General features: G+C 47.1%; 50 protein-coding genes and 1 riboswitch (2 of these 51 only partly in view). Of the genes, 37 read left to right on the forward strand and 13 right to left on the reverse strand.

Translation table 11 applies throughout. The annotated features are described in order from the left end of the window. Positions 1–749: the 5' portion of a hypothetical protein gene (locus AXX12_RS01200; RefSeq protein WP_066236961.1), read on the reverse strand. The gene continues 139 nt to the left of window position 1, outside the view; only the first 749 of its 888 coding nucleotides appear in the window; it begins with the start codon at positions 747–749; its stop codon lies beyond the left edge, outside the window. Between the two features lie 237 nt (positions 750–986). On the opposite strand from AXX12_RS01200, the gene AXX12_RS01205 reads away from it, so the two are divergent. The 5 genes from AXX12_RS01205 to AXX12_RS01225 all read left to right on the forward strand — a co-directional run bounded on the left by AXX12_RS01205 (position 987) and on the right by AXX12_RS01225 (position 7,415). Continuing rightward, entirely contained in the window at positions 987–2,765 is a 1,779-nt protein-coding gene (locus AXX12_RS01205; protein WP_066236964.1) for a tetratricopeptide repeat protein, read from the forward strand. A gap of 143 nt (positions 2,766–2,908) precedes the next feature. After that, positions 2,909–3,496 carry a D-sedoheptulose-7-phosphate isomerase gene (locus AXX12_RS01210; protein WP_066236967.1) on the forward strand — a complete coding sequence of 196 codons (588 nt, stop codon included), beginning with the start codon at positions 2,909–2,911 and terminating at the stop codon, positions 3,494–3,496. After that, the gene (gene rfaE1 / locus AXX12_RS01215) at positions 3,472–4,500 is read left to right on the forward strand and encodes a D-glycero-beta-D-manno-heptose-7-phosphate kinase (RefSeq protein WP_066236970.1); all 1,029 of its coding nucleotides are present in this window, start codon (positions 3,472–3,474) and stop codon (positions 4,498–4,500) included. The genes AXX12_RS01210 and rfaE1 overlap by 25 nt, the downstream gene beginning before the upstream one ends. Next, on the forward strand, positions 4,497–5,474 hold the full coding sequence (gene rfaD, locus AXX12_RS01220; RefSeq protein ID WP_066236973.1) for an ADP-glyceromanno-heptose 6-epimerase: 978 nt from the start codon (positions 4,497–4,499) through the stop codon (positions 5,472–5,474). The genes rfaE1 and rfaD overlap by 4 nt, the downstream gene beginning before the upstream one ends. A 24-nt stretch (positions 5,475–5,498) precedes the next feature. After that, complete coding sequence (locus AXX12_RS01225; protein WP_066236975.1) at positions 5,499–7,415, forward strand: DUF4214 domain-containing protein; 1,917 nt, start codon at positions 5,499–5,501, stop codon at positions 7,413–7,415. Between the two features lie 285 nt (positions 7,416–7,700). Here the strand turns inward: AXX12_RS01225 and AXX12_RS01230 are convergent, their stop codons facing one another. The 3 genes from AXX12_RS01230 to AXX12_RS01240 all read right to left on the reverse strand — a co-directional run bounded on the left by AXX12_RS01230 (position 7,701) and on the right by AXX12_RS01240 (position 8,980). Next, positions 7,701–7,982, reverse strand: coding sequence for a hypothetical protein (locus tag AXX12_RS01230; RefSeq protein WP_066236977.1), 282 nt, complete (start codon positions 7,980–7,982; stop codon positions 7,701–7,703). 231 nt (positions 7,983–8,213) lie between these two features. Further along, complete coding sequence (locus tag AXX12_RS01235) at positions 8,214–8,621, reverse strand: sulfite exporter TauE/SafE family protein (RefSeq protein WP_066236979.1); 408 nt, start codon at positions 8,619–8,621, stop codon at positions 8,214–8,216. A gap of 5 nt (positions 8,622–8,626) precedes the next feature. Further along, positions 8,627–8,980, reverse strand: a complete 354-nt coding sequence (locus tag AXX12_RS01240; RefSeq protein WP_331711618.1) for a sulfite exporter TauE/SafE family protein — start codon at positions 8,978–8,980, stop codon at positions 8,627–8,629. Between the two features lie 101 nt (positions 8,981–9,081). Between AXX12_RS01240 and AXX12_RS01245 the strand changes: the two genes are divergently transcribed. Then, the gene (locus AXX12_RS01245) at positions 9,082–9,918 is read left to right on the forward strand and encodes a tetratricopeptide repeat protein (protein ID WP_066236985.1); all 837 of its coding nucleotides are present in this window, start codon (positions 9,082–9,084) and stop codon (positions 9,916–9,918) included. A 210-nt stretch (positions 9,919–10,128) separates the two neighbouring features. Here AXX12_RS01245 and kapD read toward each other — a convergent pair whose 3' ends face one another. Further along, positions 10,129–10,740, reverse strand: a complete 612-nt coding sequence (kapD, locus tag AXX12_RS01250; protein ID WP_066236988.1) for a 3'-5' exonuclease KapD — start codon at positions 10,738–10,740, stop codon at positions 10,129–10,131. Positions 10,741–11,067: 327 nt separating this feature from the next. On the opposite strand from kapD, the gene AXX12_RS01255 reads away from it, so the two are divergent. Together AXX12_RS01255 and lysA are read left to right on the forward strand one after the other, a co-directional pair. Then, positions 11,068–12,099 (forward strand): aldo/keto reductase, encoded by a 1,032-nt coding sequence (locus tag AXX12_RS01255; protein ID WP_066236991.1) that lies wholly within the window; start codon positions 11,068–11,070, stop codon positions 12,097–12,099. Positions 12,100–12,250: 151 nt separating this feature from the next. Further along, positions 12,251–12,423: riboswitch (Lysine riboswitch) on the forward strand. Between the two features lie 110 nt (positions 12,424–12,533). Further along, the gene (gene lysA, locus AXX12_RS01260; protein ID WP_066236993.1) at positions 12,534–13,784 is read left to right on the forward strand and encodes a diaminopimelate decarboxylase; all 1,251 of its coding nucleotides are present in this window, start codon (positions 12,534–12,536) and stop codon (positions 13,782–13,784) included. Between the two features lie 294 nt (positions 13,785–14,078). On the opposite strand, the gene AXX12_RS01265 is transcribed toward lysA, so the two are convergent. Further along, positions 14,079–14,861, reverse strand: coding sequence for a serine hydrolase (locus tag AXX12_RS01265; protein WP_066236995.1), 783 nt, complete (start codon positions 14,859–14,861; stop codon positions 14,079–14,081). 520 nt (positions 14,862–15,381) lie between these two features. On the opposite strand from AXX12_RS01265, the gene AXX12_RS01270 reads away from it, so the two are divergent. The 7 genes from AXX12_RS01270 (at position 15,382) to AXX12_RS01300 (ending at position 23,258) form a co-directional block, all read left to right on the forward strand. Beyond that, positions 15,382–16,974 (forward strand): peptide ABC transporter substrate-binding protein, encoded by a 1,593-nt coding sequence (locus AXX12_RS01270; protein ID WP_066236999.1) that lies wholly within the window; start codon positions 15,382–15,384, stop codon positions 16,972–16,974. 12 nt (positions 16,975–16,986) lie between these two features. Next, positions 16,987–17,928: a dipeptidase gene (locus AXX12_RS01275; protein WP_066237002.1), complete on the forward strand. Its 942-nt coding sequence runs from the start codon at positions 16,987–16,989 to the stop codon at positions 17,926–17,928. Between the two features lie 161 nt (positions 17,929–18,089). After that, complete coding sequence (locus AXX12_RS01280) at positions 18,090–19,412, forward strand: ABC transporter substrate-binding protein (protein WP_197470608.1); 1,323 nt, start codon at positions 18,090–18,092, stop codon at positions 19,410–19,412. A gap of 182 nt (positions 19,413–19,594) precedes the next feature. Then, positions 19,595–20,467 (forward strand): carbohydrate ABC transporter permease, encoded by an 873-nt coding sequence (locus AXX12_RS01285; protein WP_066237005.1) that lies wholly within the window; start codon positions 19,595–19,597, stop codon positions 20,465–20,467. A gap of 19 nt (positions 20,468–20,486) precedes the next feature. Further along, the gene (locus AXX12_RS01290) at positions 20,487–21,305 is read left to right on the forward strand and encodes a carbohydrate ABC transporter permease (RefSeq protein WP_066237008.1); all 819 of its coding nucleotides are present in this window, start codon (positions 20,487–20,489) and stop codon (positions 21,303–21,305) included. Between the two features lie 28 nt (positions 21,306–21,333). Beyond that, a complete protein-coding gene (locus tag AXX12_RS01295) occupies positions 21,334–22,416 on the forward strand; it encodes an ABC transporter ATP-binding protein (RefSeq protein WP_066237011.1) in 1,083 nt (360 codons plus the stop codon). Positions 22,417–22,655: 239 nt separating this feature from the next. After that, entirely contained in the window at positions 22,656–23,258 is a 603-nt protein-coding gene (locus AXX12_RS01300; RefSeq protein ID WP_066237013.1) for a peptidylprolyl isomerase, read from the forward strand. A 260-nt stretch (positions 23,259–23,518) separates the two neighbouring features. Here the strand turns inward: AXX12_RS01300 and xth are convergent, their stop codons facing one another. Then, positions 23,519–24,304: an exodeoxyribonuclease III gene (gene xth, locus AXX12_RS01305; RefSeq protein WP_066237017.1), complete on the reverse strand. Its 786-nt coding sequence runs from the start codon at positions 24,302–24,304 to the stop codon at positions 23,519–23,521. A 174-nt stretch (positions 24,305–24,478) separates the two neighbouring features. On the opposite strand from xth, the gene AXX12_RS01310 reads away from it, so the two are divergent. The 4 genes from AXX12_RS01310 to ftsZ all read left to right on the forward strand — a co-directional run bounded on the left by AXX12_RS01310 (position 24,479) and on the right by ftsZ (position 29,246). Further along, positions 24,479–25,381, forward strand: coding sequence for a DUF2156 domain-containing protein (locus AXX12_RS01310; protein WP_082816628.1), 903 nt, complete (start codon positions 24,479–24,481; stop codon positions 25,379–25,381). Positions 25,382–25,401: 20 nt separating this feature from the next. Beyond that, complete coding sequence (locus AXX12_RS01315; RefSeq protein WP_066237020.1) at positions 25,402–26,565, forward strand: GNAT family N-acetyltransferase; 1,164 nt, start codon at positions 25,402–25,404, stop codon at positions 26,563–26,565. Positions 26,566–26,596: 31 nt separating this feature from the next. Further along, positions 26,597–27,961 (forward strand): sodium-dependent transporter, encoded by a 1,365-nt coding sequence (locus tag AXX12_RS01320; RefSeq protein ID WP_066237022.1) that lies wholly within the window; start codon positions 26,597–26,599, stop codon positions 27,959–27,961. Between the two features lie 199 nt (positions 27,962–28,160). Next, the gene (gene ftsZ / locus AXX12_RS01325; RefSeq protein WP_066237025.1) at positions 28,161–29,246 is read left to right on the forward strand and encodes a cell division protein FtsZ; all 1,086 of its coding nucleotides are present in this window, start codon (positions 28,161–28,163) and stop codon (positions 29,244–29,246) included. Between the two features lie 51 nt (positions 29,247–29,297). On the opposite strand, the gene gmhB is transcribed toward ftsZ, so the two are convergent. Next, positions 29,298–29,855, reverse strand: a complete 558-nt coding sequence (gene gmhB, locus AXX12_RS01330; RefSeq protein WP_156478563.1) for a D-glycero-beta-D-manno-heptose 1,7-bisphosphate 7-phosphatase — start codon at positions 29,853–29,855, stop codon at positions 29,298–29,300. A 141-nt stretch (positions 29,856–29,996) separates the two neighbouring features. On the opposite strand from gmhB, the gene gluQRS reads away from it, so the two are divergent. The 16 genes from gluQRS (at position 29,997) to pgl (ending at position 50,741) form a co-directional block, all read left to right on the forward strand. Then, positions 29,997–30,953, forward strand: coding sequence for a tRNA glutamyl-Q(34) synthetase GluQRS (gluQRS, locus tag AXX12_RS01335; RefSeq protein ID WP_066237034.1), 957 nt, complete (start codon positions 29,997–29,999; stop codon positions 30,951–30,953). Positions 30,954–30,967: 14 nt separating this feature from the next. Beyond that, entirely contained in the window at positions 30,968–31,594 is a 627-nt protein-coding gene (locus tag AXX12_RS01340) for a PHP domain-containing protein (RefSeq protein ID WP_066237038.1), read from the forward strand. A 27-nt stretch (positions 31,595–31,621) separates the two neighbouring features. Further along, on the forward strand, positions 31,622–35,407 hold the full coding sequence (locus AXX12_RS01345) for a phosphoribosylformylglycinamidine synthase (RefSeq protein WP_066237040.1): 3,786 nt from the start codon (positions 31,622–31,624) through the stop codon (positions 35,405–35,407). 81 nt (positions 35,408–35,488) lie between these two features. Next, positions 35,489–36,535 carry an ABC transporter substrate-binding protein gene (locus AXX12_RS01350; protein ID WP_066237041.1) on the forward strand — a complete coding sequence of 349 codons (1,047 nt, stop codon included), beginning with the start codon at positions 35,489–35,491 and terminating at the stop codon, positions 36,533–36,535. 5 nt (positions 36,536–36,540) lie between these two features. Further along, the gene (locus tag AXX12_RS01355; protein ID WP_066237044.1) at positions 36,541–37,323 is read left to right on the forward strand and encodes an ABC transporter ATP-binding protein; all 783 of its coding nucleotides are present in this window, start codon (positions 36,541–36,543) and stop codon (positions 37,321–37,323) included. After that, positions 37,323–38,129 (forward strand): ABC transporter permease, encoded by an 807-nt coding sequence (locus tag AXX12_RS01360; protein ID WP_066237046.1) that lies wholly within the window; start codon positions 37,323–37,325, stop codon positions 38,127–38,129. Before AXX12_RS01355 ends, AXX12_RS01360 begins: the two co-directional genes overlap by 1 nt. Before the next feature lie 286 nt (positions 38,130–38,415). Then, positions 38,416–39,570: a DUF3798 domain-containing protein gene (locus AXX12_RS01365; RefSeq protein ID WP_066237048.1), complete on the forward strand. Its 1,155-nt coding sequence runs from the start codon at positions 38,416–38,418 to the stop codon at positions 39,568–39,570. 83 nt (positions 39,571–39,653) lie between these two features. Next, on the forward strand, positions 39,654–41,264 hold the full coding sequence (locus AXX12_RS01370) for a sugar ABC transporter ATP-binding protein (protein WP_066237051.1): 1,611 nt from the start codon (positions 39,654–39,656) through the stop codon (positions 41,262–41,264). A 2-nt stretch (positions 41,265–41,266) separates the two neighbouring features. Then, the gene (locus tag AXX12_RS01375) at positions 41,267–42,310 is read left to right on the forward strand and encodes an ABC transporter permease subunit (protein WP_066237055.1); all 1,044 of its coding nucleotides are present in this window, start codon (positions 41,267–41,269) and stop codon (positions 42,308–42,310) included. Next, a complete protein-coding gene (locus AXX12_RS01380) occupies positions 42,310–43,422 on the forward strand; it encodes an ABC transporter permease subunit (protein ID WP_066237058.1) in 1,113 nt (370 codons plus the stop codon). Before AXX12_RS01375 ends, AXX12_RS01380 begins: the two co-directional genes overlap by 1 nt. Positions 43,423–43,751: 329 nt before the next feature. Continuing rightward, positions 43,752–43,994, forward strand: a complete 243-nt coding sequence (locus AXX12_RS01385) for a FeoA family protein (RefSeq protein ID WP_066237062.1) — start codon at positions 43,752–43,754, stop codon at positions 43,992–43,994. 16 nt (positions 43,995–44,010) lie between these two features. Then, entirely contained in the window at positions 44,011–45,891 is a 1,881-nt protein-coding gene (gene feoB, locus AXX12_RS01390; RefSeq protein ID WP_066237064.1) for a ferrous iron transport protein B, read from the forward strand. A 218-nt stretch (positions 45,892–46,109) separates the two neighbouring features. Next, a complete protein-coding gene (locus AXX12_RS01395; protein WP_066237067.1) occupies positions 46,110–46,691 on the forward strand; it encodes a hypothetical protein in 582 nt (193 codons plus the stop codon). A gap of 361 nt (positions 46,692–47,052) precedes the next feature. Then, positions 47,053–48,453 carry an MFS transporter gene (locus AXX12_RS01400; RefSeq protein ID WP_066237070.1) on the forward strand — a complete coding sequence of 467 codons (1,401 nt, stop codon included), beginning with the start codon at positions 47,053–47,055 and terminating at the stop codon, positions 48,451–48,453. Positions 48,454–48,468: 15 nt separating this feature from the next. After that, positions 48,469–50,010: a glucose-6-phosphate dehydrogenase gene (gene zwf / locus AXX12_RS01405; RefSeq protein WP_082816632.1), complete on the forward strand. Its 1,542-nt coding sequence runs from the start codon at positions 48,469–48,471 to the stop codon at positions 50,008–50,010. Positions 50,011–50,012: 2 nt separating this feature from the next. Continuing rightward, positions 50,013–50,741 carry a 6-phosphogluconolactonase gene (gene pgl / locus AXX12_RS01410; RefSeq protein ID WP_066237288.1) on the forward strand — a complete coding sequence of 243 codons (729 nt, stop codon included), beginning with the start codon at positions 50,013–50,015 and terminating at the stop codon, positions 50,739–50,741. A gap of 45 nt (positions 50,742–50,786) precedes the next feature. Here pgl and AXX12_RS01415 read toward each other — a convergent pair whose 3' ends face one another. Continuing rightward, complete coding sequence (locus tag AXX12_RS01415) at positions 50,787–51,965, reverse strand: metallophosphoesterase (RefSeq protein ID WP_231881739.1); 1,179 nt, start codon at positions 51,963–51,965, stop codon at positions 50,787–50,789. A gap of 324 nt (positions 51,966–52,289) precedes the next feature. Here AXX12_RS01415 and speD point away from each other — a divergent pair, with 324 nt between their 5' ends. After that, positions 52,290–53,114, forward strand: a complete 825-nt coding sequence (speD, locus tag AXX12_RS01420) for an adenosylmethionine decarboxylase (protein ID WP_066237077.1) — start codon at positions 52,290–52,292, stop codon at positions 53,112–53,114. A gap of 236 nt (positions 53,115–53,350) precedes the next feature. Here speD and AXX12_RS01425 read toward each other — a convergent pair whose 3' ends face one another. The 3 genes from AXX12_RS01425 to AXX12_RS01435 form a co-directional block, all read right to left on the reverse strand. Further along, positions 53,351–54,091, reverse strand: a complete 741-nt coding sequence (locus AXX12_RS01425) for a gamma-glutamyl-gamma-aminobutyrate hydrolase family protein (protein WP_066237080.1) — start codon at positions 54,089–54,091, stop codon at positions 53,351–53,353. Positions 54,092–54,335: 244 nt separating this feature from the next. Further along, on the reverse strand, positions 54,336–55,523 hold the full coding sequence (gene lplT, locus AXX12_RS01430) for a lysophospholipid transporter LplT (RefSeq protein ID WP_066237082.1): 1,188 nt from the start codon (positions 55,521–55,523) through the stop codon (positions 54,336–54,338). 176 nt (positions 55,524–55,699) lie between these two features. After that, a complete protein-coding gene (locus AXX12_RS01435) occupies positions 55,700–56,107 on the reverse strand; it encodes an EVE domain-containing protein (protein ID WP_066237084.1) in 408 nt (135 codons plus the stop codon). A 264-nt stretch (positions 56,108–56,371) separates the two neighbouring features. On the opposite strand from AXX12_RS01435, the gene AXX12_RS18635 reads away from it, so the two are divergent. Then, positions 56,372–57,115 carry a cytochrome b/b6 domain-containing protein gene (locus tag AXX12_RS18635; RefSeq protein ID WP_074431315.1) on the forward strand — a complete coding sequence of 248 codons (744 nt, stop codon included), beginning with the start codon at positions 56,372–56,374 and terminating at the stop codon, positions 57,113–57,115. Here AXX12_RS18635 and AXX12_RS01440 read toward each other — a convergent pair. Then, positions 57,010–57,671, reverse strand: the 3' portion of a protein-coding gene (locus tag AXX12_RS01440) for a Mur ligase family protein (RefSeq protein ID WP_066237087.1). Its footprint extends 838 nt past the window's final position; only the last 662 of its 1,500 coding nucleotides appear in the window; its start codon lies beyond the right edge, outside the window; it ends in the stop codon at positions 57,010–57,012. The genes AXX12_RS18635 and AXX12_RS01440 overlap by 106 nt on opposite strands.

Here is a 57,671-nt window from a genome sequence, read left to right on the forward strand (position 1 = left end):
TTGTTGATTGCGGTGACAATGCGATTGATGTCAATAATTTCATTCTTGATTTCAAAGATACCTTTGGTACCATTGTTGACCGTGTTGTTAATGTCAACAACAACTTCGTTGATATTTGTCAGAAATTCACAGAAATTGCACGTGTTTTTGATAGAGTTAACTACTTCGTTGATAATAATTACTTCGTTCAGAATGGCAGTGCTAGTGATGTTGATTTCGATAATCTCATTTTTAATTTCCGGCAAGCCGAAGATAGTGTTGTTGATAAAACTTTCGATGAACTTGATCTCATTTTTGATTTCTGGCAAGCCAAAGGTAGTATTGTTGATAAAACTTTCGATGAATCGGATCTCATTTTTGATTTCTGGTAAACCAAAGGTAGTGTTGTTGATAAATCTTTCGATAAATCGGATCTCATTTTTGATTTCCGGCAACCCGAAGGTGCTGTTGTTGATAAAATCTTCGATAAACCGAATCTCATTTAACAGGATGCAGACCGCGACGCGCTCTGCCTTACAGACACTAGGCTTTTCATCCAGGCAGTCTAATACGCACTTTGTAACATCTTTAAGCTGCTTGAAACAGTTGACAAGTTCTATAATGTTCGGATCGCAGCAATCGCATGGAAATTCGCAGCAGCTAAAGCAGTTGCCATGGCTCATTGTGCAGCTGCTTCTATCGGTTTTGCCGGTCTTACTGCTTTTGTCGGTCTTATCAGGTTTGCCGTATCGAATGTTGCTTTCGTCCAATATTTCTCCCTCCCTTTCATGTATTCCATTACCATTATATGTAGAGTTGCTTATCGGGGTGAAGGAACGGGATATGGCAAATCGGATAAAAATAGGCACTTTGGTGTTTTCTTATGACGACTTACAGAAGAAAGCAGAACGGGTACATGCGTAACCGTTTGATACTGCCAACATATAATAATCTGCGAAGAACCAGTTGCAAGAACTGAGTTGTCATCGGGGAGGAGTTAAAGCCTTATGGATTCAGATAGCACAAACCTCCTTGTATTGGGGAATACGTTATTCGGAAGCGGTAAATTTGAAGAAGCGGCAAAATGCTACATGAAATACCTGCAGCAAAATCCCGGAGATCTGACCGCACTTTTTCACCTCGGGCAGGCTCTTTTTCAAGCGGATAATCTGGATGAGGCGGAGAAATGTTTCCGCCATTTGGTTGCGGTTATTCCTGGGAATAGCGCCTCTTTATGGCTACTGGCCAGAACGTTGATGAAGAAAGGCTCTCTAGAAGAAGGGGCTCGTTTCTACGAAAAGGTTGCGGAACTTGTACCCCAAAATGCCGCAGTTGCCTTTGAATTTGGAGTGCTTTATACCAACCAAGGACGGTATGAGAAAGCGATAAGTAAATTTAAGCAGGCGTTGCAGTGGCAACCTGATTTTGCTCAAGCGGAGCAATATCTGCGCCACACGGAAAGTATCAGAAAAAGCCTGTGTCAACATGCGGCAAATGCGTTCCTGCTTTTGCAAGGTGGGCAATATGAACAGGCCGAACAGGTATATAGAAGTATACTGGGGGATCATCCCATAAGCGCACTAGCTAGTTACTTTCTGGGACACGATGATGATGCGACTGATGCGCTGCAATTCGCCCATGCTCTGCGCTATTACTGGACAGATCAACTGCCGCAGGCAGATTCTCTCTGTCGCCAAGCATTGAAAAAAAATACGGAGAATGGTTGGGCTTACGTTATTCTAAGTTTGATCGCGCAACGAGTGGGAAGAACAGATCTAACAATTGAATACTTCGCGAAGGCCATGGCCAATTCTCAACCATCTAGGCCGAGCAAAAGCGGCCAGCCCAAGTTTCTTCTGATTAAAGCTTGGGGAAGCGGTTTTTGGTCCGACTTTGAGCACGTATTAGGGCAAATCCTCTGGGCCGAAGTATTGGAACGAGAACCGATAGTGTATTGGGGGCCTGAAAGCCTATATAGTAATGGCGATGAAGAAGAAATATTTACTAAGTTTTTTCAGCCTATCTCTAAGTACTCAATCAGCGATGTGCTAAAAGAGGGGCTTGATTATTACCCCGATATCTGGAAGCGAGACAACTTGTTGCATTATGATCGCCAGGCGAAGCTTAGCCGCTACCGTTCGGAGTCATGGGGAGTTGATTTTCTCGGGCGGTCTGAGGACGTCATTGTTAGTGATATCCACATTTTTGTTGATGTTTTACTGCCTTGGATTCCCCGGCAACATTGTCAGCATGACTGCGCTTCTATAGATATCTATCGGTATATCATAAATAAATATATAAAGCTCCAGCCTTATCTTGCTACGCGCATACAGGAGTTTTATGAACAACATATGCGAGGACATAATCTTATCGCAGTTCATGTAAGAGGTGGAGATCGAACCGAATCAGTGATTAAGTTGCGTGAGAATAACGAAGAGTACTTTCGTGCCATTGACCAGATTTGTTCGGTGTACCCCGCGATGCAGCTGTTTTTGTTAACAGATAGTGAATTTATTCTGAATGAGTTTAAACAAGTATACGGTGACAGAGTTTTATACACTGAATGTACTAGAGCCGTTGGGTCTTACGGTGTACACTACTTGGCGAGAAATGAGAATGATAAACAGGCAATGGCAATGGAAACAGTTGTGGATGTATATCTGGCTGCCAAGTGTGATTACTTTATTGGCTGCAATTCGAATGTATCCACAATGATAGCACGCTTAAAATGCTGGGAGAAAAACACTATATTTATTTTTGGTCATTTGCCCTCTACACGATTATAGGAGAACAGGCAAAAATAGCCTTAGCCCTTATTAGTAGACGGCTGAGGCCTTACTGTTTATTTGACTATATATTACCCGTTTTGTATTGCTCGAATATAATGCAACATGTAGTAACAACCGAAACCGTAAGAGTGGTGAAAAAAGTGGATATTTATCAACTGGTCCAGTCCCATCTTTCAGTGATTGAACAGCTACAAGCACATAATTTGAAGGGTATTCAAGAATTTGCCCAAGTCTGCCAAAAAGCACTGCAAAGCGGCAATACGTTGTTTTTCATGGGAAATGGAGGTAGTGCTGCCGATAGTCAGCATTTGGCGTCTGAGTTCGTCGGCAGGTTTGTTAAAGAACGCCGAGGTCTGCCGGCGGTCGCTTTGAATACTGATACATCAATATTGACTGCTATCGGCAACGACTATGGCTTTGAGAACATCTTTTCCCGTCAGGTAGAGGCGTTGGTCAATTCCGGTGATGTGGTTGTGGGGTTATCTACATCAGGGAAAAGTCCGAATGTGGTGAAGGCTATCGAAACAGCCAAAGCAAAAGGTGCCGTAACAGTCGGTCTAACTGGAGACAATGGCGGAAGACTGCAGGGGTTGTGCGATATCTGTATTGTTGTTCCCACAGGTATAACCGCCCGGATACAAGAAGCCCATATTTTAATCGGACATATCGTTTGTGAATATATTGATCAAGAGGATTTACCAGAATGTTTAAAAACTGTGATACCGTAATAACGTTTTTAGAGCACAAGGCGAGAAGTATTCGTGTCTTGGTAGTGGGAGATGTCATGCTGGATCGGTACTATTCCGGCGATGTCCGGCGAATTTCTCCCGAAGCCCCGATTCCGGTGGTGTCGGTTAAGGGAGAGCGGGATATTTTGGGCGGAGCAGCCAATGTGGCGCTAAACCTCTTGCAGTTAGGATGCGGAGTGAAACTTGTTGGCGTAGTTGGGGGAGATGACAACCGGAAAAGGCTGTTGTCCATCATGAAAGATACAGGAATGGATGAAGCAGGGTTGATAATTGATGATCGACCTACCACCACGAAACTTCGAGTTATCAGCGGTCAGCAGCAAATGCTCCGGTTGGATTTTGAGACAACGAGAGCCATCAGTCGAAAAACGGAACAACGGATAAATACTTATATCGAAACAGAGCTAGAGCGGGGATTGGATGGCATAATCATATCTGACTATGCGAAAGGGGTATGCACTACTGCTGTCTGTAAATTTGCTATCGCGCAAGCGGCGGCAAGGCATATTCCGGTTCTTGTTGATCCGAAGGGGGCGAACTGGAAAAAGTATGCCGGGGCGCCATATATTAAACCAAACATAAAAGAATTGGAAGACGTGCTGTGTAAAAGGGTAGTAAATGAGAACAACGCAGTAGAGAGAGCGGGAGTTAGAGTAAAAAACCGATTCAATATTGATAGCCTAATATTGACTCGGTCTGAAAAAGGGTTGAGTCTTGTGACTGGTGACAAAACAATCCATGTTCCTGCCCTCTGCCAGGACGTCTTTGATGTCTCCGGAGCAGGAGATACTGTTATTGCCACCATGGGTGCTGCACTATTTGGCGGAATTGAAAAGATCGATGCAATTCTACTGGCTAACCTTGCCGCATCAATCGTTATCGGAAAGGTAGGAACATACGCTATTCATGCCCGAGAATTGTTAGAGGCAGTGTGTGCTAAACGGGGAACAAATTTGAACTGGCAGGAGGTGGCGCATCAATGATTATCGTTACTGGTGGTGCGGGCTTTATCGGCAGCAATTTAGTAAATGGTTTGAATGCAGAAGGACACACAGATATCCTTATCGTAGATGACCTGGGAGCAAACAACAAATTCAAGAACTTGGTTGGGCTGCGCTATTTTGATTATTGCCATAAGGATGAATTTGTTAGATCCCTGGAAGCAGGCGCTTATGACTCGATAAATATTCAAGCATTGTTTCATCAAGGTGCTTGTTCAGATACTATGGAATACGATGGTAACTTTATGATGGCAACAAACTATGAATACAGTAAGAAGTTATTACACTATTGCCTGAAGCGGCGCATCCCGTTTCTCTATGCTTCATCCGCTTCTACTTATGGCAGCGGCCAAAATGGCTTTCGGGAAGAGGAAGCCTGCGAATCTGCACTGAACACTTATGCCTTTTCTAAATTGTCGTTTGACCGGTATGTTCGTCAATTACTACCCCAAGTGAACAGCTTGGTTGTAGGCTTAAGGTATTTCAATGTGTTTGGCCCCCAAGAACAACATAAGGGAAGAATGACTTCGATCTTTTATCAACTATACAACCAGATGAAAGATAATGGATATATAAAACTGTTCAAAGGCGCCGATGGCTGTTGTGACGGTGAACAGAAAAGGGATTTCATTTATGTAAAAGATGTGGTTAAGATAAACCTTTGGTTTTATAACAATGGTGGGCAAAGCGGCATCTATAACTGTGGAACCAGTAAAGCGCACAGTTTTAATGAAGTAGCTCAGGCAGTGATCAATTATTTTTCCAAAGGATACATTCAGTACATAGAATTCCCCTCAATTTTAAAAGACAAATATCAAAATTTCACCGAGGCGGATGTTGCCCGACTATTAGCAGTTGGCTATGATGGTGGATTTCACTCTTTAGAAGACGCGATAACCGAGTACTACACTTGTATGGATAAGACAGGAGGTTACCTCCACCTAGCTATTTCTTAAGCCTTGCTTGTAAGGAGAGGTAGAATGCGAATTTTTCACGCCCTTCAACAGCTATTTACAGCAGATCATCAAACTTTCGCTGTTGGAGTGTATAGGCAGTTTTTAAATCGTCAATTGGATGGTGAAGATTTAACAGTATTAGTGAATGACTTGCTTGCCGGAGGGGCAAGAATTGACGTATTAAAAAATATCGTAATAAGTCCTGCATTTGAGCAACTACTGGCTGGGGTGCCTAGATTGAGTGTAATTGAATCACTGCAGGAAGTAATGTGTAAAAACGATTATGAATTTGTGAAACGGCTTTACACCGTCCTGTTTGGCATGGAACCCAAGCTGACGCAGATTCAACACGGTGTAGATTTGCTGCATGCGGGAGCGTCGAAGGCGGATGTATTACAAGACCTAATGCTAAGTGAGGAGATGATGATAAGGCTTTCCCAAGCACAGCTGGAGCAGGGCAATAAGCTTCGCTGCAGCATTGCAAATACACTAGTATATATTTTGGGGATAGATGAACATGATTTTATAACAGTGCTATATCGGGAACTGCTGGGCTGCAATCCAGAACAGCAGGAGTTCATCGTGTTCTCTAAAGCTTTACGTACTGGCATGTCAAGAACAGATTTATACAAAATGATAATTCAAGGCAACAGGTTTGCCGGACTTGCTCAAAGTGTGACATCTCAAAAATGCATGGGGATCTTGCGGGAGCTCATGGAGATTACGGATGAAGATGTCTTCGTCACTGAAATATATCGCGAATGTTTAGATAGAGATCCTGACCCGGCGGGACTGGCAACCTATGTGTATCGTTTAGAAACCGGCACACCAAGGCCTGAAATCATTCGATCCGTCTTAGTAAGCGATGAGGCGGCAAATTTATACTATTTAGCGAGAGATGAGAAACCCCGGCAGGTTCGGGTTGCAAACTTGTCGCAACTGTGGCCCAACGCACCGCTATCTAATTGCTTTAGAACGAGTGTGAAACAATTGCTCCGGCAGCGTAATTTCCCGGACTCAACCAGCCTCTTGGTCAAAACAGGCGGATTAGGTGACTGCGTGCAAATGACCGCAGTTGCCAAAGCCTTAAAAACTAAGGAGCCGAACCGGCCGATTATTGCTGTTGTTGGCGACAATAGTTCGCTATTTGACCAACATCCCTATATTGATGCGGCCATTGAATTACGGTACAGAAATGGACTTGAATTGATCGGCAGCGTGATAGGGCTTACAGAAAACGTATTTGATTTGTATTATGTTAGTTGTGCTTATGGAACATGGCAGAATTCTGACTTTTTTTGGAATACTATATGGTATTATCAGCATTTTCCCCAGTCCGGAACACGGCTTGATGAATTCAATATGCATGTTTGCGACCTGATGCTGTATTCTCTTGGCCTTGAACAATATGCCAACTGCAACGATGTGTATATTAACCCGGATGAGGTGCCGGAAAAAATCCCAGGCGACTATGTGATCGTTTGTGATAGCGCAGGCAGCGCTCAAGGGGCACTAAAACGATGGTCGGCAGAAGGATGGAGTCAATTGATCAATTGGCTGCATCTGCGGGGGATTATTCCTGTCCAACTTGGCCCGGCAACAGAAGAACTGCTGCATCCAAGGGTTATGGATTTGCGGGGAAAGACGACCCCGAGACAAGCAGCTGGTTATCTCAAATTGTCGAAAGGTTATATTGGCATTGAGGGCGGGCTGTTTCATCTTTCTAAGGCTGCGGGAGCGCCTGCTGTGGTAATATTCGCCTCAACTTCAGCAACTTGCTTTGCTTATCCGGATACGCGAGTGGTTACGAGAAGACAGTGCCGTCCGTGTTGGTGGACTGACACTTGGATTCAGGCGGAATGTTTGCGAGGTTGTAAATCTTGTTTAAACCTTCCCGATTGGGAAAGTGTTGCTGCCGAAGTATCAAAAATGTTGTCCTAGTAGTCCACCAAGTCTAAAGCCATAGGATGAATTGCGCGAGATTTTCGTCCAGCAAGGCGGAGGAGCCGCGCAGATCGGCAATCTGTAAGGTGACGACAACGCAGTTGGGCGGGAAATATCGCGCCAAGAACACTGTGGATTTGGGCTTGGCGGACTACTAGTATCCCCCATGCGTGGAAGGCCGTCGCCCCCCAAAAAAAAGCCACGCCTTCTTATGAAAGGCATGGCTTTTTGGGGGGATTAATTGGGTATAGTGGAGGCGAAATTGCAGGCTAGAATACCGAGTTAATCGCAGTCGCTGTCGCTGTTGCTATCGCTGCAGCAGTCGGTGCTAAAACCGCAGTCAAGCTCGCGCAGGATCTTATCCAGTTTTCTCTCCAGCTTGTCAATCTCACGTAACACTATGCAGATGAGAACCTTTTCTTTTGTTACATGGGTTAAGTGCTTGTGTCCACATTGTTTTTTGACACACTCAAGCTCTTTCTCAAGTTCGCACAGACATTTACAAATGTCGTCCTCATCACAGCAACATTCTTTATGCACTTTCTTACATTCTTTCTCTTTCATCACTTAAACCTCCTGAATTTTGTTTTAATTAATGTGGCTCTAATTCATAATATGTTTCGAAAGTATTTATGGTACTTCAAATTCGTTCAAAAGAGCATGGAATGTTATGTTTTTTTTCGGATGGGTTTCTCAAAATGAAAATAGTCGGAAAGCATTGCTACTGCTTTCCGACTATTAATGAACGTATGTTCAGGCATTGTTTCGTTCTAACTGATTCGCATGCCAGCGTTTCTAGTTGTTAGTATTTGAGTTGGCAGGATCGCCTTTATCTCTGCGTGAGCCCCACAGCATCTGCAGGCTCATCAAACCGAAAAATGCACTGAACAGCTTTTTCAGGATCGGACCGGGTGTTACATTGGCGATGTAGGCGCCAATTGCACCGCCAACTGCAATTCCAACGGCTAGATACATAGCAACCTGGTAATTTACCAGTCTTTTGCGATGCAAATTGATTACGCCGATAATTGCAATGGGAACGGTTGCGGCAATTGCTGCTGCCTGAGCGGAATGCTGGGCTAAACCCATGAAAGAAACGGCGGCTACAACTAGAATGCCGCTGCCGCCAATACCAAGCAGTCCGCTCAGCATGCCAGTTGAAAATCCGGTTGCTAAACCAATCAGAATAGTTTCCGTTGACATGCCTATCACTCCATTCCCATCTTTATAGCCATCAATAATGCGACAACTGCCCAAATTCGTTTCAAGACAATGGGCCGTATATGTGGCATTAGCGACGATCCGACAAACGAGCCTACAACCCCACCGACGGCGAACAGGACTGTGAGGGACGGGTCTAGCTGACCGAACGAGTGATAAATTGTAGTGCTGACAATAGCACCGGGAATAACCACCGCCAATGATGTGGCGCTGGCCATGTGCTGTGTCAAGCCAAGGATGTAAGTCATGCCAGGGACCATGACGATTGCGCCGCCGATACCAATTAAGCCACTGACTATGCCTGCGGCAAAGCCAATGATTAAGGTCTTAACTTTCCACACGATAATTCCCCCAAGACCCTGAATTGAGTTGCGAGCCATACAATAACATTGTAGAATAGATATGCTAGAAATTAGGTGTCGGAAACAGTAAGGAGTATGCCATGTTCGGGTTTGAACTTTTTAAACAAACGACATATCTTCATGTCTGCCGTCTGGTGGAAGAAGGTCGTTATGGAGAGGCTTTGCCGCTCTTACACAAGCTAATTACCGATGGTGAGACAGGCGAGGACATCGTTGTGACTGCTTTATCTTGCGCTCTTCATCTGGAGAACTGGGAGTTAGCAAGTGATTATGTTAAACAGATAGAAAAAAACGAATATGACGGACCAGACGCCTTGTTTTGGTTGGCGGATTATTACTTCGGCAGGGGCGATACCGTTGCCGGACAGAAAGCGTTAAATACGGTGCTGAAAACCTATTCGGAAGACACCTGCCTGCTTTGGGACATTGCGGATATGCTGACAGACTATGGGTTCGATGAAGAATATTGGGAAGTATTGCGAAAAATAACTGTGATCAAAACACGGGATGCCTATCAATTGCTTGATCAAGCAGATGCGTTTCTGACTCTGGAGAACCGGCATGACGCTGCTGCTAAGGCGTATGAAGCGGCGCGCCGTTTACCCAAAGATAATCGCTATGATCTTTTTTATGCTGCATCTGTGCTGGAACAGTGCGGCGAAACACGAAAAGCGCTGGAAACCTATCAAATCGGTAATGATAGTTTCACCGGGGATGCCGATTTTGTACTAGGGATTGTACGCTGCTTGATCTCCCAAGGCGACTTTGCTGCAGCTGAAGCTGAGCTAAGCTCGGCGCGAACCCAGAACCCAGATTTGCCGGGACTGGACGCAGCCGCTAGAGCGGTAGCAAAAGCGAAGCGCAAAATCGTCGATTTCCAGTCATACCGGAAGCGCAAAGATAATCAAGAAGAATAGTACGTTAGGCCGGAGCAGGAGCTCCGGCCTTTTTTCTTTAAGCTATTTATAATTATTCAGGCGTTTTGAAGGCCTGTTATGCAGGGACGAAACACTAGCGCCACGAGATGACACGAGTGCCACTACACGATAATCGAATGAATAATAACGATACTTTTTGCCACTAGTGTACCGATAGTGCCGCTCGTGTTCATCGTGTTTTCGTATCTTTTACAAATTCACCGCGTTTGCGCTACGGCCAGGTATCCAGCCTTCTTCAATCATGCGTAGCATGACCTGGGCTGCGTTGAGAGCATCATCGAGCGCTAAATGGCTGAGCCCCTTTTGAACGATTTGCCGTTCTTCAAGAGCGTGTTTTAACGAGTGACGGCGTTCTAATTCATAGAACGATTTGTATTCTTCCGCCAAGTCGATATAGTCATCCCAACAGAAGGGGCAGGGAAGTTTATAGCGTAAGCAGGCATTTTGAATGACGTCGCGGTCAGCATTGCCCCAAGCTGCAAAAAACGTAACACCAGGCTGATAATATTGGCCGATAGCGGTCAGCATGGCTTCGAACGATATACCGCCATCCACATCTTGCTGTTTGATCAGGGTGATATTTCTGCACTCTTCCGTCAGCTTTGGAAAGTACCGCGGCTTGACAAAGACTTGATATGGCTCGGTGAACTCATATCCTGGCGGATTTAATAGCACGGCACCGGCTTCAATGATTTCAGGGAAGAAGGCCCGGGGACGGCCATAGGCACCATTAAATGTAGTAAACTCGAAATCGGCGACTAAAATGTTACGTTGTCGCCAATCGATTGCTGCGACTGTCATACTGTTCTTCCTTTCTCAACGAGATAAAGTAGACTTAGCTTCAGGTGGGGGTTTAACCCCATCTGAAGGTTAGTTGCCCTTATCCAGGGACTTAGTCGCTCTTACTCCCGCCTGTAGAGGCGGGAGTCTTAGAGCGAGTTAGTCATCGGATAAATCGCTATTATCTTCTCCGCGTATATGGCTATTCCCTTTAAGTGGTAGCTGTTTCCGTGTGGTTGTTTAAAAATGCCTTAAAAATATATACTCTCTTTCTAAGCAGGAAGTATAAAAAAGATATGGAAATAGTTTCTATTATTAGAGGACACTATGAATAAGGAGAGGGTAGATATGCAATATCGTACACTCGGGAATTCGAATCTTGCGATCTCTGAACTTGGTTTCGGCGGCATCCCTATTTTGCGTTTGCCGACAGACGAGGCTATCAGAGTGCTTCGGCATGCATATGAACAAGGCATCACCTTTTATGACACGGCGAATGCGTATCAAGACAGCGAAGAAAAAATCGGCAAAGCATTTGCCGGTATGCGCGATAAAGTAGTTATTGCAACAAAAAGTATGAAACGGGATGCAACAGGTACTACAGAGCATATTAACAACAGTCTTACAATGATGCAAACAGACTATATTGATCTCTTTCAATTCCACCAAGTTGCGCAAGATAGTGCGTGGGAGCAGATAACTGGCCCCGGTGGCGCCCTGGAAGCCGTGCTGAAGGCGCAACAGGCGGGAAAAGTTCGTCACATCGGGGTGACTTCCCACAGTCTGCCAATGGCGATCAAGTTAATTCAGACCAAGTTATTTGTCACAGTGCAGTTTCCGTTTAACTTCATTGAAAACGCACCAAGCAGCGAACTGCATCCGCTGGCTGAACAACTCGGTCTGGGAATTATCGGCATGAAACCATTCGCTGGTGGCGTAATCGACGATGCTGCTCTGGCGTTTGCCTTTTTGCGGCAGTATCCGGCGGTTATTCCCATTCCAGGCTTTGACTCGGTGGAATCGGTCGATCAGATTGTCGGTTTTTATCAGAAACCTAACCATTTGACTGAGTCAGATCTCGCAAAGATGGAACTTTATAGACAGGAACTAGGCCGGCAATTCTGCAGACGCTGCGAGTACTGTCAGCCTTGTCCGCATGGTGTCATGATCACTCCTGCCATGGGTTATAAGGTGCTTGCTGGTAGAATGTCAGCAAAAACGGCGGTAAACTTCAATCGTCAGGCTATGGAAAGCATCGATAAATGCATCCAATGCGGAGTATGTTTGCCACGATGTCCATATAATCTGCCGATACCGGAGATTCTGCATAAATACTATGATCTCTACCAAGAGCACTGTAAAGAATTCGGCCAAGAATAATGTGATTATTTCCGGGAAATTGGCGAAAATAAAGAGTAGACTATAGTATCGGCAGAACGTATCGATATGGCAATAATAGTGCAAGCTGCTATGACCATCTGCTATTGACACTCAGAGGGTATTACTGTATGATATATACAAAATTTAATATTGTCTGGATAGAGGAGCGAAGACCATGAGTAGGTGTCAGGAGTCGCCAGCAAAGATTGGCGCTAAAAGGGGTCATCGCCGAAGCGATTAACCGCAGGCAAAGGTAAATTGCTGGGCTTATGCTAAACAGGTATAAGACTGTCACCTGACTGTAGGTGGAGTGCTATCTTGCAAGCGGGATTTGACAATGTCTGCCTAGCGGCTGCGAGAGTACTTGCTGCCGCTTTATTTTTTAGTTGTAAAGTATTGCATTGTTTCTGAAAAAACTCCGGGAGGAAAGTATAATGGCTGAAAAGAAATTGCCTTTTACAAAAGAACAACTAGAATCAATTATTCAAGAATATCCGACACCTTTGCATATTTATGATGAACAAGCAATTCGGGCAAACGCCAGGAGACTATTGGCTGCGTTTTCCTGGGCTCCGAAATTTAAGGAATATTTTGCTGTCAAGGCAACGCCAAATCCGCATATTCTTTCATTATTGCGCGAAGAGGGAATAGGCGCGGACTGCAGCTCATTGGCTGAACTGGTTTTAGCAGAAAAGAGCGGCATTACCGGCGAGAACATCATGTTCACCTCAAATGATACTCCGTTTGAAGAATACCAGAAGGCACGCGAATTGGGAGCTATCATTAATCTTGATGACATCACTCAAATCGCCTATTTAGAGAAACATGCCGGTTTACCGGATCTCATTTCGTTCCGCTACAATCCGGGACCGTTGCGGGGCGGCAATTCGATTATCGGTAATCCCGAAGAAGCGAAATATGGCTTGACCCGCGAACAAATAGTTGAAGGTTATCGTATCCTTCGGGATAAAGGTGTCAAACGATTCGGCATCCACACAATGGTTATATCGAATGAACTGAATCCAGCCTACTTCATAGAAACTGCCAATATGATGTTTGATCTGATCATTGAGATTCATCAAGAACTAGGAATTCGCATTGAAATGGTCAACTTTGGCGGCGGTATCGGCATTCCTTACCGCCCTGAGCAAGAAGCTGTCGACTTAGAACTGATTGGCAATGGCGTTCAAGCTGCCTATGAAGCAAAGATTGTCGCTAATGGACTGGCTCCGCTGACGTTGGCGCTCGAATGTGGTCGTGTTATCACTGGCCCCTACGGCTATTTGGTGACAAGAGTTCTGCATAAAAAAGAGATTTATAAAAACTATATCGGTGTCGACGCCTCCATGGCCAACCTGATGCGCCCAGGCATGTATGGGGCCTATCATCACATCACTGTCGTCGACAAAGAACATGAACCATTAAGCCACGTGTATGATGTCTCCGGCGGTCTCTGTGAGAATAACGATAAGTTTGCGATTAACCGCAAACTGCCGAAAATAGATATCGATGATCTGCTTGTGATTCATGACGCTGGTGCGCATGGTCATGCAATGGGCTTCAATTATAATGGCAAGCTGCGCTCTGCCGAAGTGTTGCTTAGACCAGACGGCAGCGCAAAATTGATTCGCCGAGCGGAAACACTTGAGGATTTGTTTGGAACCTTAGATTTCAACAGCTTATAGAATAAACTCACAGAAGCCATAGGAACCGGCCAAAACTGGAAAATGGGCACTAGAGGAAGATCGCCGCGCTCTGCTCGTGATGACACAGTTTGTCATTGCGAACGGAGTGAAGCAATCTTCCTCTTTTTTAGGCTTTGAAGCGAGGTTGCGTTTTACCGCAGAGAACACAGAGGGGGCGGTACACAAAGGGAAACGGGACTGTGTTCTAATCTGCCGTAGCCCTCTGCAATTTTCCTCAGCGTACTCTGCGGTTCGCGTTCTCCGTTCGCCCTAAAGAATGTCTCAACGGGTTTATTATTGCAATGCATCATACACTATGCGCGACAACTCTGCAATGGTTTGTCTTCCCTGTTCTTCGACCGGCAAGTTTTCTGTCATGATCGTCAGAATATATGGCGTCTGTCCATAGATGATACCTGAGTCGTGTTCAATGCCGTCAAGTTCACCGGTTTTGTGAGCAATGACTGTGCCAGGTGGCAGCAACAGTGGCAGTTTGCATTTATCTGTTTGACGTAGCAAGATGGCAAGCATGGCCTGGGAGCTGGCCGGATTGATGCAGCCATTGGTATAGAGACGGCCAAGCAGAATATTCATATCAGTAGGAGAGGTAAGGTTATCTCTGCCGGCGGCGCGGGCGGTAAAGTCCATCATGTGCCGGCCGAGGAGGGTGTTGTGACAGCCGATTGTATACGCCAGCTTATTGACTGAATCCATGCCAAGAATTCGAATAAGAATATTAGTGGCCGTATTATCACTTTCAGTAATCATCAACTCAATGAGCTCAAGCAATTTGATACTGGTTCCATACGCCGCATGTTCAAGCGGACCAGCGCCACCGACCCGTACGGCGGGTGTGACCTCGGCTGAATCTGACAGGTCGAGACAGCCAATACTGGCGCGACGGAAGGCTTCGGCCATGATAAATACTTTAATGAGACTGGCTGAAGGGAGCACAATGGGGTTGTAGCGCAACCCCATGCCTAAGTCAGGCAGAACTAATTCAATGGAATATGTACCAGGTGTGCCAGCTAGATGCTGTTCGATTTGCTGACGCAGCGAAATTAGCTTTTGTTGCATGGTTGAACCCTCCCTTGCATTTTTTCGCTGTGAATCGACAGATTACCTCTTTACAGTTTGCTGGGGAGCGGGACAGGAAAAAGAAGGATGAGAGCGAAATAATGTCCGATAGAGCGTGTTTCAAAAAACACGCAACCACAAACAAGGGATGCTGTTAGAAACTGCCCAGATGTTGTTGCATATGCGACTACAAACATCGCTGTTGTACATAAGATCAGTAGCATCACTAGGAACAGCGAGGCTTGCGCTACGTTGTTACCTATGCGACGTAACAGCAATTGTTGCCACCTAGTTTGTTAGCATCACCGCATACAAAAGGTACGCAAGCAAGCAAACGCAGTCGCGATTGCGCAACTCTTGGCGCTTTAGCGTCGTAGAGTTGGCGGCATACCCCTCGCGGGTGCAACGGCACGAACGCTATGCCATCCTTGGCGCGTTCGGCACTAGCGCATCCATGCGCGTCGCAGATGGGTGTTTTGTAACAGCCTCTGATAGGTGAAATCAGAAAGGAGCCTTCTACATGTTGAAAAACAGACTACTGCTTATTCTTTGTTGCACATTGATTGCCGGATTATTGATGACAGGCTGCAGTAAACAACAAAGCACTCATCTGCGCTATGCTGTCGGCGCTGAGCCGGAAAGTATAGATCCCCGCAAATCGACTAGTATCGCTGCTTCTACTATTGAAGCACAATTATTCGAAGGCTTGACTGTTCTCGATGCCGCCAACCGGCCGGCACCAGCCGCGGCTGAACGGTGGGAAGTATCTGCTGACGGTTTGGTGTATGTGTTTCACCTGCGTCAGGCGGCAAAGTGGTCAAATGGCGAATCGGTTACTGCTCATGATTTCGAATATGCCTGGAAGACTTGTCTCAGCCCAGACTTCGCCAGTCCGTACGCCTATCAAATGTTCTACATAAAAAACGGCGAGGCCTACCATAACAAGAAAGCGTCGGCAGACCAGGTTGGCGTTAAAGCTCTTAATGATTATACATTGGAAGTTCGTCTGGAACGCCCCGCTCCCTACTTCTTATCACTGACAGCTTTTCATACCTATTATCCGGTTCACCAAAAGACTGTCGCCGCGAATGGCAAGTGGGCGACAGATGCGAAAAGCGTTGTCGGCAATGGGCCGTTTTTGCTGACTCTTTGGCAGCATAGCAGTAAAATGGAGCTTGCGAAAAATCCCCATTATTGGGATGCTGCCAGCGTGAAACTGGCCAGAATGGAGTTCCTGTTATTAGATAGCGCCAGCACGGTGATGGCGATGTTTGAACGCAACCAAATCGATATTGGTGATAATTTACCTGCCAGCGAAATTCCCCGTTTGCTAGCTGAGAAAAAAGTGCAGATTCAGCCCCAGTTAGGAGTCGGTTATTATTCGTTCAATATGCAGAAGGCGCCGTTTGACAATGCTAAAGTCCGCAAAGCGTTTCAGTTGGCAATTGATCGCGAAGTGCTGGTGAAAAAAGTTCTTCAAGGCGGGCAGCAACCTGCGTTTGCTTTAGTGCCGACCGGGCTTGCGGATGTCAAGCCGGGGGAGGATTTCCGTAAAGTAGGCGGCGATTTGCTGAAAAACAATGATATTGAAACAGCCAAGCGATTATTAGCAGAAGCCGGTTTTCCGGATGGCAAAGGACTGCCGCCAATCACTCTGCTATATAACACCAGTGAAACCCATAAAATGATGGCAGAAGCTATCCAAGAAATGTGGAAGAAGAATCTGGGCGTTCTCGTTCAACTGTCCAATCAAGAATGGAAGGTGTTCCTCGATAGCCTTGACCGGCATGAGTTCCAAATGGCACGCGACAGTTGGGTGGGGGATTACGCAGATCCGATGACCTTCATCGAATTATTTGAAATGACGAACGGCAACAACGTACCTGATTACAAAAATCCTGACTATGACGCGCTAGTTAATCAGGCAAAAAAAACACCAGATCAGCAGACACGCATGCAGGCTATGCACGCGGCAGAAAAGCTGCTGATCGATGACGCGGTCATTATTCCGTTATATTACTATACCAGTCCGTCGCTGGTAAAGGACCGTGTCAAAGGAACGATGCGATCAATTTTTGGCAACATCTATTTTAAAAACGCTTATTTGCAATAAGGGGGTGAAAATTTGCGGATCATTGACTTGCATTGTGATACTATTTTGAAGCTTTGGGAAGAAAACGGGGCTGCCGATTTGCAACGCAATCTGTTCAGTGTTGATGTGGAGAAACTAGTGAACGCTGGATCACTGGCTCAATTTTTTGCTATCTTCGTTGAACGTCAGGACCATACCAAACCGTATTCGGCTTTTGAGGCGATGGCTGCCGTTTTCTTTAATGAGTTGGCGAAGAATTCGGATCGGTTGGCTCTGGCTCGTTCTGCGGATGAACTTGAAATAAATCAGGGCGCAGGAAAAATCTCATGTTTTTTGACCATTGAGGAAGGCGGCGTGCTAGAAGGCAGTATGGACAATTTGCGAGCAGCATATCAGCTTGGTGTTCGGCTAATTACCTTGACTTGGAACTACCCGAATGAGATCGGTTTTCCTAACAGTGAGTGGCGGTATCAACACGATGGCCTGACTCCCTTTGGCCAAGACGTCATTTGTGAGATGAACCGACTGGGGATGCTGATTGATGTATCTCACCTTTCCGATCAGGGATTTTTCGATGTTGCCCGGCTCTCCAAACAGCCTTTTGTCGCCTCGCATTCAAACGCTCGCGCGATTACCGGACACAGCCGCAACTTGACTGATGACATGATTAAGATGATCGCCGATCAAGGCGGAGTTATCGGTCTAAATTTCTGCTCCGAGTTTTTGGGGGCAAGCGAGATCAGCCGAGTGGAGGATATGGTTAGGCATGTCTTACATATCATGAAGGTAGGCGGCAGAGATGTCCTTGCGCTAGGCACGGATTTTGACGGCATTAATCCACAGCTTGAGATTGAGCACATAGGTCAAATTGGTAGCCTGATCCGCGCCCTGGAACAAGCTGGACTTACCGAAACTGAATTAGAAAAATTCTGTTGGCAGAATTCACTACGACTTATTCGTGATGTTATGGGCTAAAATATGTAACAAATAGAGTACGCTATTTGTAAGGAAGCCTGAGCTAATAGGAAGGAAAAATAAAGATGCTGGAATTTATGTTAACTCAAAGAAGGTATTTTGGTGTTAATAGCGTATAAGAATAGTGGAAGATGTCGCAAATACTCTGGAGGAGGAAAAGCATGAATCGAATGAACCGTTTCCTGGTTGTGTTGCTCGTCCTAGGTCTCATGCTGTCTCTGGCCGGCTGTGGCGGAGACAAAAAGGAACCAGCTAAGTCAGGTGATCAAAAATTAGCTGGAAAAACTATTCGGGTTTTAATGGCAAACCACCCGTATCCGGAAGCTCTCAAAAAGTTGATTCCTGAGTTTGAAAAGAAAACCGGTGCCAAAGTTAATTTGGAAAGCTACACTGAAGATCAGTTGACGCAAAAACTCACTGTTGAGTTCACCTCCGGCAAATCAAATGTCGATGTGTTTATGACTCGTCCTCTGCAAGAAGGTCGTTTATTTACAAAAAATAAATGGTATGAGCCGTTAAATGCGCAGATTGAGAAATCAGGCGATTGGGATTGGAAGGATTTCCCCAAATCCACTGCTGATGCTGTAACTTATAGCGGCAGCATCAATTCGGTGCCAATTGTCACCGAGTGGCAGACACTATTCTACCGGAAAGACTTGTTTGAAAAGGCAGGTCTGAAGCCGCCGACTACTCTGGAAGAACTTGAAGCGGCAGCGAAGAAACTGCATAACCCTGACGCAGGCATGTATGGTATCGTGTCCCGCGGTCAGCGCGCTAATGCCGTTACCCAGTTGTCAAGTTATCTATACAATTTTGGTGGCGACTGGATTAAAGACGGTAAAGCCGTTGTAGATACTCCGGAAGCTATTAAAGCCTTTGAATATTATGGCCGTCTGCTGCATGACTACGGCCCTCCTGGTGTAACCAATATGCATTGGCCACAAGCGCAAGCGCTGATGGCTAGTGGCAAGGTCGCCATGTGGACTGACGCCAGCACCCTGCTAGCAGGTTTGATCGATCCGGCTAAATCACAAGTGGCTGACAAAATTGGTATTGCTCAGTTCCCGGCAGGCCCGAAAGGCAACCATCCGTTCTTAGTTGTACCTTGGGCGATGTCTGTTAGTGCTCAATCCCAGCAAAAAGATGCTGCTTGGGAATTCTTGAAATGGGCTTCCAGCAAAGAAGTGATGGTTAAGGCGCAATTGGCAGGCAATACCACTTCACGTACCTCCATCTGGAATGATGCCGAAGTTGTTAAGAAACTGTATCCAGGCCTTGCTGACGACTTCAAAAAAGTTGGTCCTATCGCTACACCGTATGACCGTCCGCTTATGACCGCTGTTGTCGAAGCGCGTGACGCGATTGGCGAAGTCATTGTTAAGTCAATTGAATCCGGCGGCAAAGCAGATCTCGCCGATGCAGCGAAAAAAGCCGCAGCCAAGGTTGACGAATTGTTAAATAAGGCTGGCGAAGGTAAAAAATAAAGATGAGGTTGCGTTTTACCGCAGAGTACACAGAGGGTTCGTAGAGTGCACAGAGGGTTACGGTGAATTTCTAAGTCCTATAACGAAAACCGTAACCCTCTGTCTATCTCCGCGTAATCTGAGCACTCTGCGGTTAGCGTGCCCTGTATCCATTTGGAAACTAACACACAGGGGTTGATCGCTTGAACGAATTCATTGAACGCAATCTTCGCTGGCTTTTTCCGTTACCTGCTGTTATCTTCATCGTAGCGATGATGGCTTTTCCTGTTATCTTTACAATAGGTGTCAGTCTGACCGACTGGGCGATGACCACAGGGGGAGAACCCCAATTTATCGGCCTAAAGAATTACCAGGACTTGCTTAGCGATAGCCGTTTTTACAACGCGGTCTGGTTGACCGTGTATTTCACTGTTTTGGCTGTTGGGGTTGAAACAGTGTTGGGAGTCGGGATGGCTTTAATACTGAATCGAGAATTTGCCGGAAAGGACCTGGCAAAGGGTCTGCTGTTGCTGCCAATGGTTGCCACGCCGGTAGCAATCGGCCTGGCTTGGACTCTGTTTTATGAACCGTCGATCGGGCTTGCTAACTACGCGCTGCAAATGCTGGGTCTACCTGCCTCGAAGTGGTTAGCGTCGCCGAATTCTGTCATTCCCGCGTTGGCGATTGTCGACATCTGGCAGTGGACACCGATGATCGCTCTGATTGTGATGGCCGGCCTAGCCTCGCTGCCGCAAGATCCATTTGAAGCTGCGATGGTAGATGGAGCAACTCCCTTTCAGGTATTTCGTTTTGTAACTCTGCCACTATTGATGCCAACCATTCTGGTGGCAGTAATACTGCGCGGCATTGATGCATTTAAAACGTTTGACATCATTTTAACGATGACAGCAGGGGGACCTGGCTTTGCGTCAGAGACCCTCAATATATATGCCTATAACCTTGGGTTTGGCTATTTCCGTTTTGGTATGGCCTCTACCGCGCTAGTAGCTTTACTTGCAGTAGTCCTTGGTGGCAGCTTGATTGTTCTTTGGATGCGCAAGCGGTTTGATTACTGAGAGGCAGGGAAGTGATGCGATGAATAATAATAAGATTCTTCATAAAGCACTGTGGTATGCGCTGGTTATTGCTATGATAATTCCGTTTATCTTTCCACTCGTCTGGATTGTCAGTTCTTCGTTCAAGACACAGGCGCAAATTGTCGCGTCGCCGCCAATTTGGCTGTTTGTTCCGACTCTCGATAACTACAAGAATGTCTTCATCGACCAGGAATTTGGCAGATTTCTCTGGAACAGCGCGGTTATCGCGGTTGGTTCAACTGTACTGTCGTTGATAATTGGCTTGCCGGCCGCTTATTCGATTTCCCGTTATAAACAACGAATGATTGGCGTTTTTATTCTGCTTGCCCGTGTCATGCCGGGGATATCCTTCTTAATCCCCTGGTTTATCCTCTTTTCCAAACTGGGAATGATTGATACATTTACATCACTGATTGCCAGCCATATGATGGTAGGCCTGCCGCTGATTGTCTGGATTATGATTAACTACTTTGATAATTTTCCCCACGAACTTGAAGAAGCGGCCCAAGTTGACGGCTGCACTTTGCATGGCGCTTTCTTTCGCATCGTGCTGCCGTTGGCTGGCCCCGGAATTCTAACAGCTAGCACCTTATCGTTTCTGTTTTCCTGGAATAACTTTATGTTCTCTTTAGTGTTGAGCGCACAGAATACGAAGACTCTGCCGATTGCTATATTCAACTTTGTGTCTTACGCCGAAGTCGGCTGGGGCAATGTTATGGCGGCGGCGGTTGTGATCATTGCCCCAGCTATTATTCTGACGATGCTGTTCCAACGCTATGTAATTAAAGGGTTGACAGCGGGGGCTGTCAAGGGTTGACGCAAAATGAACGAACGGAGTTGACAGAATGGGAACAGTGGTTTGTGAACATCTGCGCAAAGAGTTTGCCGGTGGCGTCGTCGCCGTAGATGATTTTCATGTAGACTTCGGCGAAAATGAATTTATTGTTATTGTTGGGCCGTCGGGTTGTGGAAAATCGACTACTTTACGGATGATTGCCGGTTTGGAAGAGCGTACTTCGGGTAACATTTACATACAAGGCCGATTGGTTAATGACATGCCGCCGCGAGATCGTAATATTGCGATGGTTTTTCAGAACTATGCTCTGTATCCGCATATGAATGTATATGACAACATGGCGTTTGGCCTGAAGTTAAAGAATGTGCCTAAAGATGAAATTGATAAGCGGGTTAAGGAAGCGGCTGAGATTCTCAGTATTACCAGCTATCTTTCCCGAAAGCCGAAGGAACTGTCTGGCGGCCAGCGTCAGCGGGTCGCGCTAGGCAGAGCGATTGTGCGTAATCCTTCTGTTTTCTTAATGGATGAACCGTTATCCAATTTGGACGCTAAGCTTCGCGTCCAAATGCGGGCTGAGATTATCAAACTGCATCGCCGAATCGGTGTATCGACCATTTATGTTACTCATGACCAGACCGAAGCCATGACTATGGCAGATCGTATTATTGTCATGAAAGACGGCTTTGTTCAACAAATTGCCAGTCCGCAGGAACTCTACGATAAACCGGCAAATCGCTTTGTTGCAGGCTTTATTGGAACACCTCCGATGAACTTCTTAGAAGTATCGCTATCAAATCAAGACGGCGCGTTATTTCTATCTGCCCAAGATGTACATGTTGCGGTTCCGACTGAATGGACCGAGCAAATTAAACAGCATAACTTACAACAGGCAACCTTAGGCATTCGGGCGGAAAACGCCTGCCCTGTTGACGGTGGCTCAATCCGGGCAATGGTAGAAGTTATTGAACCGCTTGGCTCAGAAAATATTTTGACATTAAAGGTCGGAACTCAACCGATGATTATTCGGGTGAGCCCAGAATACCGACCTGCTGTTGGTTCGATGGTCGAGCTTGATCTGGAAATGCAGAAAGCGCACCTATTTGATCAGGAGAACGGCAAAGCGTACTTTTAACACTCCCTCAATAGTTCTTGAGGGGTGACAGAACGAGTTCATTTTACCGCAGAGTACACAGAGGTCGCAGAGTGGACACAGAGGGATCGAAGGACAGAATTTTACTAAGCCAGTTCCCTCTGCGGTTAAACGTTCCCTGTCTTTTTAGATCCCTTTAGTGGTTTTTCTTACCATGTGCAGGAATCTTGAACTTTTGGGTAGTATATACACATAATCAAAGAAACTAGGGGGACATACAAATGAAAAAACCGCTGCTATTACTTTCCATGCTGCTGCTCGCCTTTACAACTGGCTGTGCTGGCAGTCCAACACCTGAGAAACCCAAACCTGTTGAGCCGCCGGCAGAAGGACAGAAACAAGCTGCATCGGCGAAGAAAAACAGTGTGGCTAAATTCGAAACCTCAAAGGGTGTATTTACGGTTGAACTATTTGAGGACAAGGCCCCGATTACGGCTGGCAATTTTATCACTCTGATTAACAAAAAGTTCTATGATGGCCTGATCTTTCATCGGGTCATTGATGGTTTCATGATCCAAGGCGGCGACCCCAAAGGCACTGGCTCTGGCGGCCCTGGTTACAATATTCCGGATGAGTTTCATCCTGATTTGAAACACACCGGCGCTGGAATTCTGTCAATGGCAAACGCAGGCCCAAATACCGGCGGCTCGCAGTTCTTTATTACTCTTGCGCCAACGCCGTGGCTTGACAACCGTCATGCTATCTTTGGCAAGGTCATCGAAGGGCTAGATGTCGTACAAGCAATCGGCAAAGTAAAAACCGGCCCAATGGACCGGCCGGTTGAAGAAGTGGTTATTAAGAAAATTACGATCGAAACGAAATAAACTTCTGTGGGAATCGCCGATCAAAGGCGATTCCTTTTTAAACTCTAGAAAGTAAACAATAGAGGTGCATTAGCACGAAGCCCGCGAAGTGCACAAACGTCACAAAGAGAATATTAATACTATATAAATATCTTTGCGCTCTTCGATTTTTAGCGCGCTTTGCGCTAACGTATAAACCTCTGTGCCCTCTGCGTGTCCTCTGTGTACTCCATGGAATCGTTCCTGTATCAAAGGACCGTGTCAGCAGTTTTTTATGGCTACTATAATGAAAACGTCGCGATGATTGGCGTGTGATCAGACGGACGTGCCAGACGTCTGAGCGAGGTATCAATTTTTGCATCAACCGATCGTTCAGCTAACGCTGCAGTCGCCCAAATATGGTCGATGCGCCAGCCTAGACCACGATCTAACGCATTTTTCACCCGATAATCCCAAAACGTGTAATTCCCCTTCTCTGGTACGTGCCGCCGAAAGATGTCAACAAATCCCCACTCTTTCACTTCCGCTAAGGCTGCATGTTCCTCAGGATGATAACCGACCCGCCCGAGTAGGCGCACGGGGTCATAAATGTCGATCGGTTCGGGTGCTACGTTGAAATCACCTAGCCATACTACTGGCTGGTCAGGCTCATAATGGCGGCTGAAATAGTCCTTCATGTGTTTGATCCACTGTAATTTGTACTGAAAATAATCAGTTCCTGGTTCCCGTCCCTGCGGTACATAGGTGTTGACCACAGCTATACCATTAAAGCGGGCATTGATTAGGCGGGCTTCTCCTGGCAAACCCCATTCATCAAGACCGAAACAGACCTCAACTGGCTTTTCACGGCTAATAATAGCAACCCCGTTTTTACCCTTTTCGCCGCGGAACGCAACATGGTATCCGGCTTCAGAAAGCGGTTCGAGCGGGAAGTCGTCATCCTGAACCTTAGTTTCTTGTAACCCGACGATATCAGGCTTTTCCCTTTCTAACCATTGAATAAAGTCTTCCATCCTGATCCGGATGGAATTAATATTGAAGCTGGCGACTTTCCAGATGTTTTGCATACAGACTCCTTTCGCCAAAGAATGTGTTGGGATACGATTCGCTAATATAATACAAGATTCCTGCTAATTTGCTGCCTGGGCGTGATTTCGCTTTTGACTTGCAGACGACGGCAGGGTACAATAATAGATATCAAAAAGTATAGACGAAAAATAATGATAATTCAGAGGTGGCCAATGATTTCCTTTCGACCAATTACTCTTGGCGATAAGCCTGTGTTTGACGCCTTCTTCCGGGCTAAACGTTATGAGCAGTCTTCCTGCACTTTTACCAATCTATATATGTGGCGGCGCTGTTACAACATCGTTTGGGATGTTGTTGATGATTGCCTTTGTCTAAAGGTCACGTATGGCGGTTCGACCTACAACTTGCCTCCTTTCGGACCTGACCAGGAGCGTTTTGCTGCTGCCCTCGATAAGTTGGAACAGCATTATAACGCATCTGGCATGCCGTTTTATATGAAGTCTGCGACGCCTGATTTGGTGGAATGGTGCGAAGCCGTTAAACCAGGCTATTTCGAGTTTCAGCCTGATCGTGATAATTACGATTATGTATACGTCACGCGCGATCTTATTGATTTGCAGGGCAGGAAGTTTCACATTAAAAAGAATCACTTGAACAACTTTAAGAAAACGTATAGTCAGTATGAGTACCGTGCGATCGACTCGTCTCTGACCGAAGCTTGCATTGATTTTGCCGTGGAATGGTGTAGAAAGCGCGAATGTGACCCGGATCCAGCGCTAGTGTGTGAGCGGGATGCGATCATCGATGTCATGCACAATTGGGATACTCTCGGCGTTACCGGCGGAGCGATTCTGATTAACGGCAAAATCGAAGCTTTTACATTTGGCGAGATGCTCAATGACGAGATGGCAGTTATCCACGTGGAGAAGGGCGATTCTGAGATTCGCGGCGTATACCAAGCAATCAATCAGGAATTCTGCCAGAATGTCTGGAGTCAGGTGCCATTTGTGAATCGGGAAGAGGATATGGGTATACCGGGTATTCGCAAAGCTAAAGAATCCTATTCGCCAATTAAAATGATCGAGAAATATAATATATCGATCAAACCGCGTTAAACAGCAGAATGGGGTGAACTATGGAATTTCGTATCGCAACTGCGGATGATTTCGAGAGCGTGCGCCGGCTGTGGGCTTATGCCTTTAATGGAGATGAACCATTTGCCAGTTGGTATTTTTCCTCTTTCTACAATCCAGATAACGCACTAGGCTGTTGGCGGGATGGTCGATTGTTGGCCGTATTACATATGCATCCATATCAATTGTATTTGCGCGGTCGGGTCGTGGATGTTTCGTATATTGTGGGAGTGGCCACCGATCCTGCGGCAAGGCGGTCAGGCATGACCGGTCCGCTATTGGCTGAGACTCTGGCAGAGATGCGCCGGCGCGGACGGCCGGTGTCCATTCTTATGCCGTTTAAAGCCGGGTTTTATTATCCCTACGATTGGCGGCTGTGCCACCATCAGTTAAAGTATTCCTTGCAACTTGAAGACTTGCGTTCAGTTGCAAAGCCAGCAGGAGAATTCCGGCCTGCCGGGCTGGCCGATATTGCGGCACTAGATGCAATATACCGCAATTTTGTCGCTAGATGGCACGGTTATATCGTTCGTACAACAGCAGATTGGGAACATCTGCTGAGCGAGCATGCAAATGATGAAGGCTATACGTATCTGGTAGAATTTGATGGAAAACCAATGGGCTACATTCTGTATATCCTGCGCAACGGAAAGATCAGTGTGCGTGAAATGGTATATAGTAATGATCAAGTCAAACAGGGTTTGGTGGACTTTCTCTATAATCATCGTTCACATGCGCAGACCGTGGAATGGAACGCTCCGCTGGACACGGCAGATAAAGTTCTGTTTTCCTTATTTGAAGCAAAACAAGATATTCGTGTATTTCCCTTTATGACTGCTCGAATGGCAGATGTTGAGCAAACTCTAAAAACACTGGTTTATCCAGACGGAGCCTGGAGTGTTGACCTTGCCGTAACCGACAGTCTAGCGCCCTGGAATAATCGTACGTTTCAACTGCGAGTCAGGGACGGTCGCGCCACGCTTGAGACGACCGAGGCGTCAGCTAGTGCGGTAATAGCAGTGGGGGCGTTTACTCAACTGGTTTTCGGTCGTCTGACTGCTGACGAATTGGTTCGGCATGGTGAACTGACCGGTTCGGCGGGAGCTATTGAAGCCCTTGCTCAGCTATTTCCCCGTTGCGATAACTTTATTAATGAGTATTTTTGAGTTGTAAATAGAGAATGAGGAGTGGAGATTTTTGCAAGGGAAATCAAGAGAAACCTTTTCATCCGGGCTAGCAGTTTTCTTCGCCACACTAGGTTCAGCTGTCGGCTTAGGGAACATTTGGAAGTTCCCTTATCTGACAGGAGAAAATGGGGGCGGCGCTTTCCTGCTGGTGTACTTTCTTTGTATTTTGCTTGTCGGCATTCCTGTCATGCTCTGTGAGTTCTATGCAGGGCGCAAGACCCGCAAAAATGCTTTCGGCGCCTATCAGCAAATCAAACCCGGTCCTGTCTGGAAGCATATTGGTACAATGGGGGTTGGATCCGCATACTTTATTATGTTCTTCTACAGTTGTGTAGCCGGTTGGGTTTACTATTACTTATTCAAGGCGCTTAAAGGCGATTTTATCGGGGTTACACTGGAAACAGCCAAGGCGCAATTTGGCGCGACTGTAGTTGGACCCTATTCGCCGATCATCTGGCAAGTTATTGTTCTCATCGTTGTCTGCGCTATAGTGGCTGCAGGAGTGCAAAAAGGTATTGAAAAGATGACAAAGACCTTGATGCCTGTCTTGTTCTTGCTCATACTGATTTGCGATTTACGGGCGATTACCTTACCTGGTGCAAGCGAAGGACTGCAATTCTTATTCCATGTTGATTTCAGCAAACTGACTGCGCCGGTTATTCTGACAGCACTAGGCTTGGCCTTTTTTAAGCTATCGTTGGGAATGGGCACCATGACAACCTATGCAAGCTATTTTACCCATGATAACAATTTGTTCCGCACGGCGGCTAAAGTTGCGACCGCAGACACCTTGGTATCTTTATTGGCTGGCATTGCTATATTCCCGACAGTATTCTCATTTGGCATGGAACCCGGCGCTGGCCCTGGTTTGTTGTTTATGACAATTCCTTTAGTTTTCTCGCAAATGCCGCTGGGTAATCTTCTGTTGATTGCGTTCTTCTTTCTTACCTCTATTGCGGCGACAACTGCCATGCTCTCCTTGGTGGAAGTGCCGGTGGCCTACTTTGTTGAGGAAAAAGGGTATACCCGTAGGAGTGCGGCTATCCTTACTGGGATTATCATCCTTGCCTTTGGCGTATTAGCATCGTTGTCAGCAGATAAATCGAGTCTGCTTGGCCACATTACCTTTGGTGGCAAAGGCTTCTTTGATTGGTTCGATTATCTGTCATCAAATATCATGTTGCCGCTGGGTGGTCTCATGATTGCTGTTTTGATTGGTTATTCTGTTAGTAAGGCGGATATCGAAAAAGAGTTTTCCAATGGCGGCACATTGCATCAAGAAGGGATTATTACTCTTTTCTTTTTCGTTATCCGCTATGTTACGCCTGCGCTGTTGATTATTGTATTTTTGAATTCAATTGGAATTATCCGATAACAACCGAAAGTTTGCTATATCTATCATTTAAGAAGCGGTAAACTCGCCGCTTCTTATTCTTTTTTACAAATTTTCTAGTGAAAAAGTCCTATTTTCAATTTTTCCGTATCCTTGAAGATGGTTTATATAGTATTATGAATATGATATAATAGAAAAGATATAATCTGTTTTCTTGTATAAAAGTAAGGAGGAGCGTTCGATGCTGGAATTGGATGTGCAAAACAACGCATTCTGTGTAATAAAAGTAATCGGCGTTGGCGGTGGAGGAAATAATGCAGTAAACCGTATGATTGACGCTGGCGTTAAGAATGTAGAGTTCATTGTCGTCAACACGGACGCGCAGGCGTTGCAGTCTTCTCAAGCTCCCTATCGGATACAAATTGGTGAGAAACTGACAAAGGGGCTTGGTGCGGGCGCGAACCCAGAAGTAGGGGAAAAAGCGGCTGAGGAAAGCCGTGAGGATATACTAAAAGCAGTGCGAGGCGCCGATATGGTCTTCATCACCGCCGGTATGGGCGGTGGGACAGGCACCGGGGCTGCGCCTGTTGTTGCGCAGTGCGCCCGCGATGCAGGAGCATTAACTGTAGGCGTTGTCACTAGACCTTTTACCTTTGAAGGGCGCAAGCGGCAACAGCAAGCTGTTCGCGGCATGGAACGACTGCGCGAGGCAGTTGATACTCTCATTACTATTCCCAATGACAAGCTGCTGCAGATCGCTAGTAAGAAGACCACAATGCTGGAGGCCTTCTCCATCGCTGATGATGTTTTGCGCCAAGGCGTGCAGGGTATATCTGACCTGATCGCTGTTCCTGGACTGATAAACTGCGACTTTGCTGATGTTAGAACCATTATGCAGAATACTGGCTCAGCCATTATGACCATCGGTCGGGGTGCTGGGGAGAACCGTGTCGCTGAAGCGGCGGAGGCAGCCATTCGCAGCCCATTATTAGAAGCGTCTATGGAAGGGGCGCGTGGAGTCCTCATTAATGTAACTGGCGGGCCGGACATGGGGATTATGGAAGTCAATGAGGTGGCTGGCCGAATAACTGATGCGGCTGATCCTGAAGCTAATATCATCTTTGGCGCCGCCATTGATGAAGGCTTAGGAGAAGAACTGCGCGTTACTGTTATCGCCACTGGCTTTGGCGCAGTGTCTGAGCCGGTTAGACAGCCAGTTATGCCTGTAAACCCCTTAAAAGAGAAAAGCCCGATTGAACCGGTGCGACGATTTGGTCTCGATATTCCTGATTTTATGCGCGGTGCTGATCCGCGTCCGAAACGCTAAATAATTAACAAAGCCGCCGCCCTGATTGGGGTTGGCGGCTTTGCGTGTTTGTTAGGCTAGTACTAGAATGTGTTTTGTTACTGCCTCGTACAGGTTTTCAGCTTGACGCGTTGAGGTGGCGATATGGGGCAATTCCTGCTTGCCGTGTCCGGTCAGTACAAACACTGGTGTGACGCCAGCGGCGGTCCCCGCCTCCATATCACTTCGATGATCTCCTACCATCCAACTGGCCGCAAGGTCTATGGAGAAATCGGCTGCAGCCCTCAGCAGCATGCCTGGCGCGGGTTTGCGACAGTCGCACTTCGTCCGGTAACGGCTTTGCCCGTTGGGATGATGGGGGCAATAATAAAAAGCGTCAATACGGGCGCCGTGCAAAGCTAACTGTCCAGACACCCACTGGTGCAGGCAGTCAACAGCCTGTTCAGAGAAATGCCCGTGGGCAATGCCCGCTTGGTTGGACACAACAATGACTATGAAGCCGGCTTGGTTTAGCAAGGAGATAGCCTCGATGGCGCGATATTCAAAGATAAATTCACTTGGCTTGTGAATATAGCCGCGGTCTTGGTTGATGGTACCGTCACGGTCGAGAAAAATTGCTCGGTTCATCATATTCCTCCAAATCTTACATCAAGTTTCTAATCATATTGTAAATACTTTTTTCGAAAGTCACTAGCAAAAAGAGTTAAATACTTGATATGATATAGGTTAAGACTATTTTAGCACAGTTTCACATCACGGAAGGCGATGACTATGCGGCAAGTGCGGGGACGATTCGCTCCCAGTCCAAGCGGAGAGATGCATCTAGGTAATGCCTGGACAGCGCTTCTCGCATGGCTGGCAGCTCGTCATTCTGGCGGCGAGATGATCCTGAGAATAGAAGACTTGGACCCAGACCGGTCACGGCCTGAGCATGCCAGCCAAATCATCACTGATTTACGCTGGCTGGGATTAGATTGGGATGAGGGGCCTGATATAGGTGGCCCCTATGGGCCATATACTCAGGATGAGCGCCGCCATCTCTATGATAAGGCTATCCGAAAGTTAACTGAGCAAGGGCTAATCTATTCTTGCTTTTGCAGTCGGGCTCAACTACACTCGTCGCCTACGCTGGCGCCACATGCAGGTGAAACAGAGTGGCGTTATCCAGGAACCTGTCGCTTGCTCACCGAGCAGGAACGACAAGCCTGGCTGGAACAGGGACGGCGGCCGCTCCGACGGATTGTCGTCCCTAACAGAACCTTTTCTTTTGTAGACCATATCCAGGGCGCATATCAGCAAAATCTGCAAGCTGTTTCTGGTGATTTTGTCGTTCAGCGCTCTGACGGAGTACATGCCTATCAGCTAGCAGTAGTTGTAGACGATGCGCTGATGGGGGTTACGCAAGTAGTGCGTGGCGCGGACTTGCTTGGCTCGACGCCAAGACAATTGTTTCTTTATCAGGTTCTCGAACTGACGCCGCCCAGTTTTGCCCATGTCCCCCTGCTTTGCGGCCAGGATGGACAACGCCTCTCCAAACGGCATCAGGCTCTTTCGCTAACAGCATTGCGCCAACAAGGCATCAGCCCTGAAACGATTGTTGGCTATCTCGCCTGGCGAGCCGGACTGATTAAACGCAATGAGGCAGTTGCCGCGAGGGATTTAATTGCAGGCTTCTCCTTAACTCTGCTAGGTAAAGATCCGATTGCTGTTGGAACCAATGAACTGTGAACAAGGAGGAACCCATGCGAATAGATTGTCATACTCATCCGCTAGCGCATCGTTATTATTATGATAGTCAGCATCCGGATGTATTGACCCAGAAAGATAAAGAAGATATTATAGGCGTACTTAACATGGCTGTTGAACGCGGCCTCGACGCAGTCGCAGTGACTGACCATGACCTAGCGCTGTCCGGCCTTTGGGCTCAGGAGTACGCTAAACGAGAACTGCCGCTTTTGCGGGTAATTGCGGGCTGTGAATGTGAATTATACTTTCAGAATGAGTGGATTCATATTTTGGCACTGAATATTCATCGTCCTTTAGCCTATACCCCTTACACCAGCCCTAATGATCTAGCCGCGCAAGTGCGGATCCAAGGGGGCATTGCGGTACTGGCGCATCCGATGTGTTATAGTGAAGCTATTTATTATAGCTTGAAAAATATTGTGGATGGCGTGGAATACCGCAATGGTGCTCAAGAATGTGCGGGTAGGGATTCTTATAAAGCCATATTAGACGAAGACAACTATCCTGGATTGCGGCTGTATAACAGCGATTACCACTATCCCAGTCAGCCCGCTAAATCACAGTGGAACGCTGCGACTGAATTATCTTGCGAGGATTTTATCCACTGGTTTGGGAAAATATAAGGTATTCACAGAGGAGGCAGACTACTAGTGAAACAACAAGTGAGACGTATATATACCGAAAAAAGGCCGGGTTTTAATATTGAAGCGCAACATTTATTGGCGGATTTGCGCTCCCACCTCGGCTTGACAGGACTATCAGCTGTCAGAGTGGTCAATCGCTATGATGTGGCTGGTTTGGATGAGCAGTCATACCAATTAAGTCTGACTACCGTTTTTGCCGAGCCTTCTGTAGATGTGCTTTATCAGGAAGAACTGCCGTATAAAGCCAGTGATCGGGTTTTTGCCATGGAATACCTTCCTGGACAGTATGACCAGCGAGCAGACTCTGCCGCACAGTGTTTGCAGATACTTACCCAACAGGAGCGGCCGATGCTGCTGTCAGCAAAAGTGGTCGTGTTGAGCGGAGTGATTGCAGACGCAGAATTGGCTACTGTTAAGGCGTATTGCATCAATCCGGTTGAATCGCGTGAGGCGAGTATGGAAAAGCCAGAAACATTGGCAACAGAGGTTGCCGCTCCGCCGGATGTAGCTGTGTTGACCGGCTTTATCGCGCAGTCAGATGAGATGCTGCACGAAACCCACCAAGCGTTGGGGTTAGCGATGAGTGAGGACGATTTGCGCTTTTGTCAAGTCTACTTCCGTGAAACCGAAAAGCGAGATCCGACTATAACGGAAATACGTGTGATTGATACCTATTGGTCAGACCATTGCCGACATACTACTTTCTTCACTGAGATTAATGATGTTTCTCTGGATGAAGGCAAATACACTCAACCGGTCCAGGATGCATACCAAGAATACTTGGCGGCACGGGACTCTGTTTACGGGCAAACTAATCGCCCTGTCAGTTTGATGGATATTGCGGTCATCGCGATGAAAGAACTAAAAAGAGCTGGCAAGTTAGACGATTTGGATGAGTCTGACGAGATTAACGCTTGCAGCATTGTCACTAGTGTGGAAGTTGACTATGGACAAGGACCTCAGACCGAGCCTTGGTTAGTCATGTTTAAGAATGAAACCCACAACCATCCTACAGAGATTGAACCATTTGGCGGCGCAGCCACCTGTTTAGGCGGTGCGATTCGCGATCCTCTATCCGGCAGGTCTTATGTGTATCAGGCGATGCGGGTAAGTGGCAGCGGTGACCCGAGAACACCAATGGATCAAACTCTGCCTGGCAAGCTGCCGCAACGCAAAATTACCCTCGGTGCATGGGCGGGCTATAGCTCTTACGGCAACCAGATCGGATTGGCGACCGGACAAGTCGCTGAGATCTATGACGAAGGGTTTGTTGCCAAACGCATGGAGGTGGGTGCTGTCATTGGAGCGGCTCCACAAGCTCATGTCCGCCGGGACAAGCCAGAGGCAGGTGACGCCGTCCTGCTTATCGGCGGCCGCACTGGCCGGGATGGCTGTGGCGGGGCAACCGGCTCATCAAAAGAGCATACAGAAGAATCCCTGGAAACCTGTGGTGCTGAGGTTCAAAAAGGTAATCCTGTGACTGAACGCAAGATTCAGCGATTGTTTCGCAATCCGGCAGTTAGCACTATGATCAAGAAATCTAACGATTTCGGGGCAGGTGGTGTATCTGTTGCCATTGGCGAGTTGGCTGATGGCCTCGAGATTCAGCTTGACGAAATTCCGAAAAAATATAAAGGCTTGGATGGAACTGAGCTGGCGATTTCTGAGTCGCAAGAACGGATGGCGGTAGTGGTAGCCGCCTCAGATGTAGCAGGCTTTGTGGAGTATGCCAAACAGGAAAATCTGGAAGCAACTCAGGTTGCCAGCGTTACCGGCAGCCGCCGACTGATTATGCGATGGCGCGGCCAGGCGATTGTCGACATTAGTAGAGATTTTCTCGATACCAGCGGTGTGCAACAATCAGCCCAGGTAACAGTGGCGCAACCCAACCCGGCGGCGAGCTACTTTACTGCTTCCGTTGAGAGTGCTGCCGAAAAAAGCTGGCAGGATACTTGGCTTGAGACCCTATCTGATTTAAATGTCTGCAGCCAGCGCGGCATGACCGAACGCTTTGACAGCACGATTGGCTCAGGTACGGTTCTTCTGCCCTTAAGCGGGCGCTGCCAGGATACTCCTGCTGAAGGGATGGCGGCGAAGATTCCCGTTCTAGGCGGAGAAACGACAACCGCAACGTTGATGTCTTACGGATACAATCCTCGCATTGCCAAGTGGAGTCCGTTTCATGGAGCACTGTTCGCGGTTGTTGAGGCAGTGGCAAAGATCGCTGCCATGGGTGGAGATTATCGGCGAATTCGAATGTCACTACAAGAGTACTTTGAAAAACTAGGAACAAACCGAGTTAGTTGGGGAAAACCATTCAGCGCCTTGCTTGGCGCCTATTATGCGCAAAAGCGTCTAGAAATTCCGGCTATTGGCGGCAAAGACAGTATGTCGGGATCGTTTCAGGATATCAATGTGCCGCCAACCTTAATCGCCTTTGCTGTTACTGTGGCCGATGCATCACGTTTGATTTCACCTGATTTTAAAGTAGCAGGCAGTCAAGTTGTCCTGTTATCAGTACCGAGAAATGAAGATGAGATTCCTGACTTCCAGATTCTGATTCGCAATTTGGCGATGACACATGAACTCATCGGACGCGGTTTGGTTCGAGCGGCTCAGACTATCCGAATTGGTGGCATTGCCGCAGCGGTGAGCAAAATGTGCTTTGGTAACCGTATCGGGCTTGCGTTTACGCAGCAGATGGATAATGCCTCGCTCTTCGCGCCGGATTATGGTTCCATTCTGCTGGAATTACCGGAGACTGCCGATTTGCCAGGCCTGTTTGGTGATGTGGAGTATTCTGTTATCGGTAGGACGACTGCTCTGCCTGCAATTAGTATCCACAGTGAAGCCCTTCCCCTGGAAGTTGCTTTTGCCAGTTGGTCAAAACCACTTGCAGACGTTTTCCCGATTCAGACCGAGCCAACGCCGGGGCAAGCCAAGCTGGCAAAACCGGTATCGTCTTCTGGCGTTAGACCAATGCTGAAAGTTGCCAAGCCACGCATCCTGATACCCGTTTTTCCGGGAACTAATTGTGAGGACGATTCAGCGCAGGCATTTACGAAAGCGGGTGGCTTGGTTGAAACGCTGATCATTCGCAACCTGACTCCTCAGGACGTAGAACAGTCAGTCACTCGTATGGTGGAAGCAATTGAACGGTCACAGATCATCATGCTGCCGGGCGGCTTCAGCGCTGGCGACGAACCAGAGGGTTCAGGCAAATTCATCGCTGTTATGTTCCGTAATCCTCGTATAACTGAAGCTGTTCGTGCTTTGCTACAGCAGCGTGATGGTCTGATGCTGGGCATCTGCAATGGTTTCCAGGCGCTGATTAAGCTGGGGCTTGTCCCTTATGGCGATATTGTCGATCCCCGTCCGGATATGCCGACTTTGACGTATAACACGATTGGTCGACATGTTTCCCGCGTAGTCAGCACACGGGTGGTGTCAACACTCTCTCCTTGGCTGTCAAATACCAATCTTGGCGACATTCACTCTATTGCTGTATCGCATGGCGAAGGCCGATTTGTCGCTACAGAGGCTGAGCTGGATTCGTTGATGATTTCTGGGCAGGTTGCGACACAATATGTTGACTTTGACGGCAATCCGTCCCACGATAGCCTGTTTAATCCTAATGGCTCGCTTTGGGCAGTTGAAGCAATAACCAGCCCTGATGGCCGTGTCTTGGGTAAAATGGGTCACTCAGAGCGGGTTGGTCGATTTATTGGTGCAAACGTGCCAGGAGAAAAAGATCAGAAACTTTTTGCAGCAGGTGTAAAATACTATAGCTAAAAAGGAATTGTTAACTTGCTGCAGAATAATGTATACAATAATCATTAATGTAATAATTGTAGAATGGTAGGAGGGTTTTGTATGAAAAAGTGGGTTTGTTTATTAATCGGAATTTTGCTAGTATCGTTGCTTGCTTCTGGCTGCGGCAAACAGGTGCCGCCAGCGGCTCCCAAATCGCCGGAAGCGAAGAAGCTCAGTTTAGCCATGTTGAAACTGACCAGTTCCGCGCCACTGTTTATCGGTATCGAAAAAGGTTTCTTTAAAGAACAAGGGATCGATCTTGATGTGCAATGGTTTGAGGCAGCGCATCCGATTGCAGTTGCGACAGCATCGAACAAGGTTGACATCGGGGCTACCGGCATTACCGCCAGTTTGTTTAATATGGTGTCAGGTGGTCAGAAACTTTCAATTGTTGCTGATAAAGGCCGTGAGCAGAAGGGCTATTCTTCCTCTGCGGTCTTGGTGACCACAGATTTGTATCAAAGCGGAGTTAGAAGTATTGAGCAATTGAAAGGTAAGCGTGTCGGCATCACGCAAACCGGCTCAACCTTTCATTATATGATTGGCCGTCTCTTGGAGGCCAAAGGCTTATCACTAAAAGACATCGAACTGGTTCCACTCGGCAAACTCAGCTCGTTGATGGCTAGTTTGGAAAGCAAACAAGTCGATGCAGTTATCCTCAATGAACCGAACATTACGAAAGTGGAAAAAGCCGGTTATGGCAAAGTGCTTGTTCAAGTTGGTGATGTGATCGATTATCAGACGTCAGGGCTATTTTTCTCCCCTAACTTGACGCAAGATAAAGACGCTGCTGTTCGCTTCTTAAAAGGCTATATCAAATCCAGCCGCTACTACTATGATGCTGCGTTAGTCAAGGAGAATGGTAAACTTGTCCCTGGCAAGAACTTTGACGAAGTGGTTCAAATCATTGCCAAGTACACTGGTGCACCGGTAGAGGATATCAAAATCGGATTGCCATACATGGATCGGGATGGCAAACTTCTTTCACAGGATATTGCGGTTCAGATTGACTGGTATTTAAAGAACAAGATGATTGAGAAAGCTGTCGATGCGAAGCAAGTCGCAGATACCGCTCTGTTTGAGGAAGCGTTGCGGCAGGTGAAATAGACAGAATGAGAATTGTAATTGAAGATGTTACAAAAACTTATCCAGGTACTAACGGCGAGTCGTTAACAGCGCTTGATCAGATCAATCTGACAATCAATCCTGAGGAATTTGTTGTCTTGGTTGGCCCTTCCGGTTGTGGTAAATCCACCCTGCTTAATATGGTAGGCGGATTGCTCAGCCCTAGTTCAGGAAGCATCTATGTCGAAGGTTTGACTGAAGACCGGGATCCTGCAATTGGTGTCGTCTTTCAGGAAATTGGTCTGTTCCCCTGGCGTACCGTTTCACAAAACATTGCATTTGGCTTGGAAGAACTAGGGCTATCAGCTGAAGAACAGGCTAAGCGTCTTTCCCGGTATATGACACTAGTTGGGCTTAACGGTTTCGAACAGAGCTATCCTCACCAGTTATCCGGCGGTATGCGCCAACGGGTAGGTATTGCCCGGGCACTGGCGATAGAACCGGATGTATTGCTGATGGATGAGCCGTTTTCGGCGCTTGATGCCCAGACGCGAACACTGATGCAAGAGGAATTGCTTGATATTTGGCATAAGACCCGGTTGAGCACTCTCTATGTTACACACAATATTCAAGAAGCGGTTTATCTAGCTGACAGGGTAGTCGTGCTATCGCGCCGACCTGGCCGGATCATCCGCATCATCTCGATTGAAATGCCAAAACGGGAACGGGGATCAGCGGCGTACAGCGCCCAGTTTGCTGAATATGCTGATAAAATATGGGGCTTGATCCGCAAAGATGCAGAGGATGCCTTGCGGGAGGGGATTAGCTGATGCAGTCAACAACCTATCGGAGAACAGTAATTGACCGTCTAGCTTTTCTTGCCTCACCACAGCCACTGTGGGTCACTCCTGTCTCAATACTATTGATTCTGGGGATTTGGGAACTGCTTTGCCGCAGTGGCTTGGTGTCGGCGCTATATCTGCCATCTCCGTCGGCGATTGTAGTTACAGGCTTTGAGATGACTGTCAGTGGCGAGATTCTGGTGAATGCTAAGGCGAGCCTGGTCCGAATTGCAGCCGGATTTATCCTTGGCAGCGCTGCCGGTATCCTCATTGGCCTGGCAACAGGCTTTTCCCGGCTGGCTGAGGCGGTGGGCAATCCCATCATTCATGCTCTCTACCCGGTGCCAAAAATTGCGCTGCTTCCGTTAATTATCCTTTGGTTGGGCATCGGCGAACTATCCAAGATCACGATTATCAGCTTAGGCGTTTTCTTCCCAGTTGTCATCAATACCTACTCAGGAGTAAAAAATGTTGATCCGCTACTGGTAAAGGTGGCGGTCAGCTTCCGGACAGGACGTGTCAATTTAATCCGCAAAGTGATATTGCCGGCAGCATTGCCGGTGATTTTCGCAGGGCTGAAGCTCGCAGCCGGGACATCGTTGCTGCTTTTGGTCGCTGCAGAGATGATTGCTGCCAAAGAAGGCTTAGGGGCTATGATTTTGCATTATGGTGATTTAATGCTTACAACTAAATTAATGGTCGGTGTTTTGACGTTGTCTTTTTTAGGCGTACTTTTTAACCATGGATTGAATTGGATCGAGAAGAAACTGATTCCCTGGCGACAAGGCGTATGATAATGGACATCAATTAGAAAGACAAATAGATTAAGTAATATCGAGTTCTGTCGACCAAAAAGTCGGCAGAACTATTTTTTTGCCATTTTTACGACAATATTCAACAAATTGATGGAATCTTAAGAATTGATTAGTATATTGACTACAATTAAGAAACGTTTATAATTAAGAAGGGAGTTAATAATCTTCGCTCATGTATTTGTGTGGTGAACAAGTTGGATTCTTTCTGTGTTTAGAAAGAAAGAATGTATTCTTTCTTCTAAATAATAATTTCGTGGGGGGATTTGTGTTGAAAAAATGGGTAGCCCTGTTAGTGGCCGCGATCTTAATGCTGGGCCTTGTTGGCTGCGGAAAATCGTCAACTCCTACTGAAGCACCGAAGAAAAAAGCGAAGATTGGCATCATTACCGGTACTGTTGCACAAAATGAGGAAGAAATCCGTGCCGCAGAAAAAATGGTTCAAAAGTATGGCAAAGATGTCATTCTCATGAAAACCTATCCTGACAACTTTATGAAAGAGCAAGAAACTACAATTTCCAACCTGCTGGCGTTCGCAGCCGACCCTGATGTAAAAGCAATTGTTATGGTTCAAGCCGTCCCAGGTGCTGCAGCCGGCTTTGAAAAAGTCAGAGAGAAACGGCCTGACATTCTGCTGATTGGTGGCGTACCTGCCGAAGATCCTGACATGATTGGCAGAAAGGCTGACATTGTTCTCCAAGCTGATGAGCTAGCCATGGGTCGCACCATTCCAGCCCAAGCCAAGAAAATGGGCGCAGATACTATCGTTCACTACTCTTTCCCGCGCCATATGTCCTATCCGATGCTGGCAGCAAGACGGGACATCATGAAACAGGAAAGTGAAAAGCTTGGTCTGAAATTCATTGACGCTACTGCTCCCGATCCCCTTGGCGACGCAGGCGTTCCCGGCGCACAACAGTTTATTCTTGAAGACGTTCCCCGCAAAGTAAAAGAATTTGGCAAGAAAGTCAACTTCTTCAGCACTAACTGTGCAATGCAAGAACCGCTCATTAAGGCGACTCTCGAAACTGGCGCAATCTATGCTCAACAGTGCTGCCCCAGCCCGTTCCATGGCTATCCGGGCGCTCTAGGCATTAAGATTCCGAAGGAAAAAGCTGGCGACATGGCCTATATCAACGATCAAATTAAAGCTGCAATCAAAGAAAAAGGCGGCAGCGGAAAATTTGCGACTTGGCCTGTTAAGATTAACATGCTGTTCGTTGAAGCTGGCGCTGAATATGCTAAAGACTGGATCGACGGCAAAATTAAAACAAAAAATGATAAAGACGCCCTCGTGAAGAAACTGAACGATATCGCTGGCACCCCGATTACTGCTACTACATACTCTGGCAAAGATAAAGCCGGTAAAGACGTCAAGTTTGACAACTTCTACATGGTGCTATCTGAATACATCATTTACTAATCGGCAGTAGGACAGAATTAGTAAGGTTGCTTCTTGCAAGCAACCTTACTATATGTCTGCCAAGTTCACACGGGGGGATAACGATGGCTGCGGAAAACATTCTCGAAATGCACAACATAGAGAAAGAATATTTTGGTAACAGAGTACTTAAAGGTGTGAGTCTCACTGTCAAGCAGGGTGAGATTCACGCACTTGTTGGTGAAAACGGCGCTGGAAAATCCACTCTGATGAATATCTTATTTGGTATGCCGGTTATTTACAGTACAGGCGGCATCAAAGGCGAAGTAGTATTTGATGGCTCTCCTACTGAAATTAAATCACCACGGGCAGCGTTGGAACTAGGTATCGGTATGGTACATCAAGAGTTTATGTTGCTGCCTGGCTTCAGTATCACTGAAAACATTAAACTGAACCGAGAAGTGACTAAACACAATACAGTCAGTAAACTGATGGGATCATCTAAACTGCAGACTTTGGATATGGCGGCCATGGGAAAAGACGCAAAAAAAGCGCTAGATTCTTTGGGGATGAATGTTGACGAATGGCTGCCTATTGCCGGTTTGCCAGTTGGCTATATGCAATTTGTCGAGATTGCCCGTGAAATCGATAAAGAGAATATTAAATTGCTGGTCTTTGATGAACCGACTGCTGTGTTGACAGAAAGTGAAGCAGACAAGCTATTGGCTGTCATGAAGAAACTAGCGGCTCATGGCATCGCGATACTATTTATTACTCACCGGTTGGATGAAGTGCTAGCGGTAGCTGACAGCATAACTGTTTTACGGGATGGCGAAAAAGTTGGCTTTATGACTCAGCAAGATGCGACGATTGAAAAAATTGCAGAGATGATGGTCGGGCGGAAAATTGAACACATGAACCAAGCGACTAAAGAAGCTCAGCAAGAGGAAGCAGTCGCTCTTTCTGTCCGAAATATGAGCGTAAACATGCCTGGTGAAGTTGTTAAAAATATATCGCTTGATATAAAGAAAGGCGAAATCATCGGTATTGGCGGTTTGGCTGGTCAAGGGAAAATCGGTATAGCCAATGGTATTATGGGCTTATACCCGGCGCAGGGTGAGTTGCTCAAAGATGGGGTAGTCATGAAAATGAACACCCCGCGTGACGCAATTGAAAATAAACTGGCTTTTGTGTCCGAGGACCGGCGAGGAGTTGGTCTGCTTCTTGATAACTCGATCGAAACAAATATTGTTATGACAGCAATGCAGATACAAGAAAAATTCCTCAAGCCGCTGCTTGGTATTCATGTCATTAAGATGGCTGACAGTGCGCATATTCGTAAACATGCCCTTAAACTTATCCAGGACTTGGACATCCGTTGCACTGGACCTACTCAGTTGACCCGAAGATTGAGCGGCGGCAACCAGCAGAAAGTTTGTATTGCGAGGGCGCTGACCTTAGAACCTGAAATCTTGTTTGTGTCAGAGCCAACGCGCGGTATTGACATTGGCGCCAAAAAGCTGGTGCTCGATTTACTGGTTAAATTGAACCGTGACCTAGGTATGACGATTGTGGTCACCTCCAGTGAGCTTGGCGAGCTGCGTTCGATCTGTGACCGTATTGCGATTGTTTATGAGGGACGGTTAGAAACAATACTTAGTCCAACAGCGCCTGATCTGGATTACGGCTTAGCTATGGCAGGAAAATATCAGCAACACAGTAGGGAGGCCGTATAACAATGACTAATTTGTGGCAGAAGACGACAGACAAATACGGTTTTCCTAAAGTTTGCATAACGCTATTCCTACTGCTATTAGTTGCTTTGGCTGTCATGCTGAAACAGGACATTGCAGCTATGTTTACTGACTCGTTAGTCCGGATTGCGATGAACGGAATTTTGGTACTGGCAATGGTGCCGAGCATTGTCAGCGGAACTGGGATCAACTTTGGCCTTTCACTAGGAATTATCACCGGACTTCTGGCTGGCTGTATCAGTATTGAACTCGATCTTCGCGGGATGACGGCATTCGTCTGGGCGATGCTTATGTCCTTGCCGATGTCGATAGTTGTTGGTTATCTCTATGGTTGGCTGCTCAATAAAGTCAAAGGCGATGAAATGACGGTAGGCACCTATGTAGGCTTTTCGATTGTTTCACTGATGTCGATCGGCTGGATGGCAATTCCGTTCACCAGTCCCGAAATGGTCTGGGCGATTGGCGGTTCAGGACTACGCAGTACGATTGCTCTATCTGGACGATTTGCGAAGGTTCTTGACAGCTGGATGGCTATCCCCTTCTTTGGTTCGAAAATACCGACGGGCGCGTTATTGTTCTTTGCCTTGTTCTGTTTCTTTATCTGGTTGTTCCTACGGTCAAAAACCGGTATGGCAATGATGGCGGCTGGTGATAATGCCAAATTCGCAACAGCATCAGGGATAAACGTCAACCGGCAGCGCATGATTGGCACGATTCTTTCGACTTCACTGGGGGGAATCGGCATACTCGTTTATGCGCAAAGCTTTGGCTTCTTGCAGCTATATCAGGCGCCGTTGATGATGCCCTTTGCGGCGACAGCCGCCATTCTGATCGGCGGCGCGACCGCTAAAAAGGCAACTATTTCGCATGTCATTTCGGGAGCGATTCTGTTCCAGGCATTGCTGACGATTTCGCTGCCGGTTATTAATGATTTATTGCCTGTCGGCAATTTGTCTGAAGTTATTCGGATCATAGTCAGTAACGGCGTTATCTTGTACGCTTTAACGAAGGTAGGGGGCGGTCACTGATGAATACAGGACTAGCTGCAAAACAAGATCAGGTCAAGCCGGCAAATCCCCTGCGGAATCTAGTTACAAAACACCCGGTGCCCTTGGCGTTCGCGGCAATGTGCCTGATGACAGTCATTGCAGCTGATTTGCCGACAGAGTTTGTGATTAATGAGCTGGTGGTCCGTTTATCCCGCAACCTGTTCCTCGTGCTTTCACTGATCATTCCTGTCTTAGCAGGCATGGGCCTAAACTTCGCGCTCGTTATCGGTGCGATGGCTGGACAAATCGGCATCATTGCGGTCAAGATATGGGATATCGGTGGATTCCCTGGCTTTCTGGTCGCGGCGCTATTTTCGATGCCATTTGCGCTTCTGTTTGGCTATTTAACGGGGATCACGCTCAATAAAACCAAGGGCAGGGAAATGATCACAAGCATGATTCTAGGCTTTTTCGCCAACGGTATCTATCAACTGGTCTTCTTGCTATTCATGGGGACGCTGATACCGGTGGTCAATCAGGAGATTATTCTCAAAGGCGGCGTTGGCCTAAAGAATGCTCTTGATCTAAAATTCATGCAATACTCGATCGACCGGTTTCTCTATTTCAACGTGATGGGGATCGAAGTGCCAGTAGTAACCTTTCTTGTTATTGGCGTTTTATGCTGGGCGACTCGGTTTATCGTTACCACTAAGCTAGGGCAAGAGTTCCGGTCGTTAGGCCAAGACTTACATATCGCCCAAATTGCTGGCATCAGCACCGACAAAGTCAGAATTATTGCCATTACTATTTCTACTGTGCTGGCGGCCTGGGGCCAAATTATCTTTTTGCAAAACATCGGCACCTTAAATACCTATGCCAGCCACGAACAGGTAGGCATGTTTGCCATTGCCGCACTGCTGATTGGCGGAGCAACCGTGACTAAGGCGACCATCAGTGACGCGATAATCGGCACAGTGTTATTCCATTTGTTGTTTATCGCCTCACCGCAAGCCGGCAATAATTTGTTTGGTGATGCGCAAATCGGCGAATTCTTCCGTGTGTTCATAGCCTATGGCGTGATTGGTATGTCATTGTTACTGCATGCTTGGCATAAGTACTTAACTGCTAAGAAAAAGTTTTTCGAAGTCTAACTTCACTCATTATGAAATAGAGCATTAGCGCCACGAAGCCCGCAAGTGTCGCAATACGGCAATTTAGTAAATTGCTTTTATTTCTTTGCGCCGCTTGCGCCTTATAGCGCGCATTGCGTTAAATGTTTTCCTGTACCCTGAAAATCGGTATAGCGTTTTTATTATCTAAGCAGTTCTCGAAGTCGAGGACTGCTCTTTTTATCCAAGCAACCTACACTCTTTAGCCGCGTGGTGTGTTAATATATTCTTTATTCTTTTACCTGTTTGGGGTAAAATAGATAGTGAGAAAAAGTGATAATGTTTATCATTATCAACGCGGAGGTGGCGCTTTGAACCGGCAAGTATCTTTAGATCAAGCTGAAACCAACTCGTCGTGGCAAGTAACCTCTGTGGGCGGTGAGGGAATGCTCAGAGCACGTATGTTGCAGATGGGGATTGTACCGGGAGCGAAAGTAAAAGTTATTCGCCGGGCACCCTTTTCCGATCCGGTGGAGATACAAGTGAGAGGCTATCGCATTGCGCTCAGGCAGGAAGAATGTCGCTATATTGTTGTATCTGCTGCGTCAAGCTAGCTGCTAGGTGATGACTATGGATTTATCTGTCGCCCTTTTGGGTAATCCCAATGTTGGGAAAAGCGCTTTGTTCAACACCCTCACCGGTGGTAAACAAGAGGTCGGTAACTGGTGTGGGCAGACGACTCAGATATGCACACTTTCTGTCCCCATGCCAGACGGAACAGTGTCTTTTCATGATTTGCCGGGAGTCTATGGTTTAGGTGGCTATAGCCCTGAAGAAATAATGGTTAACCAGTTTTTCCGCGAGTCGCCACCAGATGTGGTACTGCTGATGGTTAGTGCAACAGAACTTGAACACGGGTTGTATTTGGTACTAGAAGCACTTGAACGATTTCAGCGTTGCATGGTGCTGATTAATAAAATGGAGTCTGCGCTACAAGCAGGCATTGTTATTGACAGTCGGAGCCTGGAAAAACAATTAGGGGTTAGGGTGCTGACAAAAGGCGAGCTGTTGGATAAACCGTTATTACTCTCGGTTGTACAGGAAACCGCAGTAAAACCATACCAGTCAGGATATTCAGTGCAATATCCGCAATCGGTTGAACAAGCTGTACTTCAGAGTCAGCTAGATAGTAACCGTGGCGAAGTTCTAAACCAATTAGCGTTGAGTGATGAAACTTTGCAGATGGAGATAATCAGCGCCCGTCACCAAGCGGCTGAAACCTTAGCAGCAGGGTGCATCCAAAAGCTGAATCGTAAAGCAACCTGGTCAGACAGGATTGACCACTGGGCATTACATCCCTGGTTGGGAGTCCCCATTATGTTGTTGCTATTCGGCTTCATGTTTTACATAACCTTTGATTTAACTCGCCCCTTATCCGCTTTAGTCAGCGGTTGGTTTGACGACTTTGGTGTTTGGTTGCATGTTGTTTTGCCGCAATGGGGTTTTCCGGACTCTCTGGTGAGCTTGTTGGCAGACGGTGTGATTAAAGGTGTGGGTTCTACTCTGGGATTTTTGCCGCAGATGGTCTTTTTCTTTTTTTTATACAACCTGATTCAGGGCAGCGGCTATATCAGCAGGGTTGCATTTCTCACTGACCGGGTGATGACGGCTTTTGGGTTAAACGGGAAAATATTTATCCCGCTGGTTGTTGGTTGCACTTGCAATGTTAACGGTATTCTAGCAGCGAGGATTTTGACTGGAAAATATGATCGGACGGTTGCCATTCTGGCTAGTGCTTATGCACCCTGTTCAGCCAGGCTTGGCGTCATGGTATTTTTGGTATCGGCATTTTTTGATTCCACCAAAGCAACACTGGTGATGTTGGCGTTACTTGCCATTAGCATATTGCTGATGGCGTCTGTAGCCCATCTGGTACGCTGGTTTATTGTTGCGGAAGAACAAGGCACGTTTTTGATGGAGGTCCCTCCTTACCAGTTGCCGCAGTGGCGTAATCTTCTTCTATTAACTGGTCAACGAACTCTGCATTTTTTACGGCGGATTAAGAATGTAGTTGTGATTTCGTCTGTGGTTGTGTGGTATCTGTCAAACTACCCGGCTGGTCCATTTAGCGAAACCTATATCGCCCGCATTGGCTTGGCGCTTGAACCGTTAGGCGCGTTGATGGGCTTGAATTGGCAATTAATTGTGGCGCTCATTCTTGGCTTCTCGGCAAAAGAAACAGCGCTAGGCGCTTTAGGCATACTTTATCATGCCTCTGACAGTTCAGCCGGTTTAGCGGAAGTTCTTAAGTCAGCGATTGATCCGGTGTCAGCGTTTACCTTTTTACTAGTTTATATGATTTACACTCCGTGTTTGACAACGATCTTCATGATGCGTCAAGAAACTAACAGCTGGCGAGTGGCAATCATTTCGATTGTCGGCAATCTGGTCTTCTCACTGATATTAGGCATGGCTGCTTATCACGCCGGGACGTTCTTTGTTGGACAGTGAACAGGGAGGGAGAATTTAGCACGAGCGCCACGATCGCCACGACGTGAGTACAATTACAAAAAAATGTCCGTTGTGGGGCTAGTGCGGCTAGTAAAGTTAGTGCTATCGTCCTACCCCGGTTTGACGTTTTCCTTTTTTGTCTTGCCTTTGGCAGGACTTTAGTCTTTTTTCGCGAATCCTGATTCTATCTATTGTTTAGAGGGAAGGTGTAGTCAGATATGGCTTTTCGCAGAACGGTTTTGATCAAGCTGCTTCTGTTTTTGATAATGTTTGCAGGCTTTGCGATCAGCCATCCTCAGCTCGCCGCTGCTGAGCCGGTCAGAGTCGCCGTAGTGCCATATATTAATTCGTCTGGCGAAAACCGCTCTGTAGTTGATGCGACGATTGCCAGCAAGTTGGAGGGCTATTTTCAATCAGGTAATTATGTGATGGTGCCTCCCGGGGAAGTTGCAGATTTTCTGGCAAAAAGTGGTTATGATGCGACTCCCATGTTGCTGCCGGAAAAAGATGTTTTACTGGCTCTGGCCCGTGCTACCGGCGCAGACGCGGTATTAGCCATGGACTTTGCGAGAATTCAAGCGAACCGGCGCTACTCATGGTTTTATTCCTATACAATCGGCAGTGTTAGTATTTATGCTAAAGCATTATCGGTATCTGATAATAACTTTATTAGTCTGCGTATTGAAAAACAGGAAAAACTGAGAGCCTCACGGTTTGGTCCAGGGGTGAAAGAAAGAGTCGCCATCGGTGCTGGTATCGAAGCAGCGATGGATGATATGTTTGCGAAACTGCCGTTTTGAAATGATACAACGACCTAGAGACTTGCGAGATACAACTCGCAAGTCTTTTTGTAACGTCTAGAAAGTATAGTGCTAGTGCAACGGAGGACGTTTTTCCACAGAGGAACCTGAGGTCACACAGAGGACACAGCGGCGGAGGAATAAATAAGTTCCTCTTTATCACTCTGTGACCTCTGTGAAATGGTAATTCCCTTTGCGCTCTTTGACTCTTGCGATCTTTGTGTTATACTTCTTTTCTCCCAAAGACCGCCGTTAGCAGTTTTTCTTACGTCTAACCAACTTAGTCTGTGAACACACTAGAAAAGGGTTTTCTCCATCCAAAAACGAATAGTTACCATACTTTTCCCTGGAGGTTTCACCGATGGAGCATACTGATATTGCCGCTAGGCGTTGGTTGGTGTTTGCGGTAACCGCTGTCGGCACATTTATGTCTACTCTAGACAGTAGTATTGTGAATGTAGCCATGCCGACTCTAGCTGCTGAACTATCAGCAAGTATAGATTTGGCGCAATGGGTGGTCACTGCGTATCTGTTGGCAATTACCAGTCTGCTACTGCCTTTCGGCAGACTAGGCGATATGATTGGACGGAGGAAGGTATACTCTTTTGGTTTCTTAATCTTCACAGCAGGATCAGCGCTGTGCGCAGTCTCTGCCGGAATAGTCCAGCTGATTGCAGCGCGAGTAACTCAGGCCGTTGGGGCAGCAATGCTGATGGCCAATGCACCGGCGATCATTACATTGGCGTTTCCGCCGGAAGGGCGGGGGCAAGCGCTTGGCATGAGTGGAACCGTGGTCGCACTAGGCTCAATGACTGGACCGGCGCTAGGCGGCATACTTGTTGGCGCATTTGGCTGGGAATCGGTTTTTACGATTAATCTTCCTATCGGCTTGGCAGGGGCGGTGTTTGCCTGGATGCTGCTGCCGGATGAAGCAGGCAAACATAGCGAACCGTTTGACAGTGTTGGCGCTGGGCTATTTGGCTTAGCGATGACCGCGCTGTTGCTTTCAGTCAGTTTGGGTCAAAGCAGGGGCTGGCTCTCACTAACGATTTCCGGCGGGTTGACATTTGCAGTTATTGCATTTTGGTTATTCATTACCCATCAACGTAAAACAGATTATCCGATGCTTGACCTCTCATTATTCAAACGCTGGCCGTTTTCTACCGGCATTCTGTCTGGAATGCTTTCATTTATGGCAGGATTTTCGAATGTCTTTTTGTTACCATTCTTTTTAGATTCCGTACTTTCGCTCAGTCCCTCATTAATCGGCCTACTGCTGACTCCGTTTCCTTTGGTCATGGCGTTAAGCGCTCCGGTCAGCGGGCGATTGTCTGAGAGAGCCAATCCGGCAGTTCTAACCACGGTCGGCTTACTGGTGCTTACCGCTGGTCTTTGGTTACAAGCCGGACTAACAGAACAGTCGTCTATTTGGCAAGTTGCCATTGGACAGGCTCTTCTTGGTCTAGGTAATGGGATTTTTCAATCGCCGAATAACAACAGTGTGATGAGTTCAGTCCCTCGCAATAAGGTCGGCGTGGCGGGCGGGATCAATGCGCTTGTGCGTAATTTAGGCATGGTGTTGGGAATTGCCATCGCTGTGACTATTTTTGAGTCTGTACGGCAAGGAATGCTGCATCAAGGTGACCAGGCATCGATCATTGCCGGTTATCGGGCGGCCCTATTAACCGGATCATTGTTTTCATTATCTGGCGCGGCTTTGTCTGTTAGCCGCAACCGTGGCCAGACTAGACATAGTGAATAAATTGAGGTGTTGAAAATGGATGATTTATCACGGTTTTTTGTCTGCGATGACGCAAGGGAAGAACTCTGCATTGAAGTCAAGCCTGACCCCTGCGGAGTAGTGATTTTTGGCGCGTCCGGCGATTTAACTCATCGAAAATTGGTTCCCGCCTTATTTGAACAATTTCAGCGCCGTTTATTGCCAGAAACCTTCTTTATCCTTGGCTGCGCCCGCAGCGAGCTTGACGATCAGGTGTTTCGAGACAGCTTCCGCCAGTATCTATTGAGCCGAGAGGTAACCGCCGGAGCGGCGGAAGAGTTCCTCAAGCATGTATATTATCTTTCTGGCAGTTATGAAGATAACGCGTTATACAAGCGACTATCTGAGCGGTTGACTGAGCTGTCTGAACAGGAGTGGACAGCAGGTAACTGTCTCTACTATCTGGCTACTCCGCCCAGTTTATATACAACAATTGTGTCAGGTCTGGGGCTGGCCGGTCTTACCAGCCAAGAGTCGGGGCGCTGGGCGCGAGTGGTTGTGGAAAAGCCTTTTGGACATGATCTGGCCAGCAGTCGCAAGCTGGATAGTGCTCTGCATCAATGGCTGAGTGAAGAGCAGATTTATCGGATTGATCACTATCTCGGTAAGGAAACTGTACAAAACATTTTTATTCTTCGCTTTGCTAATGCGATTTTTGAACCCATATGGAATCGGCGCTATATTGACCATGTGCAAATCACCGTGGCTGAAACATTGGGGGTAGAAAACCGGGCCGGTTATTACGAGCAGGCGGGTGCGTTACGGGATATGTTCCAAAATCATATGCTGGAAATGTTGTCCTTAGTGGCCATGGAACCACCGGCTACGTTCGAGGCAGACCGCCATCGCGATGAGAAGGTTAAACTCCTGCGCTCGATTCGGCCATTCTCAGACAATGGGCTGGGCGATTGGCTGGTGCGGGGCCAGTATGCAGCAGGAGCAGCGCAAGAACAGCCACTGCCTGCGTATCGTCAGGAGAAAGGCGTTAATGCTGAGTCACAAACTGAGACCTATGTCGCTATGAAGGTAATGGTTGATAACTGGCGCTGGCAGGGGGTTCCGTTTTATCTGCGTTCAGGCAAACGGTTGGCGAAACAAGTTAGCGAAATTGCGATAACCTTTAAATCTGTGCCGCATTCCATGTTTGGCAAGATCGCTCCCGAGCGCTTACAACCGAATGTTTTGACCCTGAAAATTCAACCAGAAGAAGGCATTGCCCTCACCATGGAAGCCAAACGCCCTGGGCCGCGCATGTGTATGAGCAGTCTGACGCTAAACTTCTCTTACCGGGACGCCTTTGGCGAGCGTTCAAGCAACGCCTACGAACGGCTGTTACTTGATTGCATGGTTGGCGATCAAACGCTGTTTGTTCGCCACGACGGCGCCGAATTGGCCTGGACAGTACTAGAGCCTGTGATTAACAATTGGCAGACTTCGGTTGACAATTGCCCATTAGAGTTCTATGAGGCAGGTGGAGATGGACCGCAAGGAGCTGATCGATTGCTGACAAATGACGGGAGGAGGTGGAGGCCGCTGTGAGCGTGGATTACCACATAGTCGGCGACGGAAACGAATTGGCTGCTTGTGCCGCCGAATTGTTTACTACGGTTACCCAAAAAGCGGTGGCAGATAGGGGCGCTTGCATGTTGGCGCTGTCTGGCGGAAAAACACCAAAGCTGCTGTTTGAAAAGCTAGGTCAGCCACAATTTGAGAGCTTGCCTTGGCAACGCATCTCTCTGTTTTGGGGTGATGAGCGATTTGTACCGGAAGGGCATGCTGATTCGAATTATCGCATGACCCGGGAAGCTTTGCTCGAGCGTTTGTCGGTCAAACCGGCGGCAATTTGCCCAGTGAACACTAGTCTTCCGTCCGCCGAGGCAGCGGCAGAGTCTTATGCGACGACTATCTGTGAGATTTTTCCTGATTCTGCAATAGAGAACGGCTGGCCTATTTTTGACTGTATCCTGCTGGGGTTAGGAACAGACGGACATACCGCCTCCTTATTTCCCGGCGATCTTACTATAAACGAAAAAATCAGCTGGACAGCAGTTGGCCGGGCGCCGGATAACAGTCAGCGGATTACCTTGACCTTGCCTGTCCTTAATGCGGCTCGCCAAGTGATTTTCCTTGTGTCTGGGTCGGAGAAGGCGGCTGTTGTCGCTGCTATTGCCAGGGGCCAGGCAAAAAACCTGCCTGCGGCAATGGTGAAAACGAAAAAAGTGACTTGGTTGTTGGATGCGGCAGCGGCATCCACGCTCGTATCTCGGTAACAGCGTAATTAAGGCAAATAAGTAAGGAGCCCGAGGGCTCCTTACTTATTTGCCATTAAATGTTATATGGATATCCAGTAACTCTGGCTGATTTCCTGTCCGTATCGGGGGGCCCCAAGTGCCATAACCGCATGAGACAATTACCTGCAAAGAGTCTTTTTTTAGATAGCCCCAGTCGATCTCGAAGATGGCGGAAGTAATCAAATGATTCGGGTACATTTGTCCGCGATGGGTATGTCCGGATAACTGCAGGTCGACTCCTTGCAGCCTGGACTCATCAAGATCGAGCGGCTGATGGTCGAGTAGAAGCACCGGCATAGCGGGATTGATACCGGCTAAAATTGAGGATAGTGGCGCGCGCGATCCGCCGGCGTAGCGGTTGCGGGAGCGTTCGTCACGGCCTGCGACAACTAAACTGTCGTTAATGATAACCTTGGAATCACGCAGAACCTTGACTCCAGCCTGTTCAAGTGCGGCAATAATACCGTCTTGTTCACCACCGATATATTCATGGTTGCCTAATACCGCATACACACCAAGCGGCGGGTTTAAGCGGCGCAAAACAGCCCCCATATTCTGAGCTATAAAAGGCTGCAATTCTGCTTCAATGATATCGCCAGGCAATAATACAATGTCAGGCTGTAATTGATTGATTGACTCAACTAGCTCTTCCAGCCGGTCAGCGCCGATAATGTCTCCTAAATGAATGTCAGATACTGCGACTGCGTGTAGATTTGTCAGGTTTCCCGCATTTTTAGCGATGGTGATATCATATCGGTTAATGATAGTGTGGCGGGCGTTCCAAAAACCATAGGCAAGAATGCAAGTTAGCAGGATCAAAACCGTCACGCCAGTCCACTCAGGATGCTGTTTCAAAGTCATAGGCAGGAGGGGGATAGCCCGGTCCAGCAAACGGATGATGTCGACCAATAAAACCAGCAAGAACCCATAATAGATAACAGCCATCCAGAATACTCCTGCATATGTTAGCAGTGTGGTAATCGTTTCCGGCAGCCATTTCGCGCCTGCTCGTGAGGCAAAATAAGACAAAGCGAAAAACGTTAGTGTCAGCCAATAGAGCTGCGCTGAGCCGTCTGGCAGAAGCTGACCGAGAGCCTGCCAACCGCGCCAACCAATATAGAGATTAGCCGCCCCATAGATGACGAAAAAAATAACAAAGAAAGAATACACAGGAATATCGATCATCCTTTCTTTCGTATACAAAGGGGAAATCATCGCTATCGAGAATATGGTAATAATAATACCATATTAGGGAAAGAAAAGGGAGTGACTTTTCCGTGCCTATGTACTCTTAGCTGCTACAGGCTTGCTTATAGTGGGCGTGCAAGATCGACGAGCTGAACTGAATTCGTCCGTCTGTAACTGTTGCGTCAATATCCTGTCCGGTCTTACCGTTTGCTATCCTTGGAAACACACTTACCATCTTGATCCTGATTTAAATTTCATCATTGATATATTCTGTATTTTTTGCTATTGTATTGTTGACATATTTTTAAGTTCAGCAATCGGTTGCTAAAGGAGAATAAAATGGAAATAAAGGCTCTTAAAAAGTTAAAACTCTATGGCTTTAATAACCTAACTAAGACGCTGAGCTTTAACATGTATGACATTTGCTATGCAAAAAGCCCACAACACGGTCAGGAATATATCGCATATATTGATGAGGAATATAATGCCCAGCGGCTCACTGATATCCTGAATGAAGTAGCGAATATTATCGGTGCGAATGTTTTAAATATCGCCAAGCAAGATTATGACCCGCAAGGCGCCAGCGTGACGATGCTGATATCAGAGGGGCCGATCGAATGCCATGGTGATAATGAGGATACCACTGTCTGCCGAGAGGTTCATTCTGATGCCGTTGTCGCTCATTTAGATAAAAGTCATATTACCGTTCACACCTATCCGGAAACCCATCCAGATAAAGGTATCAGTACCTTTCGTGCCGATATTGACGTATCCACCTGTGGCCACATTTCGCCGCTAAAGGCGCTAAATTTCCTGATCTCAAGCTTCAGCGCCGATATCGCGATTGTTGATTATCGAGTGAGAGGCTTTACCCGCGATGTTGATGGCAAGAAATATTTCATCGATCACAAGATTAACTCTATACAAAATTACATCGCTAGCGACACCCGTGACATGTATCAAATGATTGATGTTAATGTGTATCAGGAAAATATCTTCCATACCAAGATGCTGCTTAAGGAGTTCGATTTGGACAACTACTTGTTCGGCACAGCCAAGAAAGAACTGCTGCCTGGCGAAAAGAAGAAGATCAAGCAACGGTTAAAGAAAGAGATGCTCGAGATTTTCTCCGGCAAGAATATCCCCAAGGTCAGCATAAAGTAGAAAAGGAACCGCTTTCGTGCGCGAAAGCGGTTCCTTCTTTTTCAACGTATTAGAAAGTTTAAGTTCGCGAAGAGGACGAGGTTACGTTTTCCACGGAGGTCGCGGAGGATACACGGAGTACACAGAGGCAATGGTATCCAGTTTGCCAGCTTTGCTGGCCCCCAAAAACGTAACTCTCCGTGCCCTCCGTGGAACGGTACTCCGTGCTTCTCTAAAGAATGCCTCAGCGGTTTTTCTTAAGCAATCCCTTTTTCGGCTTCCTTGACCAACCGCTTAAATAATTCCAGCATAACCGGATACGAATCAACCAACATTTCCGGGTGCCATTGCACTCCGAGTAGAAAGGCCTTTCCCGGCTTCTCGATCGCCTCAATTATGCCGTCGCGCGTCCTTGCGGTTACGATAAAGCCGGCAGCGACGTCTTTAACAGCCTGGTGATGAAAACTGTTGACAGGCATAGTGGTTGTACCGAGTATGTCGTATAGCAGGCTGCCGGAGACAATGTCAACAGTATGACCGGCAAAGTCGCAGCGAGAGCTTTGGGAATGCTTTAGGGAACAGTTCGCTGCCTGGCTATGAATATCCTGATACAGGTTACCGCCAAAGGCAACATTCAGGACTTGTATGCCACGGCAGATGCCAAGTATTGGTTTGCCTGACTGATAGGCCAATTGGGTCAGCATAATCTCATATTCATCTCTGTCAGCGAGGACAAAATCTAATTTTGCATCAGGTTCTTCGTCGAATAGCAGCGGGTTAATGTCGCCACCGCCAGAAAGAATCACTCCATCGACTCGTTGCAGCTGATCAGCCATATCTGCATTACTGCTCAATGTCGGCAGTAGAACTGGTATGCCGCCAGCCTTCTCCACAGAATGAAGATAGCTCTGATTAACATAGACGCGCTCCATACCGGGAAAGGCTCCGCTTTCAGAGAAAAGTGAGTTAGTGGTAATACCAATGACCGGCTTGTGCATAATACCCTCCCAGAATTGCGCTTTTCTCTTCTGCTTGTTGAAAAACCTTCTCAGACCGTTCAGAAATGTCCAGATGTTGTTGCCTATGAGACTGTGAGCGACTTGACTCACATAGGTAAAATAGCATCACTAGGCAGCACCCAAAATCAAGTGGCCGTTACCTATCAACTGTAACCGGATGATACATTTGAGACAGGTACGCAAGCAATGGATTTTGGGTGCTAACAACGCAGATGGGTGTTTATCAACGGTCGGGCTCTTGCTGGCGAACCGGTGCTTTGGTAAGACGCCAAAGATGGAACATCAATATCAGAAAGACAATGCCTGCGCCAAAAATAATGATGGTGATCGGTATTGCCGCCCAAGTCATCATGGTATAGATGCCTGTCGCAAGTAACATGCAAGTATTCTCGGCAAAGTTCTGAACAGCGATGCCGCGACCCGCGCCAATGCTGGACTCGCCCACACTTTCATTCAGGGTATTCACAGGGACAATATACATTCCGCTAAGAATGCCGCTTGCTAACATCAAGACGAGAGTTAACGGCAGCGAAGTAGTGACAGCCATGATCAGCATCATCACGCCAATTGCAGCGCCAAACCAAATGGCGCGGCGATAGGTTTTAATTGACACAACATGTGGTGCTGCGAAGGCGCCAATTGCGATGCCGACTCCAATCAGGGCGACTAACATGCTGACAGGAGTATTTCCTGTCAGGCCTAAGGCTAAGGGAGCCCAAATAAAAATTGCTAACCGCAGTATCGAAGTCACTGACCAAAAATAGGCAGAACCTAATACGGAAAAGCGGCCTGCCTGGTTAGAGAAAAAGAACTGGAGATCGCCAAAGAAGCTAGCGCCTGCATGGGCGTACGGGACTTGACAAGTTGTGGTGTTGTTCGGTATCTGCAAGTTGAGGAGAATCGATAATCCGTATATCGCCACCCCGACCAGAGCGGCCATTTCCACAGACTGATCAGATAACCAACCACCAGCCACTGAGCCGCCAAGAACCGCGATAATCGTTGTGCTCTCGAGCCACCCATTGGCCTGCATCAACTCTTTTTCGGAGGATGTCAGACAGGGTAAAATGCCGTATTTACCCGGACTGTAGATAACTGAACCTAAACCAAAGCAAAGATAGCTAAGGGCTGGGTTGACTGATAACAGCATGAGAATGGGCGCGGCAAGCTTTACCAGATTGCCGGTCAACAACGCACGGGCTTTGGGGACACTATCTGCATACAAGCCTACCCAGGGGGAAGCAAGTATATAGGATAGCAGATACATGCTCTGGACCATTGATAGGTAATATGACGGGTAATGGTCCCTTAGGATGATCGCCTGCGCAATAAACAATAGCATGTTGTCAACGAAAGCGGAAAGAAATTGGGTTGTCAGTAAGGCACGCAACGGTGTGAGGAGTTTTGGCAAAAGAGATCCACCCTTCAAAAAATGCTGTATATTCGACTACTTGATCTATTAGAGTAGTTCTGATTCATCGCCGTTATTCCCTCTTTTTTGCGTCTTTTCGCTATTTGAAGTTTTGCGGCTAGTACTTTTAACGCGTGTTGCTGTGTAGCATCTTGACCAGCTGAGCAGCGTCACCGTTAATTGTCTGCTAAAACTAATATCTTTTGCCAGTTGTCTACAGAAACTGGCATGACTGACAGTCTCGACTGCGTGACAAGCTCCCAGTCAGCAAAAGCTTGGCTTGTTTTGATTTCCTTCAAGGTAACCGGGCGGGTTAACCATCGCTTAGGGATGAACTCCACGACAATAAATCGGGAGTCATCTGATTCGGGGTCAGGGTACGGGAGAGAGACAACTTCTGCTATGCCGACGATCGCTTTCTCTTTGCCAGTATGATAGATGAAGACCATGTCACCGGGTTGCATCTGCCGCATGTGACGCAGCGCGACGAAATTGCGCACTCCATTCCATCTGTCTTTGCCCAGTCGTTCTAGATCCGCATAGCTAAAGGTATCAGGTTCAGTTTTCGCCAGCCAATAAGCCATGATTTTCGCCTCCAAATAATCCAGATGCCGCATGCCACAGCATGTAGTTTTTTTAAGCCATAGAAATTAATAAATTCGCGAAGCGGAAGAGGTTACGGTTCCACAGAGGAAAGGAGGTCACACAGAGGTCACAGAGGAGTAGTATCTATTTTGCCAGCTATGATGGCCCCAAACTTTATCCCTCTGTGTCCTCTTTACCACTCTGTGCCCTCTGTGGAATGGTGCCCCGTACTCCCACGGCGCTTGTGCTAAAACGTTCTCCCCATGCCAGTAAAATCCTGCTATTTTGCAATAAGTATTGCTATTGACATTGCGTGGCAAGCTAGAAAAAAGGTGGTGTTTACGCTGGAACGATTGATTCAGCCTTTGCCGATTCGCATATTTCATTGGCTGATGGTAGTTGAGGTGACGATTTTAGTATTGACTGGATTGCTGTTTTATACAAACACTGACAAACTGCAGCTGCCGTTTCGCATAGTTCGCTTGCTGCATGGTACGGCTGGCGTCGCCCTGACGGCAAATTTGTTAGGCCACACATATTACTATATTGTCACCCGGCGCTATCGCGAGATTGTGTTGAATATAGCTGATTTTCATAATCTAAAGGCATTTCTTGCGTATTTTTTATTTTTACGGTCTGATCATCCAAATTTCGGACGCTATATCCCAGGCCAGAAGTTAATTTATGATTCCTGGGCGCTCGCTAGCTTATTGTCAGCTCTCGCAGGCTTTGTTCTTTTGTTTCCGTCAGAAAGTACTGCTCTGCAGTTCTGGCTGGGAGGGTTGCAGGCCTTGCGTTTGCTGAAATATGGAATTATGATCTGGTTTATTGTCACTGTACCAGTGCATATCTACCTGGTATTTACCGAAGATCCGGCTAAGCTGCAGGCGATATTCACCGGCTATGTAAAAGAAAGTGAATCTGAGCCATCTCTGCCGTTTACCGCAAAGGCAGCTGGAACAACCGTGAGCGGCAACTTCGGAGAAGTTAACAATGAAAAACCGTGATCCATGCCTTGGGCTCCGATCAACAGTAATAAATCACCTGGCCGGGTCGTCGCCTGGGCGGTAAGTATGGCCTCGCTCAGCGTATCTGTATAAAGATAGTTTACCTGAGACCGATCCAGCTCAGACAAGAAGGCGTTTTTCTCTTGATGGCTAACCTGATCGGCAAACGTTGTTTGATCATAACTGGCGGTAATGATCAGTGTAAACGGAAAATTGCGTTGCCAGCGCAGCAGGGTCAGTGCATTAGCGGAATTGATCGCCGGTCCGCGACAGCCTCGGATGGCATTTACAACAACCATTCGGTTATAACGGAATTGCCTGATTGTCTCGAAAACTGCGTCAATACTACCCGGGTTCAACGCCGTATCATCAATTACGATACACTCGTTATGCTCACATACTTTAAAACGCCGCTCAACTCCTCCAAACGACGCCAGGGCACGAGCGATGGCAGCAGGACTGACTCCTTGCAACAAAGCTGCAATCGATGCAAGCATAGCATTTTCTACATTGTGAAAACCGGGCGCAGACAGGCGCAGAGTTCTCAATGCCTGTT

Origin of the sequence: Anaerosporomusa subterranea, from assembly GCF_001611555.1 — a bacterium.
Lineage (GTDB): Bacteria > Bacillota > Negativicutes > Sporomusales > Acetonemataceae > Anaerosporomusa > Anaerosporomusa subterranea.

Bases quoted from the DNA above. Each gene is read 5' to 3' on its own strand.
- AXX12_RS01265 (WP_066236995.1), bottom strand. From the start codon at position 14,861: ATGCAACAAAAGCTAATTTCGCTGCGTCAGCAAATCGAACAGCATCTA.
- rfaD (WP_066236973.1), top strand. From the start codon at position 4,497: ATGATTATCGTTACTGGTGGTGCGGGCTTTATCGGCAGCAATTTAGTA.
- AXX12_RS01255 (WP_066236991.1), top strand. From the start codon at position 11,068: ATGCAATATCGTACACTCGGGAATTCGAATCTTGCGATCTCTGAACTT.
- AXX12_RS01270 (WP_066236999.1), top strand. From the start codon at position 15,382: ATGTTGAAAAACAGACTACTGCTTATTCTTTGTTGCACATTGATTGCC.
- rfaE1 (WP_066236970.1), top strand. From the start codon at position 3,472: ATGTTTAAAAACTGTGATACCGTAATAACGTTTTTAGAGCACAAGGCG.
- AXX12_RS01360 (WP_066237046.1), top strand. From the start codon at position 37,323: ATGCAGTCAACAACCTATCGGAGAACAGTAATTGACCGTCTAGCTTTT.
- AXX12_RS01380 (WP_066237058.1), top strand. From the start codon at position 42,310: ATGAATACAGGACTAGCTGCAAAACAAGATCAGGTCAAGCCGGCAAAT.
- AXX12_RS01310 (WP_082816628.1), top strand. From the start codon at position 24,479: ATGATTTCCTTTCGACCAATTACTCTTGGCGATAAGCCTGTGTTTGAC.
- AXX12_RS01295 (WP_066237011.1), top strand. From the start codon at position 21,334: ATGGGAACAGTGGTTTGTGAACATCTGCGCAAAGAGTTTGCCGGTGGC.
- AXX12_RS01355 (WP_066237044.1), top strand. From the start codon at position 36,541: ATGAGAATTGTAATTGAAGATGTTACAAAAACTTATCCAGGTACTAAC.
- xth (WP_066237017.1), bottom strand. From the start codon at position 24,304: ATGCAAAACATCTGGAAAGTCGCCAGCTTCAATATTAATTCCATCCGG.
- AXX12_RS01290 (WP_066237008.1), top strand. From the start codon at position 20,487: ATGAATAATAATAAGATTCTTCATAAAGCACTGTGGTATGCGCTGGTT.
- AXX12_RS01205 (WP_066236964.1), top strand. From the start codon at position 987: ATGGATTCAGATAGCACAAACCTCCTTGTATTGGGGAATACGTTATTC.
- gmhB (WP_156478563.1), bottom strand. From the start codon at position 29,855: ATGATGAACCGAGCAATTTTTCTCGACCGTGACGGTACCATCAACCAA.
- AXX12_RS01395 (WP_066237067.1), top strand. From the start codon at position 46,110: ATGGCTTTTCGCAGAACGGTTTTGATCAAGCTGCTTCTGTTTTTGATA.
- ftsZ (WP_066237025.1), top strand. From the start codon at position 28,161: ATGCTGGAATTGGATGTGCAAAACAACGCATTCTGTGTAATAAAAGTA.
- AXX12_RS01350 (WP_066237041.1), top strand. From the start codon at position 35,489: ATGAAAAAGTGGGTTTGTTTATTAATCGGAATTTTGCTAGTATCGTTG.
- kapD (WP_066236988.1), bottom strand. From the start codon at position 10,740: ATGACAGTCGCAGCAATCGATTGGCGACAACGTAACATTTTAGTCGCC.
- gluQRS (WP_066237034.1), top strand. From the start codon at position 29,997: ATGCGGCAAGTGCGGGGACGATTCGCTCCCAGTCCAAGCGGAGAGATG.
- AXX12_RS01280 (WP_197470608.1), top strand. From the start codon at position 18,090: ATGAATCGAATGAACCGTTTCCTGGTTGTGTTGCTCGTCCTAGGTCTC.
- feoB (WP_066237064.1), top strand. From the start codon at position 44,011: ATGGATTTATCTGTCGCCCTTTTGGGTAATCCCAATGTTGGGAAAAGC.
- zwf (WP_082816632.1), top strand. From the start codon at position 48,469: ATGGATGATTTATCACGGTTTTTTGTCTGCGATGACGCAAGGGAAGAA.
- AXX12_RS01425 (WP_066237080.1), bottom strand. From the start codon at position 54,091: ATGCACAAGCCGGTCATTGGTATTACCACTAACTCACTTTTCTCTGAA.
- AXX12_RS01370 (WP_066237051.1), top strand. From the start codon at position 39,654: ATGGCTGCGGAAAACATTCTCGAAATGCACAACATAGAGAAAGAATAT.
- AXX12_RS01435 (WP_066237084.1), bottom strand. From the start codon at position 56,107: ATGGCTTATTGGCTGGCGAAAACTGAACCTGATACCTTTAGCTATGCG.
- AXX12_RS01315 (WP_066237020.1), top strand. From the start codon at position 25,402: ATGGAATTTCGTATCGCAACTGCGGATGATTTCGAGAGCGTGCGCCGG.
- AXX12_RS01225 (WP_066236975.1), top strand. From the start codon at position 5,499: ATGCGAATTTTTCACGCCCTTCAACAGCTATTTACAGCAGATCATCAA.
- AXX12_RS01235 (WP_066236979.1), bottom strand. From the start codon at position 8,621: ATGTCAACGGAAACTATTCTGATTGGTTTAGCAACCGGATTTTCAACT.
- AXX12_RS01340 (WP_066237038.1), top strand. From the start codon at position 30,968: ATGCGAATAGATTGTCATACTCATCCGCTAGCGCATCGTTATTATTAT.
- lysA (WP_066236993.1), top strand. From the start codon at position 12,534: ATGGCTGAAAAGAAATTGCCTTTTACAAAAGAACAACTAGAATCAATT.
- AXX12_RS18635 (WP_074431315.1), top strand. From the start codon at position 56,372: ATGCCAGTAAAATCCTGCTATTTTGCAATAAGTATTGCTATTGACATT.
- speD (WP_066237077.1), top strand. From the start codon at position 52,290: ATGGAAATAAAGGCTCTTAAAAAGTTAAAACTCTATGGCTTTAATAAC.
- AXX12_RS01375 (WP_066237055.1), top strand. From the start codon at position 41,267: ATGACTAATTTGTGGCAGAAGACGACAGACAAATACGGTTTTCCTAAA.
- AXX12_RS01245 (WP_066236985.1), top strand. From the start codon at position 9,082: ATGTTCGGGTTTGAACTTTTTAAACAAACGACATATCTTCATGTCTGC.
- AXX12_RS01300 (WP_066237013.1), top strand. From the start codon at position 22,656: ATGAAAAAACCGCTGCTATTACTTTCCATGCTGCTGCTCGCCTTTACA.
- AXX12_RS01400 (WP_066237070.1), top strand. From the start codon at position 47,053: ATGGAGCATACTGATATTGCCGCTAGGCGTTGGTTGGTGTTTGCGGTA.
- AXX12_RS01230 (WP_066236977.1), bottom strand. From the start codon at position 7,982: ATGAAAGAGAAAGAATGTAAGAAAGTGCATAAAGAATGTTGCTGTGAT.